This is a genomic window from Streptomyces sp. NPDC030862 (assembly GCF_055571835.1).
In genome coordinates, this window is the sequence record NZ_JBVIEN010000013.1 from 55,335 (window position 1) to 111,527 (window position 56,193).

The following is a 56,193-nucleotide window of genomic DNA, read 5'->3' on the forward strand; positions in this document are numbered from 1 at the left end:
GCCGCCGGCTTTGCTGTTGGACGGGTAGCGGCCCAGCTCACGGGCGGCGCTCCGGTGCGCGAGGAGTACGGGCGGGGACCGGGGGTAGAAGCGGCACCCGGTGGAGTCGTGACACTGATGGCCGGAGGCCCGACCGCGGCGCCGGACGCGTCTGCGGCTGAACGCGACGGTGAGACGTGGTGGATGAGCCGAGCCCCAGGGAGGCCGGGATGTTCGAGGGCTTCGAGACAGCGCGGATCGACACCGGCGAGGCTTCCGTCTTCGTCCGCTTCGGCGGGAGCGGTCCGCCCGTGGTGCTGCTGCACGGTCATCCCCGTACGTCGGCGACGTGGCACCGGGTCGCCCCGCTGCTCGTACGCGCCGGTCACACGGTGGTGTGCCCGGACCTGAGGGGGTACGGGCGCTCCCGGGGGCCGCGCTTCACGGCCGATCACGCCGGTTATTCCAAGCGCGCGGTCGCCGGGGACGTGGTGGCCGTGATGCGGCACCTCGGACATCGCAGGTTCGCGCTCGCCGGGCACGACCGCGGAGGGGCCGTGGCCCTGCGCCTCACGCTCGACCACCCGGAGGCCGTCTCCCGGGTGGTCTTCGCGGACTGCCTGCCGCTGACGGAGCATCTGTCACGGATCACCGCCGAGTTCGCCACCCAGTGGTGGCACTGGTTCTTCTTCGCGCAGCCGGACATCCCCGAGCGCGTCATCACCGTCGACCCCGTCGCCTGGTACCACGGCGACCCCGAGGTGATGGGCCGGGAGAACTACGACGAATGGCGGCGCGCCACCTCCGATCCCGAGGTGGTACGGGCGATGCTCGAGGACTACCGCGCCGGTCTGACCGTCGACCGGCGGCATGAGGAAGCCGACCGCGCCGCCGGTGCGCGCATCGCCTGCCCGACGCTCGTCCTGTGGTCGCTCCGGGACGACCTGGAGGACCTGTACGGAGATCCCCGCGCCATCTGGCGCCGGTGGGCCACCGACGTCCGGGGCCACGGCATCGACTCGGGACACCACGTCGCCGAGGAGGCGCCCGAGGAACTGGCCTCCGCACTCACCGACTTCCTGCGGCCGGACCGGGACGGCCTCGGTGAGCGGGCCCGGTGAAGGCCTGTCGGCAGTGGCGCAGCAGCTCGCGTACCGCCGGGTTGTGCGCGCTCCGCCAGACGAGGGCCAGGAGTGCGGGTGTCGTGATGTCGTCGAGGGGACGGGCGGTGAGGCGGTCGCCGTAGTGCCGGGCCATCGAATCGCTGAGGACGGCGACGCCGAGCCCGCGGGCGGCGAGGTCGGCGATGGCGTCCGGGGCGCTGGCCTCCAGGGCGATCGGCGGCCGGATGCCCTGCGCCGCGCAGGCGTCGTCGAAGACCGTGCGCAGGCCGGTGCCGGGTGGCATGCACACCAGCGGGTGGGAGCACGCGTCGCGCAGCGTGACCCGTCGGCGCTGCGCCAGCGGATGCCCGGCCGGGACCGCGACGCAGAGCCGCTCGTCGATGAGGGTCAACGCCTCCAGCCCCTCGGGAACGGCCGCCGCGGCCCCGATGAGGGCCAGGTCGAGGGCGCCCGCGCGCACCGCCTCCGCGAGCCGGTCGGAGCGGTCCTCCAGCAGGGAGAGCTCCACCCCGGGATGCGCTCCGCGGAACGAGGCGAGGGCGTCGAACAGCGGCGTGACGGTGCAGCCGCTGACCATCCCGACGGTCACGCGCCCCCGGACGAGGTCCGCCACCTCGCCCACCGCCTGCCCGACCGCCCGGGCGGCGGCGAGAGCGGCGCGGGCCGGTTCGAGGGCCGCCTTGCCCGCGACGGTGAGGGTGACGATCCGTGCGGAGCGGTCGAACAGCGCGGCCCCGAGCTCCCGTTCCAGCTGCCGGATCTGCGCACTCACCCCGGACTGGCTGATGCGGACCCGCTCCGCGGCCCGGGTGAAGTTCCGCTCCTCGGCGACGGCGACGAAGTACTCCAGCTGCCTCAGTTCCATGACCGTGGATTCTAGTTTCCACAAAAACCATCTGTTGGACTTCTGATACGAGGGTGACGAGGATCGGAACCGCTGACAGACCGACACCGGATCCGATCCCAGGAGGAATTCATGCCGGAGTACGAGAAGGCCATGCGCCCCGAGGACATCACCCGCTTGTTCGTCGAGCGGTCCAACGCCGGTGACGCGGCCGGAGTCGCCGCGCTCTACGAGGAGAACGCCGTGGTGGCGTTTCCCCCCGGCCGGCAGACCGTCGGCCGGGAGGCGATCCGCGCCCTGTGGGAGCAGGTGCTCGCGGGCAGGCCGCGGTTCGAGCCGGAAGCGCCCCTCCCGACGCTGGTCAGCGACGACATCGCCCTCACGTCGACCCCGCCGAGGGACGGTGCCGGTGCTCGCGCGCAGGTGGTCAGGCGCCAGCCGGACGGAAGCTGGCTGCGCCTGCTGGACCAGCCGGAGTTCGTCCCGGTGCCCTGAGCCTCCGAAGGAGCCCGGCCGGATGCCCCGGCCGGGCACCAGGGGTCGGCAGGCCGACATGCCGACAGGCCGGCGGACCGGCCTGCCGGTCGGTTACGCCCGGCCCCGGAAGACCTCGACGAGTGCGGCATAGCTCGCACCGGCGTGGCCCGCGCCGATGGCACGTTCGGTGAGGGCCTGGATGCGGGCCGGCCAGTCGGTGTCGACGCCGACGGCCGCGCTCTCCCGCACCAGGTGCTTCATGGTGGCCAGATGGGTCTCCAGCGCGGCGTCCTCGGCCGGGTAGGCGCCGCGGTCGATCTGGTCGGCGTAGGCGCTGATGAAGCCGGTCACGCTGCCCACCCACTGGTTGGCGAAGGGCGCGAACGCGCTCGCGTCGACCTTGGCCGCGCCGAGCAGCGCCGCCCCGTGCAGGAAGGCGTTGAGCGTGCCCCACATGACGCCGAGCAGCGCCACGTCGTACAGGGAGGCGAGCCCGGGGTCCTCGCCGAAGAAGGTCGCCTTGCCGAGCCGGCCGAGGGTCTCGCGGTGCTGTGCGAAGGCGTCCGGTGCTCCGCTGAACAACAGAAAGGCGTCCGGGGTGCCGATCACCTCGGGGATGGCCATGATCGCGCCGTCCACGTAGTCGCCGGTCAACTCCGCCAACGCGCGGGCCTCGTCGGATGTCCCGGAGGTCAGGTTGACGAGGGTACGCCCGGCGAGGTCGGCCCGGTGCGGGCCGAGCGCGTCGCGTACCGCGTCGGCGTCGCTGAGGCAGACGACGACCAGGGAGCTCGCCCGGAGGGCCTCGGCCACGGAGGACGCGAACGTGGCCCCGCGGGCGACCAGTTCGTCCGCCTTGCCCGCGGAGCGGTTCCACACGGTGGTCGGATGGCCCGCGTCGAGGAAGGCGCCGGCGAGGGCCCTGCCCATCAGGCCCAGGCCGATCACGGTGACGGCCTCGCCACCCGGGGCAGCGTTCGACGCAGCGTCAGAAACGGTGGTGACAACGGACTTTGTGTTCGGTGTGTTCGTCATGACACGACTGTGCGCGAGCGGGGTTCCGGTCCGTCTCCGGAAACGTTCCGGCGGGGTTACGGGTAACGTGACCGGGTGCGTTTCGGAGTGCTGGGCCCCCTGGAAGTGTGGACGTCGGACGGTCAGCCCGTACGGGTCCACGAGACGAAGGTCCGTGCCCTCCTGACCGCGCTCCTGGTGCACCGGGGCCGGGCCGTCTCGGTGGACCGGCTCATCGACGCCCTGTGGGGCGACGCGCCCCCGGCGAACGACGTCCGCACCCTGCGCTCCAAGGTCTCGCTGCTGCGCCGCACCCTGGAGGAGGCCGAGCCGGGCGGCCGCGACCTCATCGAGTCCCGGTCGCCGGGCTACCTGCTGCGGGCCGACGACACCGCGGTCGACGCCGGACGCTTCGAGGCGCTGCTGCGCCGCGCGCAGGCCTCCCCCGACGACCCCCGTGCCAGGGCCCGGCTGCTTCGCGAGGCCGCGGAGCTCTGGCGGGGTGAGGAGGCGTACGCCGACCACGCCGACGCCGCGTTCGTACGCGCCGAAGCCCGGCGGCTGGAGGAGCAGCGGCTGGCCGGGCTCGAGGAACTCGCCGAGGCGCGGCTCGAACTGGGCGAGCACGCGCTGCTCGCCGGCGAGCTGGGCGAACTCGTCGCCGCGCACCCGCTGCGCGAGCGGCTGCGGGCCGCCCACGTCCGCGCCCTCTACCTCGCGGGCCGCCAGGACGAAGCGCTGGCGAGCCTGGCCGAACTGCGAGACCGGCTGCGCGACGACCTCGGCCTCGATCCCGGCCGCCGGCTGGCCGCCCTGCACGAGGCGATCCTGCGGCAGGACGCCGGCCTCACGCCCACGGCCCCCGCGACGGCGGCCCACGGGGAAGGGCCGTACAGGGCAGGACCGCGTCACGGGACAGGATCGCGCGAGGCGGGACCGCGCGAGGCGGCACCGTACGGGGAAGGGCCCCACGGAGAAGGACCGCACGAGGGAGGACCGCGCGGCAACCTGCCCGCACCCCTGACCGACCTGATAGGCCGCACCGACGACGTACGGCGGATCCAGGCGCTGCTGACGCGCGAGCGGCTGGTGACGCTCACCGGCGCGGGCGGGGTCGGCAAGACACGGCTCGCCCTGGAGGCGGCCGCGCACCACGCCCGCGAACTGCCGGACGGCGCCTGGCTGGTGGAGCTCGCCACGGCACGCACCGCCGCGGAGGTGCACGAGGCCGTCGCCGTGGTGCTCGGTCTGCGGGACGACCCGCGCGTGCCGGCGCGGCCCCCGGCCGGCCGGCTCGCCGATGCCCTCAGGGGCCGCGACACGCTGCTGGTACTGGACAACTGCGAGCACGTCGTCGAGCCGGTCGCCGAGCTGACCGCACGACTGCTGCGCGCCGCGCCCGCCCTGCGGATCCTGGCCACGAGCCAGGAGCCTCTGGCGGTCGTCGGCGAACGCCTGTGGCCCGTACCGCCCCTGGACCTTCCCGGCGCCGACGCGTACGGCGTCGACCTGGACGCGCCGGACGCCGACGGGCCCGAGGGCCCCGACCCGGACCGGTTGCTGCGTTCCAGCGCGGTACGGCTCTTCGTCTCGCGCGCCACCGCCGCCGATCCCGGCTTCCGGCTCGACGCGGGCAACGCGCGGGCCGTCGCCACCCTCTGCCGCCGCCTGGACGGCATCCCGCTCGCGCTGGAGATGGCCGCCGCCCGGGTGCGTCTCATGCCCGTGGCCGAGCTCGCCGCCCGGCTCGACGACCGCTTCCGGGTGCTCACCGCCACCCTGCGCTCCACCCCGACGCGGCAGCGGACCCTGCGCGCCACCCTCGACTGGAGCTGGGGCCTGCTCGGCGAGCGGGAGCGGATCGTGCTGCGCCGTCTGGCGGTCTGCGCCGACGGCTGCACGCTGGAGGCCGCCGAAGCGGTGTGCGCCGACGGCCGGGTGCGCCGCTCCGACGTCCTCGACCTGCTGGGCCGGCTGGTCGACCGGTCGCTGGTCGGCCAGCACGACGGCCGTTACCGGCTGCTGGAATCGGTCGCCGCCTACTGCGCGGAGCGGCTGGCCGAGGCGGGGGACGAGGAGTTCCGGGGCACGCGCGACCGCCACCTCGCCCACTACACCGACTTCGCCGTGCACGCCGACGCCCACCTCCGGGGCCACGACCAGCACCGGTGGCTGCGACGGCTGGAGGCCGAGACCGCCAACGTCCGGGCCGCCCTCGCCCACACGGTGCGCCACGGTCTCGGGGACGCGGCCCTGCGGCTGGTCAACGCGATGGCGTGGTACTGGTTCCTGCGCGGCCGGTTCGCCGAGGCCCGGCGCTCCTTCGACCTCGCGCTGTCGGGCGACGGCGCCCCCGAACGGAAGGCGGCCGCCCGGGCATGGCGCGCGGGGATGTCCCTGCTCCTGCTCGACACGCGGTACGACACCGATACCGACACCCAGGCCGCGATGGCGGCGTACGACACCGTCGACGACCCGGCGGGCCGGGCCCGCGCGCGGTGGTTCCTCGCCTTGAGCAGGACCGGGTTCGGTGATGCGGCGGTCACCCGCCACCTCGCCGAACGGGCGCATGCCGGGTTCGAGGAGCTGGGCGACCGCTGGGGTGCCGCCGCAGCGCTGGCGGTACGTGCCGAAGTCCTCGCCCACCAGGGCAGGCTGGACGAGGCGCGGGCGGACGCCCGGCGGGCGCGGGCGGCCTTCGAGGAGCTCGGCGACGGATGGGGCCGGCTCCACGCCGCGTACACCCTCGGGGACCTGGCCGAGATGGCGGGCGACTACGGCGCGGCGGAACGGCTGCGCGAGGAGGGCCATCGGCTCGCGAGCGCACTCGACCTGTGGAACGACGCGTCCAGGATGCTGGCCCGGCTCGGCCGCACCGCCGTGCTCACCGGCGACCTCGACCGCGCCCGGGACCTCCACGAACGCGCCAGGCGACTGGCCGCCGCACACGCCTACCAGCGCGGCGAGGAGTTCGCCGAAGTGGGGCTCGGGATCGTGGCGCGGCGCCAGGGCAGGCTCGACGACGCCGCGGCCCACTTCCACGCCTGGCTCGACTGGTGCCGCCGGTGGGAAGGGGACCACGGAGTGGCGTTCATCCTCGCCGAGCTCGGGTTCATCGCCGAACAGCGCGGTGACGCCGCCACCGCCCGGGAGCTCCACCGGGAAGGCCTCGACCACGCGCGCCGCACCGGCGACCCCCGCGCCCTCGCCCTCGCCTTCGAGGGCCTCGCCGGAGCGGAGGCCCTGGCCGGCGACCTCGAGCGTGCCGCCCGCCTGCTCGGCGCCGCGGCCGCCGCCCGCGCCGCGGTCGGCACGCCGCTGCCCAAGGCGGAGCGCGGCGACGTCGACCGCATCACCGACTCCGTCCGCGCGGGCCTGACCCCGGAGGCGTACGAGCACGCCTTCACGCAGGGGGCGACGGACTTCCCCGCGCTCGCGGGCCCGGAAAGCCCCTAGCCGCCCAAGCGCGGATGCGCGTGCTCCGGGCTCCCGTCCAGGTCGCAGGCGTCGTCCGGCCCGTGGACGTCCCACGCCGGGAACGGGTCGTCCCACGGCCCGCTCTCGCGCTCCGCCACCAGGCAGGTCTCCAGGGTGGTGTGCAGCGCGTCGGCGCGCAGTCCGGTCCCGATGAAGACCAGTTCCTGGCAGCCCTGGCCGCCTCCCTCGTCGTCGTCCTCGCGGGCGCCGGACGGCTCGAAGCGGGCGACGGCGCCGGCCTGGGACCACAGCCCGGTCACGTGGTCGCGACCGGCGAGCCGGAAGAAGCCCTTGGAGCGCAGGATCTGTCCGTACGCCCCGCTGTCCATGCTCTCGGTGACGAACCGCCACAGCCGCTCGGGGTGGAAGGCCCGGTCCGCCCGGAAGACCGTGGAGGAGATGCCGTACTCCTCGGTCTCGGGGATGTGGTCGCCGTTGAGCTCCATGACCCAGCCGGGCGCCTGCTGGGCACGCTCCAGGTCGAACAAGCCGGTGCCGAGGATGTCCTGGGGGGCCACCCGGCCGCGCTCGGCGGTCAGGATGCGGGCGGCCGGGTTGAGCCGGGTGAGCGCGGCCGCCAGCCGGGCCGCGTCCGCCTCCGCGACGAGGTCCAGCTTGTTGAGGACGATGACGTCCGCGAACTCGATCTGGTCCATCAGCAGGTCGCTGACCGTGCGCTCGTCGTCCTCGTACTGGTCGAGGCCCCGTTCGGCGAGCCCGTCGCCGCCGGCCAGTTCGGGCAGGAAGTTGGCCGCGTCGACGACCGTGACCATGGTGTCGAGGCGGGCCAGGTCGCCCAGCGTGGCGCCGTCGTCGCGCGGGAAGGCGAACGTCGCGGCGACGGGCATCGGCTCCGAGATGCCGCTGGACTCGATGAGGAGGTAGTCGAAGCGGCCCTCGCGGGCCAGCCGGTCGACCTCCTCCAGGAGGTCGTCGCGCAGGGTGCAGCAGATGCACCCGTTGGTCATCTCGACCAGCCGCTCCTCGGTGCGGGAGAGGGCCGCCTCGCCGCCGCGCACCAGGGCGGCGTCGATGTTGACCTCGCTCATGTCGTTGACGATCACGGCGACCCGCAGGCCCTCCCGGTTGCCCAGGACGTGGTTGAGCAGCGTCGTCTTGCCCGCGCCGAGGAAGCCCGAGAGGACCGTGACGGGCAGACGCGGGTCGCGGGAGTCGTGCGAGTCGCGGTTGCCGCGGATCGCCGTGGCCGTCGTCATCGCGCTCAGCCCTCCGGCTGGATCAGGCCGCGCTCGTACGCCTTCACCAGGCGCTGCGGCACCTGGTAGACGGAGCCGTCGACCGTCACGGGCACCAGCTGGGGCGTGGACGCCTTCCACTGGGCGCGGCGGTGGCGGGTGTTGGAGCGGGACATCTTCCGCTTGGGTACGGCCATGACTGCGAGACCTCCATCGTCGGTACGGTGGGGTCACGCTACCTGAAAATGATTACCGTTAACAATTTCGGTCATGTCCCGGCCATTGTCCGCCGTTGATCGCCGAGGTGTGCCGGGTCATGGCGTGGCGCGTCAGACCACGGCGAGCCGGTCCACCAGCAGCTTCACCCGCGACTCGGTGTGCTCCGGCGGCAGCCGCCCCGCTCGGGTCAGGGTGGCCAGTCCGTGCAGGGCCGCCCAGAACACCTCGGTGAACTGTCCCGGGTGGACGCCCTCCCCGGCGACCTCGCCAAGGCTTTCCAGCAGGGCGGCGAAGGCGTCCTTGAGGGGTTGCGGGGTGTCCTCGACCGCGAACGCCAGGCCGCCGTCGAGCTGGAACATGGCGTCGTAGACCGCCGGGTTGCGTGCGGCGAATTCGAGGTAGGCGCGCGCGAGGGCGGTGACCCGCTCGCGCGGGCCGTTCGCGCGGGAGGTGGCGGCGCGCACCGCCGCGGCCAACTCGGCCGCGCCTTCCAGGGCGACGGCGCCGATGATCTCCCGTTTGCCGCGGAAGTGGCTGTAGAGGACGGGCTGGCTGTACTCGATGCGCTCGGCGAGCCGGCGGGTGGTGACCGCGTCCCAGCCCAGCTGCTCGGCGATGTCGCGGGCCGTCGCCACGATGAGGCGTTCGCGCTCGGCCCGCTCGCGCTGCTTGCGTTCCTGTACCGACATGCTTCGACCCTAGCACCGCTAGACAATCGAGCGGCAGTAGGTCTAGCGTTGCTTCATCAGCTAGCAGTGCTAGATCCCAGGAGGATCATCATGCTCAACGCACTCGAGGTGTTCACCACCGTGGTCGTCGGCGTGATGGTGGGGGTGGAGTTCTCCGTCGCCTTCGTCATCAACCGGATCCTCGACGCACTCCCCGGTGACAGCGGCCAACTCGGCCGCGCCCACGGAGGCCGGATGCTCGGCGCCGTCATGCCGGTCTGGTACATCACGTCGCTCGTCCTGGTCGCGGTCTGGGCCGCCGCCGGATGGCACCACCCTGGCACCGGACTCGTCGTCACCGCCGGCGCGTTGCTGATCGTCAGCGTGATCATGTCGGTCCTGCTGCTCGTCCCGATCAACAACCGGAGCAAGACGTGGACCCCCGAGAACCGGCCCGAGGACTGGAAGGAGCAGGCGAACCGCTGGGACCGCTACCACTACGTCCGCGTCGCCGTCATCATCGCCGCCTTCGCCCTGCTGGTCGCCGCCCTCGCCTAGGGCGGACACGCGCCGCCCTAGGCGCCGCGGTCGAACTCCGCCAGCGCCTCCGTCAGCCACGCCGTCCAGAACCGCTCCAGCTCGATGCCCCCGCGCAGGACCAGATGACGCAGCCGGTCGGCCTCGGTGGCGCGCCGCTCCGGCGGGAACTGCCGCTCCTCCATCCCGAGGTACTCCTCCAACTGCGCCCGGTGCAACGCCAGATGGCGGCGCAGCTCGTCCGCGAAGCCCTCCGTCCCCACCACCGCCGCCGCGCGCAGCCGCAGCAGCAAGGCGTCCCGGATGGGCTTGGGGTCCTCGGTCCTGCGCACCCACTCGCTCAGGGCCTCACGGCCCGCGGGCAGAACCTCGTACTCCTTCTTCTGCCCACGGGCCGGAGCCTGCGCGGGCAGGGCCCGGATGTGCCCCGCCTGCTCCAGTTTTCCCAGCTCGCGATAGATCTGCTGATGCGTGGCCGACCAGAAGTAGCCGATCGACCGGTCGAACCGGCGGGTCAGCTCCAGACCCGAGGACGGCTTCTCGAGCAGGGCGGTGAGGATCGCGTGCGGGAGTGACATGACCGCATCCTAGGGACGCATACGACCCACGCGACCCACGGGACGCACGCGACCCACGGGACGCACGGTCACAGAGCCGCCGCCAGCCGCGTCCCCTGGTCGATCGCGCGCTTGGCGTCCAGCTCGGCGGCCACGTCCGCGCCGCCGATCAGGTGCGCGGACACCCCGGCCGCCACGAGCTCCTCGTACAGGTCGCGCCGCGGCTCCTGCCCCGTGCAGAGCACGACCGTGTCGACGGGTACGGTCCGGGCCTCGCCGTCCACGGTGATGTGCAGGCCCTCGTCGTCGATCCGCTCGTACACGGCGCCCGCGATCATGGTGACGCCCCGGTGCTTGAGCTCCGTGCGGTGGATCCAGCCCGTCGTCTTGCCCAGCCCCGCGCCGACCTTGGACGTCTTGCGCTGCAGCAGGTGCACGGTGCGCGGCGGCTTCGGGCGCTCGGGGGCGCGCAGTCCGCCGCGCTCCGCGTACGACGTGTCGACGCCCCACTGCCGGAAGTACGTCTCCGGGTCCCGGCTCGCGCCCTCGCCGCCGTCCGTCAGGAACTCCGCCACGTCGAAGCCGATGCCCCCCGCGCCGATGACCGCCACGCGCTCGCCGACCGGCGCGCCGTCGCGCAGCACGTCCAGGTAGCTGACCACGCTTCCGTGGTCGACGCCCTCGATGGCGGGCGTGCGCGGGGTCACCCCGGTCGCGACGACGACCTCGTCGTAGCCGGTGAGCGCCCCGGCGGTGGCGTACGTGCCCAGGCGTACGTCCACGCCGCTCTCGGCCAGCCGCGTACGGAAGTAGCGGAGCGTCTCGTCGAACTCCTCCTTGCCCGGTACCCGCTTGGCGATGTTGAGCTGTCCGCCGATCTCCTCCGCGGCGTCGAACAGCGTGACCTCGTGGCCGCGTTCGGCGGCGCTCACGGCGCAGGCGAGCCCCGCCGGGCCGGCGCCGACCACCGCGACGCGCTTGCGCAGCCGGGTGGGGGAGAGGACCAGCTCGGTCTCGTGGCAGGCGCGCGGGTTGACCAGGCAGGAGGTGATCTTCCCGCTGAAGGTGTGGTCCAGGCAGGCCTGGTTGCAGCCGATGCACGTGTTGATGGCCTCCGGCCGGCCCTGCGCCGCCTTGGCGACGAAGTCGGGGTCGGCGAGGAAGGGCCGGGCCATCGACACCATGTCCGCGCGCCCCTCCGCCAGGATGCGCTCGGCGACCTCGGGGGTGTTGACGCGGTTGCTGGTGATCAGCGGTACGGAGACCGCGCCCATCAGCCGCTGCGTCACCCAGGTGTACGCGCCGCGCGGCACGGAGGTGGCGATGGTCGGGATGCGGGCCTCGTGCCAGCCGATCCCCGTGTTGATCAGCGTCGCGCCGGCCGCCTCGATCTCCTTGGCGAGCGCCACGACCTCCTCCAGGGTCGAGCCGCCCGGCACCAGGTCCAGCATGGAGAGCCGGTAGATGAGGATGAACTCCTCGCCGAGCCGCTCGCGCGTCCGGCGGACGATCTCCAGCGGGAAGCGCGTCCGGTTCTCGTACGAGCCGCCCCACCGGTCGGTGCGGTGGTTGGTGGCGGCCGCGATGAACTCGTTGATCAGATAGCCCTCGGAGCCCATGATCTCGACGCCGTCGTACCCCGCCGACTTCGCCAGCTCGGCGGCGCGCACGTAGTCCTCGATCGTCTGCTCGACCTCGGCGTCGGTCAGCTCGTTCGGTACGAAGGGGCTGATCGGCGCCTGGATCGCGCTGGGCGCGACGAGGTCGCGGTGGTAGGCGTACCGGCCGAAGTGCAGGATCTGCATCGCGATGCGCCCGCCGGCCGCGTGCACCGCGTCCGTCACGACCCGGTGCTTCGCCGCCTCCTCCTCGGTGGTGAGCTTGGCCCCGCCCTCGTACGGCCGCCCCGCGTCGTTCGGCGCGATGCCGCCGGTCACGATCAGGCCCACGCCACCCCGGGCGCGCTCGGCGTAGAAGGCCGCCATGCGCGCGAAACCGTTCTCGGCCTCCTCCAGACCGACGTGCATCGACCCCATGAGCACGCGGTTGGGCAGGGTGGTGAACCCGAGGTCCAGCGGGCTGAGCAGATGCGGGTACGGGCTCGGGCTCTGGCTCCGGCTCTGGGTCGGGGTCATGGGGGCCTCCTCGGCGGGGTGTCGTCGCACCAGTTGTAGACGACGCCGGACGCCTTGTGCAACAAGTTGCATAAGGGTCCCGGCGTGACGTGCGCTACGTGCGGCGCGCCCCCGCCTTGAGGAGCTCGAAGACGGAGGAGAAGCTCTCCGTCCCCTTCCCCTCGGCCGCCCGCCCCTCCAGCAGTGCCTTGAGCGGCTCGTGCACCGCGGAGTCGACGCCGTGCGTCCGGCCGAGCCGCACGAGATGACCGACCGCGACCCGGTTCAGGTCGACGGTGGAGACGCCGTTCGCGTATGAGCCCGAGGCGGCCTCTTCCGCGACCTCCGGCAGGAAGTCCGCCATCCCGCGCAGCCACCCCGCCGCCAGCGGGGCGAAGGCCTCCGGCGCCAGGCCCCCCACGGCGTCGAGCAGCGCGGCCGCGTGCAGGAAGCCGGTGAGCGCGGCGTACCCCGTGCCGAGGAGCGCCAGCGAGTGGATCTCCGCCAGCCCCGCGTCCGCCCCGAGGTAGTGCGCGGTGGCCATCACCTCCAGCGCGGCACGGTGCCGGACGAACGCCTCCTCGACGCCGCTGTAGAGGAAGAAGGCGTCCGGCGTGGCGACCGACTGCGGCAGCGCCATCATCGTGCCGTCCAGGTGCCGCGCGCCCTGCGCCGCCACCCACGCCGCGACCTCCCGCGCCTCCTCCGGCGAGCCGTTCGCCAGGCTCACCACCGTGCGGCCGGACAGCACCGCGGCCGCGGTCGCGAGGGTCTCCCGTACGGCGGCGGCGTCGAGGAGCGGCACGACGACCAGGTCGCCCGCCTCGATCGCCTCCGCCGCGGTCGCCGCCCGTACGGCTCCCTGCGCCACCAGGGCGTCGGCCTTGGCGGCGGTGCGGTTCCACACCGTCGTGCGGTACCCGGCGGCGAGGAACGCCTCGGTGATCGCCGTACCCATGAGGCCGAGCCCCAGGACCGTCACGCGCTCGCGCTCCCGTTCCCGTTCACGCATGGCGGGCGCCCTCCCGCAGGACGCGGGCGACGCTCGCGATGCCGGCCGAGCCGTACCCGTCGGCCGAGGCGCGCTCCAGCAGCGACTTCACCAGCTCCGGCAGCTCCGCGCCGACCCCCTCGGCGCGGCTCGCGAGGACCAGGTGCTCCATCGCCGCCGCGTGCACGTCCACGGTGCCGTCGTCGTCGGGGAAGCGGCCGTCCGCGAGCTGGCGGGCGTGCTCCGTCATCAGGGACGTCACGAAAGGCATGTGACCCGCCGCCACCGCCGCGAACTCCGTCGGCTCCACGCCCGCCGCGCCCGCCAGGGCGACGGCGTGGTGGAAGCCCGCCAGCGCGCCCCAGGCCAGCCCGAACAGTGCCGTGTCGTACACCGCGGCCAGCGCCGGGTCCGCCCTCAGGTGCACGGAGTCACCCAGCGCGCCGAGCACCTCGCGGTGCGCGGCGAAGGCGTCCGCGGACCCGCTGAGGACGAACAGCGCCTCCGGCCGCCCCACCAGCCGCGTCCCGCTCATGGCCGCGCCGTCCAGATACGCGGCGCCGAGCCCCGACGCCAGGCCGGCCATCTCGCGCGCCTCCTCCGGCGTGCCGGACGTCAGGTTCACCAGGACCTTGCCGCGCAGGCCCGCGCCCGCAGCCCCCGCCGCGCTCGCCGGCCGGAGCACGTCGCCGACCGTGCCGTAGTCGGGCAGGCACACCACCACCAGGTCGGCCGCCTCGACGGCCTCGGCGGCAGTCGCCGCCCGGACGGCCCCCTGGACCACCAGGGCGTCGGCCTTGGCGGCGGTGCGGTTCCACACCGTCGTGCGGTACCCGGCGGCGAGGAACGCCTGGGCGAGCCGCGTGCCCATCTGCCCGAGGCCGATCACGGCCACCGCGGCCGGCTCGTCGCTCTCGTACGTGTACGTGTACGTGTACGTGGAGGTGGGGTTGTCCGTCGTCATCGCAGTCTCCTTGAAAGGGCGGGTGGTTCGGTGGGAACAAGGTGCCGACCGGCCCTGTCGGAGTCCTGGCGGATCACTGTCGTTACGGTGTCACCCGTGTACTTCTCCTTACTGGGCCCGCTCACCGTCCTGACGAGCGACGGACGACCGGTCGACATCCCCGAGGCGAAGATCCGCGCGCTCCTCGCCCACCTCCTCGTCCACGCGGGCCGGCCCGTCTCCACGGACCGGCTGGTGGACCACCTGTGGGGCGACCGCCCGCCCCGCAACCCGGCCGGCGCCCTGCAGACCAAGGTGTCCCGCCTGCGCCGCGCCCTCGGGACGGCCGAGCCGGGCGCCGAGGCGCTGGTGGAATCCCGCCCGCCCGGCTACCTCCTGAGGGCGGGCGCCGACGACACGGACGCCGGCCGGTTCGCCGCCCTCGTCACGTCCGCGTACGGCACCGGAGACCCGGCGGCGCGGGCGCGCCTGCTCACGGAGGCCCTCGCGCTCTGGACGGGGGAGGCGTACGCGGGCCTCACCGACGGCGGCGCCGAGGCGGGCGAGGGCGCCGACGCCGACGCCGTACGGAACGCCGCGCACCGGCTGGAGGAGGAGCGGCTCACCGCCCTCGAAGCGCTGGCCGAGACCCGCCTGGAGCTCGGGGAGCACCACGCGCTCGTGGGCGAGCTCGGTGAACTGACCGTCCGGCACCCCTTGCGCGAACGCCTGCGCGCCGCCCACCTGCGCGCCCTGTACCGGGCGGGACGGCAGGCCGAGGCGCTGGCCGCGTACGCCGACCTGCGGGAGCGGCTCGCGGACGAACTGGGCGTGGACCCGGGCCCGGAGCTGGCCGCCCTGCACACGGCGATCCTCCGCCAGGACCCGGAGCTGTCGCCGCCAGGCCAGGGAACTCCGGACCTGCCTGTCCCGGGCCAGGGAACTCCGGACCTGCCCGTCCCGGGCCCGGGAACCGTGGTCGCGGCGCTCCCGCAGGCCGTCCCGCCCGCCGCGTCCGGGCAGCTCACCGACCTCGTCGGCCGGGCCGCCGCCCTCGCCGCCGTACGCGGGCTGCTCACCACCCACCGCCTGGTGACGCTCACGGGACCCGGCGGTGTCGGCAAGACCCGGCTGGCCGAGGAGACGGCCGCGACGCTCACCGCCCCCGGGCGGCCGGACGGACCTGCCGACGACGTCCGGTTCGTCGGCCTCGCCGCATCCGGCGACGTCGGCGAGCAGCTGAGCGCCGCACTCGGGGTCCGCGAGGACGGCGGGCTCGGGCTGGAGGACGCGCTGCGCTCGCGGCGGATGCTCCTCGTGCTGGACAACTGCGAACACGTCGTCGACGCCGTCGCCGACCTGACCCACCGCCTGCTCGCGACCGCCCCCGGGCTGCGCGTCCTGGCCACCAGCAGGGAGCCGCTCGGGGTGCCCGGCGAGGCCGTGTGGACCGTTCCGCCACTGGAACAGGCCGACGCGGAGCGGCTGTTCGCCGCCCGGGCCGCGGCCGCCGTGCCCGGCTTCGCCGTGGGCCCCGACAACGCCGAGGCGGTCGCGACCCTCTGCCGCCGCCTCGACCGGATCCCCCTCGCCCTGGAACTGGCCGCCACCCGGGTGCGCGCCCTCGGCGTGCACGAGCTGGCCGCGCGCCTCGACGACCGGTTCCGCCTGCTGGCCGGCGGCCGGCGCGGCGTACCGCCCCGCCAGCGGACCCTGCGGGCGGTCATCGACTGGAGCTGGGAGCTGCTCGGCGACGACGAGCGCGCCGTCCTGCGCCGGCTCGCCGTCCACGCCGACGGCTGCACCCTGGAGGCCGCGGAGGCGGTGTGCGGCCACGACCGCGACGCGCTCGACCCGCTCGTCCGGCTGGTCGACCGCTCCCTCGTCAGCGTGTCGGATGTTGGCGGGTCGGGCGTCGGCGGGTCGGACGGCCCGGCTCCCCGCTACCGCCTCGCTGAGTCGGTCGCGGCGTACGCCCGCGAGCGCCTGGCCGAGGCGGGTGAGACCGAGGCCGTGAGCCTGCGCCACCACGCGTACTACACCGCGCTCGCCGAGCGGGCCGCCCCCGGGCTCCACGGCCCCGGCCAGCAGCGGTGGCTGGAGCGCCTCGACCGGGAGACGGCCAATCTGCGCGCCGCCCTCGACCACGCCGTACGCCGACGGGAGGCGTCCGACGCGCTGCGGCTCGCCCTCGCCCTGACGTGGTACTGGTTCCTGCGCGGCCGGCTGGGCGAGGCCGTGCGCTCCCTCGCCGAGTGCCTGGCCCTGGCCGACGGGGCCCCCGCCGGCCTCCGCCGGCAGGCCGCCGCCCGGCACGCCGGCTTCACGGTGCTCGCCGGAGGCCACGCCCCGGAACCTGACGACGGAGCCGACGACCGGAGCCGCTGGTTCCTCGGCCACGCGCTGCTGCACAGCGGCGGCGACCTGGCGCGCAGCGAGGACCTGGTCGAGCGCGCCCTGGCCGGCTTCCGCGCCGACGGCGACCGGTGGGGCGTCGCCGCGGCCACCGGCACCCGGGCCTGGCAGGCGCTGCTGCGCGGCGACCTCGACGCCGTACGCGCCCACGGGGAGGAGAGCCTGGCGCTCTTCGGGGAACTCGGCGACCGCTGGGGCCTGCTGTCGACCACGTACCCGATGGCGGCCCTGGCGGAGATCACCGGCGCGTACGAGCGGGCCGCGCGGCTCCACCGGGAGGGGCTGCGCCTCGCCGAGGAGCTCGGCTTCCGGACGGCCGCCGCCGACCGGCTCACCGGGCTCGGCAGGCTCGCCCTCCTGACCGGGGACTTCCGGGACGCGGAGCGGCTCCACGAGCGGGCGCAGCGCCTGGCGGCCGAGGAGGGCTACACCGCGGGGGAGGTCCACGCCGAGATGGGACTGGCCCTCGGCGCGCGGCGCGAAGGCCGCCTCGACCGCGCCGAAACGTATCTGCGCAAGACCCTCGACTGGCACCGCGGGGTCGCCTTCGGCCCCGGCCCCGCCCTGCTGCTGGCCGAGCTCGGCTTCGTCGCCGAGCAGCGCGGCGACGGGCCGGCGGCCCTGGACCTGCACCGCGAGGGCCTCGCCGCCGCCCGCTCCGCCGGCGACCCCCGGGCCCTGGCCCTCGCCTTCGAGGGCCTGGCCGGCGCCCACGCCCTCACCGGCCGCCCGTCCCGCGCCGCCCGCCTCCTCGGCGCGGCGGCCCGCCTCCGGGAGCGGGCCGGGGCACCGCTGCCGGACGCCGAGCGCGCCGACGTCGACCGCGTCACGGCACGCGTCCGGGCGGCGCTGGGCGCTGCGGAGTTCGCCGCCGCCTACGCCACGGGCCTCGGGCAGGGGGCGTGACCGGCGTGAGCTGCGCCGCGCACCCCGGCGGTATCACCATGGAAGGGAGAAACCCCATAGGACGCCCCATACCCCAGGAGCATCGGAGCTCCGCCATGACCCATCTGAAAGCCGGCCGCGACGTCACCGTCCTCGCGGACTGCCTCGAAGTACCCGCGATCGGCTTTCTGCCGGTCAACGCGTTCGTGCTGCACGCTGCGGAGCCGGTCGTCGTGGACACCGGCCTCGGCCTGCCCGACCGCGATTTCCTGGAACTGCTCGGTTCGGCCGTCGACCCCGCCGACGTGCGGTGGATCTGGCTGACGCACCCCGACCGGGACCACACCGGCGGGCTGTTCGCCCTGCTGGAGGCCGCCCCGCGGGCGCGGGTCGTCACCACCTTCGTCGGCGCGGGCATCATGTCCACCGAGCGCCCGCTGCCCCTCGACCGGGTCTTCCTGCTGAACCCCGGGCAGTCCCTGGACGTCGGCGACCGCACGCTCGCGGCGTTCCGGCCACCGCTCTACGACAGCCCCGTGACGGTGGGCTTCTACGACGACCGCTCGCGCACCTGCTTCACCTCCGACTGCTTCGGCGCGCCGATGCCCAGCGCGGACCTCGCCGACGGCGGCACCGCCGACGCGGTCGCTCCTGAAGACCTGCGCGCCGGGCAGCTGCTGTGGGCCACCGCCGACAGCCCGTGGGTGCACAACGTGGACGTCGACAAGTACCTCGCGACGATCCGGCCGGTGCGGGAGATGGACCCGGAGGTGGTGCTCAGCACGCACCTGCCACCGGCCACCGGGCTCACCCCCCTGATGATCGACACGATCAGCGGCGCGCCGGGCGCCGACCCGTTCATCGGCCCGGACCAGCAGGCGCTGGAGCAGATGCTGGCCGGTTTCGAGCCCTCCGCGGCGGAAGGCAGGGGAGTCCCCGCCGACGCCCCGGCACCCGTGCCGGGCCCGCCCACCTGAGCCCCGCCCACCTGAGCCCCGCCACACCGCCGTGCCGCCGTACCGCTGGGCCTAGGCGCCCCGTACCGCCGCCGCCCACTCCTCCAGCTCCTCCGGCGTGCGCGGACCCTGCTCGGCCGCGCCCAGCAGGCCCCGGTCCCGCAGCACCCGGGCCACCGCCATGCCCCACGGGCGGCGCAGCCGGGCCGCGTCCAGCAGGGCGGCGTCCGCGAGGAGCTCGGCCACCGGGCCGGTGCGCAGGCCGTCCGGGGTGAGCACCGCCGCGTCGTCCGCCCAGCGCAGCGCCAGGTCCACGTCGTGCGTGGCCATCACGACCGTCGTACCGGACTCCCGCAGCCGGTCCAGCACCTCCAGCAGCCGCTCCTGGCCGTGCGGGTCGAGGCCCGCCGTCGGCTCGTCGAGGATCAGCACCCGGGGCCGCATGGCGACCGCGCCCGCGATCGCCGCCCGCTTGCGCTGCCCGTGCGACAGCAGATGCGTCGGCCGGTCCTCCAGCGCCGTGATGTCCAGCGCCTCCAGGGCCTCGCGCACCCGCTCCCGCACCTCCGGCTCCGAAAGCCCCAGGTTCATCGGACCGAAGGACACGTCCTGCCCCACCGACGCCGCGAACAGCTGGTCGTCGGGGTCCTGCACCACCAGCTGCACGGTCGTCCGCAGCCGGGTCAGCCCCGCCCTGTCGTACGACACGTCCTCGCCCGCCAGCCGCAGCCGCCCGCTCACGCACCGCAGGCCACCGCTCAGCAGCCGCAGCATCGTCGTCTTGCCGCTGCCGTTGCGGCCGAGCAGCGCGATCGCGCGCCGCTCCGGTACGGCGAAGTCGATGCCCGACAGCACGGCGGGCCCGTCGTCGTAGGCGAATCCCGCACCGACCAGTTCCACGACGGCGTCACGATGCATGGTCACGGCAGGAACCTTTCGAGTACGAGGGTGAGGGCGACGAGCCCCGCGAGCAGGGCGCCCGTCGCGGCCAGGAACCGGCGGGAGACCGCCGCCTCCGGCACCAGCACGCGCAGCGTGCCGTCGTAACCGCGCCCGGCCAGCCCGGTCTGGAGGCGCGCCGCCCGGTCGAAGGCGCGGACGAACGCCGTCGCGCCGAGGCCCGCCAGCGACCGCCAGGCGGCCGCCCGGCTGGTCAGCCCGAGCCGCGCCGCCTGCGCCTCCCGGATCCGCCGCACGGCGTCCAGCAGCAGGAAACTGATCCGGTACATCACCAGGGCCACATCCACGACCGGCGCGGGCACCCCCGCCCGCACGAGCCGGGGCAGCACGTCCGAGACCGGCGTGGTGAACGCGAACAGCAGCACCCCGAGCGACGCCGCCGACGTCCGCAGCAGCAACCGCCCGGCGTGCACCGGCCCGTCCGGCGCGAGCGCCACCCACCCCTCGGCCCCGCCGACCTGGAACAGCAGCGGAACCGCCCCCGTGACGCAGAAGCCCAGCGGGACGCGGAACGCGCGCCACAGCTGCCGGCGCCCGACACCGGCCGGACCCAGCAGCACGGCGAGGGTGGCGGCGGCCACCAGCACGGCCCCCGGCCACGGCGGCAGACAGATCGCGAGGACCGTCAGACCGAAGCCGAGCACGGCCTTCTCGCACGGGTGACGGCGGCGCCAGCGGCTGCTGTGCGCCGCCGCGTCGATCGGCAGCACCGGCGGTTACTCGACCGTCGTCTCGGCGACTTCGGCCGTGCGAGCGGTGTCGGCGGTACCGGCGGTCCGGTCCAGCGCCTGCGCCTCACCCTGCCTGCGGCCGCGCCGCAGCCCGAAGTAGTACGCCAGCACGCCCGCCCCGATGGCCGCCTGGAGCGCGAACAGCGCCGACTCGATCTCCCCCGACGGCGGCTCGTACAGCGGGCTGAACCACGGCTCGTAATCCGGCTTCAGCTCGGTGATGGCCGTCTCGGCCTGCGCGTCCGCGCCCGCGAACGGCTCCTCCTTGTGGTCGCCCATGCCCAGCGCGAGCGGGAGCACGGCGAGCGCCACGACGACGAGCAGCAGCAGCGTGTTGATCTTCGCGTTACGGCTCATCGGGCCACGGCCTCCTTCTTCACGGAACGCGCCGGCAGCACGCCGAGCCGGGCCAGGTCGCCCTTGCTGGACTGCGTCAGCAGCCGCATCACCAGGACGGTCAGCAGGCCCTCGCTCACGGCCAGCGGCAGCTGCGTGACCGCGAAGATGGAGCCGAACTTCGCCAGCGCCCCGGCGAAGCCGCTCGCCGGGTCGGGGAAGGCCAGCGCGAGCTGGACGCTGGTGACGCAGTACGTGGACAGGTCGGCGACGAACGCCCCGAAGAACACGCTCACCATCAGCGGCACGCCGGAGCGGCGCAGCAGCCAGTACGTCCCGAAGCCCGCCCACGGCCCGACGACCGCCATCGAGAAGGCGTTGGCGCCGAGCGTGGTGAGTCCGCCGTGCGCCAGCAGCAGCGCCTGGAAGAGGAGCGTGATGGTGCCGAGCACCGCCATGATCGGCGGCCGGAACAGGATCGCGCCCAGCCCCGTCCCCGTGGGGTGGGAGCAACTGCCCGTCACGGACGGCAGTTTCAGGGCGGACAGGACGAAGGTGAAGGCGCCGGACGCGCCGAGCAGGAGAGTCGATTCGGGGTGGGCCTTGACCTCGCGGGTCAGGGCGCGGACGCCGTGGGCGACGAAGGGAGCGGCGGCGACGGTCCAGGCGACCGCGTGCACAGGGGGCAGGTACCCCTCGGCGATATGCATGATGTGGGAGACCCTCTCCAGCACCTCGTGGATGGACAACGCGCCCTGGCCGGTCTCCTGGCTGACGGGTCATGCAACGCCGCGGCTCCGCCTTCCCGGACACCACGGTCTCCCGCGGTGTTCCAGTGGCTTCCCGGGGTGGTTTCCCCGGGAGTGGAGCCGGACTTCCCGATCACAGTGGCGAGGGCCGCACCGGTACCGCACCGGTTTCCCGTACACCAAGGCCCTGCGACACTAGTGCGTTGACCAGGTACATCACAACCCGTCCCGCCATCGGTCACTCCTTGCGATAGCCGTACGCCTCCGACGCGGCCGCCACCACGGCCTCCAGGTCGCCGCCCGCCGAGGCGGTGACGACGGCCGCCACCGCGCCCTCCACGAAGGGCGCGTCGACCAGCCGCGTGCCCTCGGGGAGCTCGTCGCCCTCCGCGAGCAGCGCCTTCACCGTCAGTACGGCGCTGCCGAGGTCGACGAGGACGGCGACGCCCGCCCCGGCGTCGACCGACGCCGCCGCCTCGGCGATCAGCTCGGCGCTGGTGCCGAGACCGCCGTCCGGGGTGCCGCCCGCGGGGACCACGGGCGCGGTCCCGCCGCCGCCCGCGAGGCCCTTGGCCAGCTCGGCGACGGACGACGCGACCGCCGCGCTGTGCGAGACCAGCACGATGCCCACGGGCCCGGCGCTCATCGGGAGGCCTCCGCTTCCGCCAGCGCCGCGATCAGCAGGGCGGAGGACGCCGCGCCCGGGTCCTGGTGTCCGACACTGCGCTCCCCGAGATAGCTGGCCCGGCCCTTGCGCGCCTGCATCGGTACGGTCCCGAGGGCACCCTCCTCGGCGGCCCGCGCGGCCGCGCCGAAGGCCTCGTCCGCCGTGCCGTCCGCTGCGGTGGCCAGCGCCTCGACGGCCGGCTCCAGCGCGTCGAGCATCGTCTTGTCACCGGTCTTCGCCCCGCCGAGCTGCGCCACCGCGGCCACGCCCGCGCGCAGCGCCTCGGCCAGCAGACCGGGCGTCACCTCGGCGGTGTCGCCCAGGGCCTTGCCGGCGCGCCGCAGCAGCGTGCCGTACAGCGGCCCCGACGCGCCGCCCACGGTCGAGATCAGCTGCCGCCCGGCGAGCATGAGCACCGCGCCGGGAGCCGCGGGCGGCTCCTTGTCCAGCACCTCGGCCACCGCCGCGAACCCGCGCCGCAGGTTGGCCCCGTGGTCGGCGTCGCCGATGGCCGCGTCCAGCTCGGTGAGCCGGTCCGCCTCGCGCTCCACGGCCGCGGCAGCGGCCGCCATCCAGCGCCGGAAGAACTCCACGTCGAGCGTCACGGGCATCACGTCCTCACATCCCCCAGCGCAGGGCGGCCGTCCGCACCGGCGCGTCCCACAGTCGCAGCAACTCCTCGTCGGCCTCGCACAGCGTGACCGAGCAGCCCGCCATGTCCAGCGACGTCACATAGTTCCCGACGAGGGTACGGGCCACCGGCACACCGCGCTCGCGCAGCACCCGGTGCACCTCGGCGTTGAACCCGTACAGCTCCAGCAACGGCGTCGCACCCATGCCGTTGACCAGCAGCAGCACCGGTCCGCCGGGCCGCAGGTCCTCCAGGACGGCGTCGACGGCGAAGTCGGCGATCTCCCGCGACGTCATCATGGCCCGACGCTCGCGCCCCGGCTCGCCGTGGATGCCGACGCCCAGCTCCAGCTCGCCCGGCGGCAGGTCGAACGTCGGCCCGCCCTTCGCGGGCGTACTGCACGCGCTCAACGCCACCCCGAAGCTGCGTGACGCGGCGTTCACCCGGCGCGCGATGGCCTCCACGCGCTCCAGTGGCGCACCCTCCTCGGCGGCCGCACCGGCGATCTTCTCCACGAACAGGGTGGCCCCGGTCCCGCGCCGCCCGGCCGTGTACGTACTGTCGGCCACGGCCACGTCGTCGTCCACGAGCACCTTGGCGACCTGGATGCCCTCGTCCTCGGCGAGCTCGGCCGCCATCTCGAAGTTCAGCACGTCGCCGGTGTAGTTCTGCACGACGAAGAGCACACCGCGTCCGCTGTCCACGGCCGCCGCGGCCCGCACCACCTGATCAGGCACGGGACTCGTGAACACTTCCCCCGCCGCTGCCGCCGCCAGCATCCCCGCCCCGACGAACCCGGCGTGCAACGGCTCGTGCCCGGACCCGCCCCCCGACACCAACGCCACCTTCCCCTCGACCGGGGCGTCACGCCGCACGACGATCCGGCTCTCCACGTCCACGGTCAGCTCGGGATGCGCGGCCGCGATCCCGCGCAGCGCGTCGGGGACGACGGTCTCGGGCACATTGATGAGCATCTTCAACGGTGTCTCCCAGCGTGATGACGTCGGCGGGCCGGTGGCGGCTCGATACCGACTTTACTGATGGCGTGTCAGCTGTCGGTATGAGCGGTGAGCGGTGCCGAGCCACTCGGCCCCTTCGTGGCAGCCTCGGGAGAACAGGGGCTCCCGGGTGTGTAGAAGCTGAGATTGAGCCGGGCTCCGGGGGCTGTGACGGGTTCGGCGAGGCAGGTCGTGAGTCGGCCGGGTCCGTGAATGGCGTGGCGGACGGGAAGCTCGGAGCCGTCGAAATCGGGGATGGGGGCCACGGCATGTTCTCGGTAGAGCGGTCCGGCCACCGGGTCGTTGAGGACGTCGTACGCGAGACGACCAAGTGCCGGATTGTCCGGGCGGAGCTCCACGCTGTGCTTCAGGTGCGGCATCATGGCCGGCGCCCAGTGGGTCTCCCAGTGCATCATGACGTCGGTGCGCGCCTCGAGGTCCAGGAGAAGCCAGCGCATGATGTTGGCGGGGGCTTGTCCGCGAGGGAAGAGGCGCCGGAAGTCCTCGTTGTGGGCGACGATGTTCCATTCGGCGTCGCTGACGTACGCCAACGCGCCGTGGACGTGGTTGGTGACCCGCTGCCACGCTCCTGCTATGGACGTCCCCGAGCTGCCGTGCAGGGCATGAGGCGGGCTCTCCTTGCGGGTGATCAGCCACAGGAACACCCACTCCTGTTCGTCCAGTCGCAACGTCCTGGCGACCGCGGTGAGGAGATCGGCACCGGGGCAGTTGAGCTGACCGTTCTCGAACCGGTTGTACGTGCCCGGGGTGCGCGTGAGCAGCACGTCCATCTGCTCCTGACTCAGACCGGCGGCGCGCCGACCGGGACCGGGCCCGCGCTTGGGGAACCCCATCGTCACAGGGTCGATCGCGGCTCGGCGCGCCTGAAGGATCCCCTTGAGACGGCCCCGGTCACTGGCCGACAGCTTCATCCGGCACCTTCCACTCGGGCTGTGCCCGGGCAGCACCCAGGGCGGCCCCATTATCTGCACTCACAGACCCTGGAAATAATGATCACTCAATGCGAGACTCACCTCCGGAGCCGCCCGCTGCCCGCGACGCCGTGAGGCGCATGGCCCGGCACAGCGGTTCGGACCGCCTGGACCCCGCAGGGCCCGTTCCCTGACCGGCACGTGCCGAGGGGCCGACAGACACACCTTGTGGAGACCACCTTCATGTATCCGAGACCACGCCGACGACGCGTGCTCGCCGCTGTTTCCGTGCTGTTGCTCGGCGCGCTCCTGTCGCCGGCGGCGACGGCAAGCGCCTTCCCCGCAGCGCCCGAGGCTCCGGAGCCTCCCCGGATCAACCTGGTTCTCGACCTGTCCGGGTCGATGAACGAGAACGACGCCGGCGGGCAGACCCGTCTGGCCGCCGCCAAGCAGGCGGTCACCCGGATCATCGAGACAGCCCCCGAACAGGCCCCGCTGGGACTGCGCGTCTACGGCGCCACGTATCCCGGGCAGGACAAGAAACAAGGCTGCGCCGACACGCAGCAGGTCCTGCCGGTCGCTCCGATGGACCGGGCGGCGCGTGACGACGCCAAGAAGCGGGTCGAGGGCTTCAAGGCGGTCGGGTTCACACCGATCGGTGTCTCGCTCCGCGAAGCCGCCAAGGACCTCGGCGCGAGCGGCAAGCGCCGGATCGTGCTGGTCTCGGACGGTGACGACACCTGTACGCCGCCGCCTCCGTGCGAGGTGGCCCGCGAGCTCAAGGCGCAGGGCATCGACCTCGCCGTGGACGTGGTCGGGTTCCGGACGCCCTCCTCGGCACGTGCGCAGCTGAAGTGCATCGCGGACGTGACCGACGGGTCGTACGCGGACGCCGAGGACGCCGACTCGCTGACCGACAATCTGGGCACCCTGTTCCGCAAGGCGTGGCGGACCTACCACGCCACCGGAAAGCCGGTCGAGGGTTCCCTCGACGGCTGCCAGAATGCTCCGCTGGTCACGCCCGGCCAGTACCTGGACAAGTTCACCGGGGGGCGCGACCTCTACTACAAGGTCAAGAAGCGGCCGGACCAGCTGCTCCAGGTGAGCGCCACCGCCGTGGCCGAGGAGGGGTACTCGCGCGGTTCCATCATCGTCGTCGCGGCGGGCCCTCCGGGCGACGGCGAACCCCGCGACTGGCTCCGGGAGTTCGACCAGTCCATGGGGTGGGCGAACATCATCACCACCGGAGGCCGCAGCAAGCCCGGAGCAGACAACGAGAAGGCCGCGCCGGACGACATCGGCTGCATCATGGTCGAGAACAAGGTGACCGATTCCGGCGACAAGCCGATGCCCGTCGAACTCCTCGTCGGCATCGCCGACAAGACGACCCAGGGGGCCGGCGCGCGGACTCCGGAGCCCCGCACCGGGGCCGACGCCGAAGGCGGCTTCTCCTTCAACAGCGCCACGCCGATCGGACCGGGTACCCACCGGCAGTCCATCGCCGTGGGTGAAGCCCCCTTCTGGCGGGTGGACCTGAAGGCGGGCCAGAAACTGACGGTCAAGGCCGGCGTGGCCCTCCCGGACGACTTCCCCAACTCCGGCACCAGCGGGTGGAGCGTCACCATCTACAACGCCCAGCGCAAGCCGACGCGGTGCAACGAGGCCCACGACTTGACCGAACTCCTCTCGGGCAGGACCGGGCACGTCGAGCGGGTCTGCGGGCCCTGGGAGATCACCGAGCAGGACGACGCGAAGAGCTCCGACCCCAACGGCTACGACGTGCCCGGCACGTACTACATCCAGGCGCAGGTCGCCGAGCCGCACCCCGAGGCGAAGGGCATGATCGTACCGATGTCGCTGACCGTGGACATCTCCGGCACCCCGCGCTCCGGGAACAGCCCGGTGTTCTACTTCGGTGACGACGCCGCCCAGGGGCCCTCGCCGTCCGGTGCGAACGGGAAGGGCGTACAGGGCGGGACCGGCGGCGCGACGGCTGCCCCCGAGGACGACGACTCCGCTGTGGACATGCTCGTGCCGGCGGTCGGCGTCGGCGCCGGGGTCCTCCTGCTCGGCGGCATCGCCTTCTATGCCCTCAGGCGCCGCGGGGCAGCCTGACGCCGGTGCTTGGCCAGGTGAGACGACCGGGCCAAGCGCTCCGGCGTACTGATGGCTCACGCGTGCGGGTCGGGTGAAGCAACCGCCTTACGGGACACGGACGACGGTCTCGCACCGTACGGCGATGTCGTTGCCCGCTTCGCCGTCGCAGAGGTCGGTGTTCCGGCCTCCGTCGAGCCGGTCGTTCGCCGGGCCCGCCCGGAGTGTGTCGTTCCCGGACCCGCCCTTGAGGAGGTCCTTGCCGCCTACCGTCCCCACCGTCCTGTCGGTGTCGAAGTTGACGTTGTCGCCGAAGATCGTGTCGTCCCCGCCACGGCCCCGGATCACGTCGTCGCCGGCCTCCGTCACACGGTCGGAGGCACTGTCGCCGATGAGGAGCTCGCCCGCTGCGCCACCGATGATGCGGTCGTCGCCGGCACCGCTCGCCGTATCGGCCGGGCCGGAGGCGTGGTCGCCGATGGCGAGGACGCCACCGTCCGCGCCGAAGTCCAACAGATCGTCGCCGCCGGTCCCGCTCGCGTCCAGGTCGGCGTTGCTGTCGCCGACCATCGCGTCGAGTCCCGGGCCTCCATGGATGACGTCGTCACCGGCACCGGTGGCGTTGCCGGTGAACGCGATGCTGTCTCCCGTCACGCGGTCGCTGCCGGGCCCGCAGTCGATCCGGTCGCGGCCACCCCCGGAAGCGTCGCCGTCGAGGGTGGCGCTGTCGCCACTGGCGATGTCGTCGCCCTGCCCCAGAACCAACAGGTCGTCCCCTCCGCCGACCACGTCCCCGGCTTCGCTGAAGCGGTCGCCACGGACCTGGTCGTCGCCGGCGCCGGCGTCGAGCTTGTCGTTGCCGACGCCCCCGATGACCACGTCGTCGCCGGCGCGTGCGCAGATGCGGTCGTGGCCACCCCTGCCGTCGATGGTGTCCGCACCCGAGGAGCCGACGATGACGTCGTCTCCCGGTGTCCCGTTGATCGATCCCGAGCCGGTGATGGTCGCCGGCCGGCCGAAGCAGGTCGCCTTGGCCTGCTCCGCAGTGGCCGCGGGGAGCCCCAGCGTGAGCAGTGCTGCCGTGGCGAGCCCGGTCGTGACAAGCCTGCGGCATGCCGGGCGGGACCATCCGTCCACCAACGGTGGGTGAGCGAGGCGGTTCATGATCATGCGTGATCTCCGGTTGTCGGGCGCCGGCGTCCAGTCGGTGCCGGGAGGGCGGCGGGATGGATCACCTTGGCGCTTCCCGAGACCGTCCGGAGATAGTCACTTAATGTGCATATACGACCGTAAGGGAGCAAGCTCCTACGGGAGGGCAGCGGGCGCCACGGCCCGGCTCTACGCACCTGGCGGGAGAGGCCCTGGCTGCGCCTTCCGGCCCGCACCGGGGTCGCTCGCTCGGCGTCAGAAGATCGTCAAGGCCGGCCTCGCGGCCGTCAATGAGGCGTCAACAACAGTCACACCACGCCAAAAAGGCGTTTTCCTCTAGAGGTCCGATTTTCATCCGAACCTCTTCGGGAGCTCACGATGGCCGACGTGGCCTTCGTCGTCGCCACGGTCGCGGTCTTCGCGCTGGTGGCGTTCATCGCCAAGGGGGTGGCGAAGCTGTGACTGCCGAGAACATCGTCGGTCTCATCGTGGCCGCCGCCCTGCTGGGCTACCTCGTCCTCGCCCTCCTCAAGCCGGACAGGTTCTGAGTACGCCGATGAGTCCTCTCCTCGCGGCTGTGCTCCAGCTGCTCGCACTGGCCGGCGCGCTCGCCCTCGCGTACCGCCCCCTCGGCGACCACATGGCCCGCACCTACTCCTCCCACCGCCATCTGCGGGTCGAGACGTGGGTCTACAAGGCCATCGGCGCCGACCCCGACACCGAGATGCGCTGGCCCGCGTACCTGCGGGGCGTCCTGGCCTTCTCCGCCGTGGGTGTCCTCTTCCTCTACCTGCTCCAGCGTCTCCAGGGCTCGCTGCCCGGCTCCCTCGGCTTCGTGTCCATCGATCCGGACCAGGCGTTCAACACCGCCGCCTCGTTCGTCTCGAACACCAACTGGCAGTCGTACGCCGGCGAACAGGCCATGGGGCACCTCCTGACGACCGGTGGCCTGGCGGTGCAGAACTTCGTCTCCGCCGCCGTCGGCATGGCGGTCGCGGTGGCGCTCGTACGGGGCTTCGCCCGTACCCGGCCCGGCGGCGAACTCGGCAACTTTTGGGCCGACGTGGTCCGGGGCGTCGTGCGGATCCTGCTGCCGCTCTCCATCGTCGGCGCGCTCGTCCTCGTCGCCTGCGGCGTCATCCAGAACTTCGCCGGCATCCATGAGGTCGGGCAGTTCACGGGCGGTACGCGGCAGTGGAACGGCGGCGCGGTCGCCTCGCAGGAGGTCATCAAGGAGCTGGGCACCAACGGCGGCGGCTACTTCAACGCCAACTCCGCCCACCCCTTCGAGAACCCGAACCCCTTCACCAACCTCTTCGAGATCTTCCTCGTCCTCCTCATCCCGTTCTCGCTGACGCGGACCTTCGGCCGGATGGTCGGCTCGCTGAGACAGGGGTACGCGATCCTCGCCGCGATGGCGACCATCTGGCTCGGCTTCGTCCTGCTGATGTGGGCCACCGAGTTCGCGGGCCACGGCCCGGCGTTCGAGGCCGCGGGCGGGGCGATGGAGGGCAAGGAGGTCCGCTTCGGCATCGGCGCCTCGTCGATCTTCGCGGTGTCGACCACGCTGACCTCGACGGGCGCGGTGGACTCCTTCCACTCCTCCTTCACCGGCTTCGGCGGCGGTATCACCCTGCTGGGCATGCAGCTCGGCGAGATCGCGCCCGGCGGTGTCGGCTCCGGCCTGTACGGCATGCTGATCATGGCGATCCTCGCGGTGTTCATCGCCGGCCTGATGGTCGGCCGCACGCCCGAGTACCTGGGCAAGAAGATCTCCACCCGGGAGATCACGCTCGCCGCCTGCTTCATCCTCGTCACCCCGGCGCTGGTGCTCTGCTTCACCGCCGCCGCGATGGCACTGGACGGCACGGCGGACTCGATGGCCAACTCCGGTGCGCACGGCTTCTCCGAGGTCTTGTACGCCTACACCTCCGGCGCCAACAACAACGGCTCCGCCTTCGCGGGCCTCAACGCCGACACGACCTGGTTCAACACCACCATCGGGCTGGCGATGCTGCTCGGCCGGTTCGTCCCGATGGTGTTCGTCCTGGCGCTGGCGGGCTCGCTCGCCGAACAGGCCGCCGTGCCGAAGACCGCGGGCACCCTGCGTACCGAGAAACCGCTGTTCACGGGGCTGCTCGTCGCCACCATCGCGATCATCGCCGGGCTGACCTACGTCCCGGCGCTGGCGCTGGGGCCGCTCGCCGAAGGGCTGGCGGCATGACCACCGACGTAAGGGAACAAGAGGACTCGATGTCCACGGCCGCCACCGCCACCAGGGCACCGCACCAGGACACACCGACGGGGCACGAGCCCGGCGACGGGCCCGGCCACGGACCCGGCAGCGGTCGCGCCGGTCGCGCCGGAGCAGGGTTGTTCGACCCCAGGCAGCTGATCACGTCCTTCCCCGACGCGATCCGCAAGCTCGACCCCCGCGTGATGATCAAGTCGCCGGTGATGTTCGTGGTCCTGGTCGGCTCCGTGGTCACCACCGCCCTGGCGTGCGCGGACCCCGGCGACTGGTTCGGCTGGGCGATCACCGCCTGGCTGTGGCTCACCACGATCTTCGCCAACCTCGCGGAGGCCGTCGCCGAGGGCCGCGGCAAGGCCCAGGCCGACACCCTGCGCAGGGCGAGGACCGACACCGTGGCCCGCCGACTCGTGGACGGGGCCGAGGAGCGCGTGCTCGGCACCGCGCTGGGCGTCGGTGACCTGGTCGTCTGCGAAGCCGGCGACACCATCCCCGGCGACGGGGACGTGGTGGAGGGCGTGGCCTCGGTGGACGAGTCCGCCATCACCGGCGAGTCCGCGCCGGTCATCCGCGAGTCCGGCGGCGACCGCTCGGCCGTCACGGGCGGTACGAAGGTGCTGTCCGACCGGATCGTCGTCAGGATCACCGCGCGGCCCGGTGAGACCTTCATCGACCGCATGATCAACCTGGTGGAGGGCGCCGCCCGCCAGAAGACGCCCAACGAGATCGCGCTGAACATCCTGCTCGCCTCGCTCACGATCGTCTTCCTGCTCGCGGTCGTGACGCTGAAGCCGTTCGCGGTCTACGCGGGGGCCGACGCGCAGACGTCCCTCATCGTGCTCACCGCGCTCCTCGTCTGCCTGATCCCCACGACGATCGGCGCGCTGCTGTCGGCGATCGGCATCGCGGGCATGGACCGGCTCGTCCAGCGCAACGTGCTCGCCATGTCCGGCAGGGCGGTCGAGGCCGCCGGTGACGTCTCCACCCTGCTGCTGGACAAGACCGGCACCATCACCCTCGGCAACCGGCAGGCGGCGGAGTTCCTCCCGGTCGAGGGCACCACCGAGGCGGAGCTGGCGGACGCAGCCCAGCTGTCGTCGCTCGCCGACGAGACGCCCGAGGGCCGCTCGGTCGTCGTCCTGGCCAAGGAGAGGTACGGGCTGCGCGAACGCCACCGGGGCGAGCTCGCCCACGCCGAGTGGGTGGCCTTCACGGCCCAGACCCGCATGTCGGGCGTGGACCTCACCGACGACGCCGAGGAGCGCAAGGTACGTAAAGGTGCCGCCGGTTCGGTCGTGGCCTGGGTGCAGGAGCGGGGCGGCCGGGTCGCCGAAGACGCACAGATGCTCACGGACCGGATCTCCGAGGCCGGCGGTACACCGCTGCTCGTGGCCGTGGAGGACGGCGAGGGCGCGCGCGTCCTGGGAGTCATCCACCTCAAGGACGTCGTGAAGGAGGGCATGCGCGAACGCTTCGAGGAACTGCGCCGCATGGGCATCAGGACCGTCATGATCACCGGCGACAACCCGCTGACGGCCAGGGCCATCGCGGACGAGGCCGGCGTCGACGACTTCCTCGCCGAGGCCACGCCCGAGGACAAGATGGCCCTCATCAAGCGCGAGCAGGCGGGCGGCAAGCTCGTCGCGATGACCGGCGACGGCACGAACGACGCCCCCGCCCTCGCGCAGGCGGACGTCGGCGTGGCGATGAACACCGGCACCTCGGCCGCCAAGGAGGCCGGGAACATGGTGGACCTCGACTCCAACCCGACCAAGCTCATCGAGATCGTCGAGATCGGCAAGCAACTCCTCATCACGCGCGGTGCGTTGACGACGTTCTCGATCGCCAACGACGTGGCGAAGTACTTCGCCGTCATCCCGGCTATGTTCACGGCCGCGTACCCGAGCCTCGACAAGCTCGACATCATGGGCCTGGCGTCGGCGCAGTCGGCGATCCTCTCGGCCGTCATCTTCAACGCGCTCGTCATCGTCGCGCTCGTCCCCCTGGCCCTGAAGGGCGTGCGCTACCGCCCGGCCACCGCCGACAAGCTGCTCCGCCGCAACCTCGCGGTCTACGGCCTCGGTGGCCTCGTCACCCCGTTCCTCGGCATCAAGCTCATCGACCTGCTGCTCACCCTCCTCCCCGGAATCGGCTGACCGCCATGACCAACTCCGTCCGCTCCACCGCCCGACTGCTCGGCGCGGGGCTGCGCGCCCTGCTCGTCCTGACCGCCCTCTGCGGCGTGCTCTACCCGCTCGCCGTCACCGGCGTCGCCCAGGGCCTGTTCCACCACCGGGCCAACGGCTCCGAGATCACCGACGGTGACGGCAGGGTCGTCGGCTCCGCACTCATCGGCCAGCGCTACGACCTGCCCCCGAGGAAGGGCGAGAAGACCCCGGAGCCGGACCTGAGGTGGTTCCAGCCGCGCCCCTCCCACGGCCTCGGCACCAACACCGTCAACACCCGGTACGCGCTGACCGTCTCCGGTGCGACCAACCGCTCAGGCGACAGCGCCGAGCTCCTCCGGTGGGTCGAGGAGGCCAAGGCCGCCGTCATCGAGGACAACTCCACCCCCGGCCACCCGGTCCGGCCCGCCGACGTGCCGCCCGACGCCGTCACCTCCTCCGCCTCCGGGCTCGACCCGCACATCTCACCCGCCTACGCGAGGCTCCAGGTGCACCGCGTCGCGGAGCGGAACGGCCTCTCCGCCGAAGAGGTCGGCAAGCTGGTCGACGACCACACGGACGGACGGATCCTGGGTTTCATGGGGGAGCCCCGGGTCAACGTCCTCGAGCTGAACATCGCGCTCAGGGAACTGCAGAAACCGATCGGCGAGGACTGAGGCTCCCTATCCGGGCCCTTCCGTCGAGCACGCCGACAGGACGAACTACCGTCGGGTACGCAACGCCCCTACAGAAAGCAGGCCCCCTATGACGCGGGTGCTCGTGGTCGACGACGAGCCGCAGATCGTACGCGCCCTCGTGATCAACCTGAAGGCGCGCAGGTACGAGGTCGACGCCGCGCCCGACGGCGCGACCGCCCTCGACCTGGCCGTCGCGCGCCACCCCGACGTGGTCGTCCTCGATCTGGGCCTGCCCGACATGGACGGCGTGGACGTCATCAGGGGGCTGCGCGGCTGGACGCGCGTACCGATCCTGGTGCTGTCCGCGCGCCACACCTCCGAGGAGAAGGTCGAGGCCCTGGACGCGGGGGCCGACGACTACGTGACCAAGCCGTTCGGCATGGACGAGCTGCTGGCCCGGCTGCGCGCCGCCATCCGCCGGGCGGAGCCGGTCAGCGCCCACGGGGACGTGGTGGTGGTCCGGACCGAGGGGTTCACCATCGACCTGGCGGCGAAGAAGGTGAACCGCGACGGCCGCGACGTCCGGCTCACCCCCACCGAGTGGCACCTGCTGGAGGTCCTCGTACGCAACGCGGGCCGGCTCGTCGGCCAGAAGCAGCTCCTCCAGGAGGTCTGGGGCCCCTCGTACGGCACGGAGACCAACTATCTGCGCGTCTACATGGCGCAGTTGCGCCGCAAGCTCGAAGCGGACCCCTCCCATCCCCGCCACTTCATCACCGAACCGGGCATGGGATACCGCTTCGAGGCGGAAACGCGCGACATATCGGATGTCGGCAGCGACTCGTAAAGTCGGGATCATGGGACGCGGAACACTACGGATCTACCTCGGCGCGGCGCCGGGCGTCGGCAAGACGTACGCCATGCTCTCCGAGGGGCACCGCCGGAGGGAGCGGGGCACCGACTGCGTGGTCGCCTTCGTGGAGCACCACGGCCGGCCGCGTACCGAAGTGATGCTGCACGGCCTCGAGCAGGTGCCGCGCAGGGAACTGACGTACCGCGGCACCGTCTTCACCGAGATGGACGTCGACGCCGTCCTGGAACGCCGCCCGGCCGTCGCGCTCGTGGACGAGCTGGCGCACACCAACGTGCCGGGCTCACGCAACGCCAAGCGGTGGCAGGACGTCGAGGAGCTGCTCGCCGCGGGCATCAACGTCGTGTCCACGGTGAACATCCAGCACCTGGAATCGCTGGGCGACGTCGTGGAGTCCATCACCGGCGTCCGGCAGCAGGAGACCGTCCCCGACGAGGTCGTCCGCCGCGCCGACCAGATCGAGCTCGTCGACATGTCGCCACAGGCCCTGCGCCGCCGCATGGCCCACGGCAACATCTACCAGCCCGACAAGGTCGACGCGGCCCTGTCCCACTACTTCCGCCCCGGCAACCTCACCGCGCTGCGCGAGCTCGCCCTGCTGTGGACCGCCGACCGCGTCGACGAGTACCTCCAGGAGTACCGGGCCGAGCACCACGTCTCGAAGATCTGGGGCTCGCGCGAGCGCATCGTCGTCGGGCTCACCGGCGGCCCCGAGGGCCGTACGCTCATCCGCCGGGCCGCCCGCCTCGCCGAGAAGGGCGCCGGCGGGGAGGTCCTCGCCGTATACATCGCCCGCAGCGACGGGCTGACCTCCGCCTCCCCGAAGGAGCTCGCGGTCCAGCGCACCCTCGTCGAGGACCTCGGCGGTACGTTCCACCACGTCATAGGCGACGACGTGCCCTCCTCGCTGCTGGAGTTCGCGCGCGGGGTCAACGCCACCCAGATCGTCCTGGGTGTCAGCCGGCGCCGCGCCTGGCAGAACGTCCTGGGCCCCGGCGTGAGCGGGACGGTCGCCCGCGACTCCGGTCCCGACCTCGACGTCCACATCGTCACCCACGACGAGGCCGCCAAGGGCCGCCGCCGGCTCCCGTCCGCGAGCCGGGCGCGGCTCGGGCGCACCCGCGTGATCCTGGGCTGGCTCGCCGGTGTCCTCGGGCCGGTGCTGCTCACGCTCCCGCTCACCCACGCCGACGCGGACCTCGGCCTCGCCAACAACATGCTGCTGTGCCTGTCGCTGACCGTGGCCTCCGCGCTGCTCGGCGGCCTGTGGCCGGCGCTCGCCTCGGCCGCGGTGGGCTCACTGCTGCTGAACTGGTTCTTCGCGCCGCCCGTCCAGACGCTCACCGTCTCCGACCCGAAGAACATCGTCGCGATCGCCGTCTTCTTCGGGGTCGCCGTGTCCGTGGCCTCGGTGGTCGACGTGGCGGCCCGCCGCACCCATCAGGCCGCGCGGCTGCGCGCCGAGTCCGAGGTGCTGTCGTTCCTCGCGGGGAGCGTGCTCCGGGGAGAGACGGCGCTGGACGCCCTGTTGGAGCGGGTCCGCGAGACCTTCTCCATGGAGTCGGTGGCCCTGCTGGAGCGCGCGAGCGACGTCGAACCCTGGACCCGCGCCGGCAGCGTCGGCCCCGCCCCGGTGACCCGCCCCGAGGACGCCGACGTGGACATGCCCGTCGGCGACCACGTGTCCCTCGCCCTCTCCGGGCGCGTCCTGCCCGCCGAGGACCGCCGCGTCCTGGGCGCCTTCGCGGCCCAGGCCGCTGTCGTACTCGACCGTCAACGCCTCGTCGGGGAGGCCGAGGAGGCCCGCAAACTCGCCGAGGGCAACAAGATCCGCACCTCCCTGCTCGCCGCCGTCAGCCACGACCTGCGGACGCCCCTGGCCGCTATCAAGGCCGCCGTCACCTCGCTGCGCGCCGACGACGTCGAGTGGTCGGAGGAGGACCGGGCGGAGCTTCTCGCGGGCATCGAGGACGGCGCGGACCGCCTCGACCACCTCGTCGGCAACCTCCTGGACATGTCGCGCCTCCAGACCGGCACCGTCACCCCGCTCATCCGCCCCGTCGACCTGGACGAGGTCGTCCCCATGGCGCTTCGCGGCGTCCCCGACGGCAGCGTCGAGCTCGACGTCCCCGAAACCCTTCCGATGGTCGCGGTGGACAAGGGCCTGCTGGAGCGGGCCGTCGCCAACGTCGTCGAGAACGCCGTCAAGTACAGCCCCGATACCGCGTCCGTCGTCGTCTCCGCCAGCACGCTGGGCAACCGCGTCGAAGTCCGCGTCATCGACCGGGGCCCCGGCGTCCCCGACGACGTGAAGGACCGCATCTTCGAGCCCTTCCAGCGCTACGGCGACGCACCCCGCGGCGCGGGCGTGGGCCTGGGCCTCGCCGTCGCCCGCGGTTTCGTCGAGGCCATGGACGGCACCCTCACCGCCGAGGACACCCCCGGCGGCGGCCTCACCATGGTCCTCACCCTCACCACGGCCCCGACCGCCCCCGCACCCGCCGCCGGTGCCGTACTCCCGGCAGCGGCCACGTCGTAGTCCTAGAGCGCCTCCCTCACCGGCTGGCTGGCCGGGGGAAAGGGCACCGTTCCCCGACGACGCGCCCGGTGCATACCGTCGCCCCGGCCGGTGCGACCGCCGCGGGGTGGCCTGGCATGTGACGGTCCAAACTCATTTGTTTCGCCGATGAAATCAAGCAACGCATCTCGTTTCAGCATTGCATTGCAATGCAATGAAACCCCCCCGCGCGCCTCGCACATCAACTACGCTCGGAGCTACCCGCCAAGAGATGAGAACCTTCTCAAACAGTTCTCAACATCCTGGGAGCCTGTCCCTGTTCACCATCAGGGCATGTGCCCTACCCGCGCAGGCGGCCCTGCTCAGCGGCGCCGAGCAGGGCCCTGGGAAGCGGAGCCCGGTCCCCACCCCTGGCGGTTGAGACGCCAGGGGTGGTTCACATCGCGGCGTGCACCACCTCGCCCGCAACGGCCGCGACGAAGCCCGCCACGACGATGAGCACGAGTTCACTGCGATGCCGCGTGAACCACTTCCCCACGCGCTGCCACATGCAGACCTCCTGGAGTAAAGCCCCGGGCCCGGTCGGGTCCGAAGCGCCTCAGGCAAGGACGCCTGAGGGGAATCAGGCACCCCAGTCGCATAGGTGACAGCAGCTATGAGATTAGGGCCAAGTCCGGTTGCATACGGCTCCACTTGCGAAAATTGACGACCTTGACAGAAGCGGACCGCTTCATGTCATCGAGATGGCGTAGCGCAAGATACGTGCGGGAAGGGGCGAGAGCGCACTGTCAACGTCGAATGGACGTCAGTCGGGCACCCCGGTCACTGTCCGGCCGCTTCGAGGAGGATCCGCGCCAGTTCGCCCGGTCGGGAGAACATCGGCCAGTGGCCGGTGTCCATCTCGACCAGCCGCCACTGTTCGCCGGCCCGCAGCGCCGCCGTCACGTCGTCGTTCGGCTCGGGACCGTCGAGTAGGCACTTGACGTACGTCGCCGGAAGCTCGACGAGCGGCCGGGCCAGTACGGCCGGGTCGGCCAGAGAGCCACCCGGGTGCGGCGTCGCACCGCCCACGAGCCGGGCGGTCTGCGCGTCGGTGAGGCCCTGACCGTCGCAGTCGGCCTCGGTCAGCGGCGCCCAGAAGCCGCCGTTCCGGGCGAGGGCGGCCTCCAGCTTCGCCGGGCCCTCCCACCAGGTGGAGACGAACGACTCGCCATCGACCGGAACGTCGGCGTCGACGAAGACCACGCGGGCCAGCCGATCCCCGATCCGGCCGGCGGCCTGACCGACCGGGATGCCCGAGTAGCTGTGTCCGACCAGTACGACATCACGCAGATCGAGGCGCTCGACCTCCTCGACGATGTCCCGGACGTGCGTCTGCCGCCCGGCCGGCACGGCCTGCTTGTCGGCGAGGCCGGACAGCGTGAGCGGGTGGACACCGTGCCCCGCCTCCCGCAGCGTGGGCACCACGTCGTCCCACGCCCAGGATCCGAGCCATGCGCCTGCGACCAGTATGAAGTTCGACATGGGCCGCACCGTAGCGGAGGGGTCCGACAACGACCGCAGAACCGGTCCGGGTCCTGCTCCTGCCTGGGCGGGCCGGGCCGGGCCGCGAAGCGTTCGCAGCCGAACGGGCGACACGCCAAGTGACCGGCCGCCGCCGTGGATCGTTCGCGGGGCATGCGAGAAACGATGAAGCGGAAGCGCGCGATGGCCACCCTCGCCTTCACGGCGGCGGCGATGTCGATGGGCGGAACCGCCCACGCCGAGGCCCTCAACCACGGGCTGATCGACCGGGTGCGGCTCGGCGTCGACGGCGAGTTCGGGCAGCGGATGCTGGAGCAGATGGTGGACACGGTCCAGATGGTCCAGTCGAAGGCCTCCATCAACCCCGGGGACCAGACCGCCGGACGGCCCGCCCCGCACTGACCCACGCCCCGCACTGACCCACGCCCCCTGCCCCGATGGTCTAGCCTCGAGCGGTTGACCGGAGGCAAGGGGACAAGGTGAAGCTCGTACCGGACGATGATCCGCTGGACGGGATGCGGGCGCTGCTGGAGCAGGACGAGGCCCTCCTGGGGTACGAGCCCCAGGAGGGCTTCGCCGACCGCTGCTGGGTGCTCCACACCCTCCACGAAGGAGACGTACGGCTCCGGTGGAACGACCTGCTCGCACGAGTCGGCAAGCGGCTGGAGGACTGGGAGTACACCCCGTCCTGGAGGGTCTTCGAGGGGCTCGGCCTGCCCGAAGAGGTGGACCGGCCCTCCGCGGGAGAGATCGACCGGGAGTGCCTGGCCCGTCTGGTCGAGCTCCTGGCTCGCCACAGCCCCGACGGCCCGGCCACCGAGTGCTACTGGGCCCAGGCGGCGATCCACGACGCCGGCCGCCCGGTCACCGTACGGCGCGGCAGCCTCGGCGAGGCGGTGGCGTTCTACGACACGGGATGCTCACCCGAGGGATGCGCGGCGACGCACTTCCCCGCGCAATGGTGGCCCCTGGACCGCTCCTGGTACGTCCTCACCGACTGGGACCTGAGCGCCACCGAGGTCTTCGGCAGCCCCGCCCTCATCGCCGGCCTGCTCGCCGACGAGGAACTCGACGCCGTACGCCACCCCGGCATCGCCGAGGTCCTGAACGACGAGAGCAGGGACGCCCGCTGGCGCGGTGGCCGATGAGGCCCCCGGCCCGCCCGCGCCGCGCCGCGCCGACGGCGCGCTGGCCGAAATGATCTGTTCCGCCACCCTCCCGAACGACCCCGTACCGAAACTGGTACCGAGAACACGTCCATTCACCCCAGCGGACAGGACAGTCACATGGCGCAGCAGGTACAGGGAGTCGTCGCCCCCGGGCGGAACGAGCCCGTGCGGGTCGAGACCATCACCATCCCCGACCCCGGCCCCGGCGAAGCGGTCGTCAGGATCCAGGCGTGCGGGGTCTGCCACACCGACCTGCACTACAAACAGGGCGGGATCAACGACGACTTCCCCTTCCTCCTCGGCCACGAGGCGGCGGGCGTCGTGGAGTCCGTGGGCGACGGCGTGACCGAGGTGGCCGCCGGTGACTTCGTGATCCTCAACTGGCGTGCGGTGTGCGGGAAGTGCCGGGCGTGCCTGCGCGGCCGCCCCTGGTACTGCTTCGACACGCACAACGCCCGGCAGAAGATGACCCTGGCCGACGGCAGAGAGCTGGCACCGGCGCTCGGTATCGGAGCCTTCGCCGAGAAGACGCTGGTGGCGGCCGGCCAGTGCACCAAGGTCGACCCGGCCGTCGCCCCCTCCGTCGCCGGGCTGCTGGGCTGCGGCGTGATGGCCGGCATCGGCGCGGCGATCAATACCGGCCAGGTCTCGCGGGGTGACTCGGTCGCCGTCATCGGCTGCGGCGGCGTCGGTGACGCGGCGATCGTCGGCGCACGGCTGGCCGGCGCGGCAAAGATCATCGCCGTCGACATCGACGACCGCAAGCTGGAGACCGCGAGGTCGATGGGCGCCACGCACACCGTCAACTCCCGCTCCGCCGACCCGGTCGAGGCGATCCGCGAGCTGACCGGCGGCTTCGGCGCGGACGTCGTCATCGAGGCGGTCGGCCGCCCGGAGACGTACCGCCAGGCGTTCTACGCCCGCGACCTGGCCGGCACGGTCGTCCTCGTCGGGGTGCCCACCCCCGAGATGAAGCTGGAGCTGCCGCTGCTCGACGTCTTCGGGCGCGGCGGCGCGCTCAAGTCGTCCTGGTACGGCGACTGCCTGCCCTCGCGGGACTTCCCCATGCTCATCGACCTGCACCAGCAGGGCCGTATCGACCTCGGCGCGTTCGTCACCGAGACCATCGGCCTGGGCGACGTCGAGAAGGCCTTCGCCCGGATGCACGAGGGTGACGTGCTGCGCTCGGTGGTGGTCCTGTGACGGCCGCGCGTGTCGACCGGCTGGTCACCTCCGGTACGTTCTCCCTCGACGGCGGTACGTGGGACGTCGACAACAACGTGTGGATCGTGGGTGACGGCTCGGAGGCGATCGTCATCGACGCCGCCCACGACGCCGACGCCATCCTGACCGCCCTCGACGGCCGCACCCTGCGGGCCGTCGTGTGCACGCACGCCCACGACGACCACATCGGCGCCGCCCCCGCGCTCGCCGCCGCCACCGGCGCGCCGGTCCTGCTCCACCCCGACGACCTGCCGCTGTGGAAGCGGACCCACCCCGACCTCGAGCCGGACGGCGAACTGCGCGACGGCCAGGTCCTGACCGTCGCGGGCACGGACCTGACCGTCCTGCACACACCGGGGCACGCCCCCGGCGCCGTCTGTCTGTACGCGCCCGGCCTGGGCACCGTCTTCACCGGCGACACGCTGTTCGCGGGCGGACCCGGCGCCACGGGCCGGTCCTTCTCCCACTTCCCGACGATCATCGAGTCGATCCGCGGCCGGCTGCTCACCCTGCCGCCCGACACCGTCGTGCGCACCGGCCACGGCGACCCGACCACGATCGGCGCCGAGGCGCCCCACCTGGAGGAGTGGATCAGGCGGGGCCACTGAGCCGCCGCCGCCACCGTGCCCGACGCGACCCGCCGTGCACGTCCGGCCCCCGTCAGCCGCCGCCGCGCCGTGTTCATGCAGCACAGTGGAGGTACGGGGGACAGGAACGGGGACGACGACCGGACGTCGGAGGAGTCGAGATGGCGCGCACCGTCACCGTCGGTGTCGACGAAACGCGCGAGAGCATGGTGGCGGCCGACTGGGCCGCCGGTGAGGCGCTCACCCGGGGGCGCCCCCTGCGGCTCGTGCACGTGTGGAGCCCCGACGCCGACGCCGTGACGCCGGTGGCGGACCGCGGGAGCGAACGCCGCGGTGCCGAGCGGCTGCTGCACGCCGTGGCCGGGCACGTCCACCGCCGCCATCCGGAGGTGGCGGTGGAGACCTCCCCGTACCGCGGCAGCCCCGTCGACCGGCTGTGCGACGCGAGCGAGGACGCGGAGCTGCTGGTGCTCGGCTCGCGGAGCCTCGGGACCGTGACCGGCTTCGTCGCCGGGTCGGTCTCGCAGGCCGTCCTCGTACGCGTACGCCGCCCGGTCGTCCTGGTGCGCACCCAGGGGCGGCCGGCCCGGTGGGCGGGCGACCCGGCCGGTGACGTCGTGCTCGGTCTGGACCTGGACCGGCCGCGCGACGACGTCGCCGCCTTCGCCTTCGACTGCGCCGCCCGGTACGGCTGCGGGCTGCGGCTCGTCACCGACGTCGCGCGGCTGGCCGAGCGGGAGCAGGTGCTCGACGACGTCCTCGCGGCGTGGACCGGCAGGTACCCGGGCGTACCGGTCGCGCGGGAACACGGCCCCGGACGGCCGAGCCGGACCCTCGCCGAGGCGTCCCGGGGCGCCCGGCTGGTCGTGCTGGGCCTGCGCAGGCGCCGCCTGCGGTGGCGTGCGCACCTCGGCCCCGCGCTCCACGCGGTGCTGCACGACGCCGCGGCCCCCGTCGCCGTCGTACCGCACCGCTGAGCGGGGGAGGTGGCGGATGACGACCAGGTACGTGTACGACTTCACCGAGGCCCCGGCCGGGGTGCCCGGCGCGGTCGGGCTGCTCGGGGAGAAGGGCGCCGAGCTCGCCGAGCTGACCCGGATGGGCCTGCCCGTCCCGCCCGGCTTCACCGTCACCACGGAGGCGTGCCGCGTCTTCCGCGCCACCGGTGAGCCGCCGCCCGGCCTGGACCGGGAGATCGGCGAACACCTCGCCGCCCTGGAGCGGACCGCCGGGAAGAGGCTCGGACGGGTCGACGACCCGCTGCTGCTCTCGGTCCGGGCGAGCGCCGAGCGCCCCGCGCCGGGGCTGATGGAGACCGTCCTCGACCTCGGGCTGAACGACTACGCCGTCCTGGGCCTCGGCAAGACCCCCGACCGCGAGCGCTTCGCCTGGGACTCCTACCGCCGCCTCGTCCAGATGTTCGGTACGACGGTGATGGGCGTGGACCCCGCCCGTTTCGAGCGTGTCCTCCACGGGATCGAGCGGCAGCACCAGGTGCCCGACGACAGCCGGCTGGACACCTCCGACCTCATCCGGACCGTGGAGAGCTTCAAGGACGTCATCGCCGAGACCACGGGGGAGGAGTTCCCCCAGGAGCCCGCCGAACAGCTCCGCCGGGCCGTCCTCGCCGCCTTCGCGTCCCACCCGGACAGTCCCGCCGCCGTCACCGCCGTCACCGTCCAGACCATGGTGTTCGGCAACCTCGGCCCCGACTCCGGCAGTGGCCTCGCGGCCCTGGGGCGGGACCCGCGTGCCGAGAGGGAAGGCCGCTACCTGCCGAACGCCCAGGGCAGGGACGTCGTCTCGGGCGCCCGCCCCGCCCTGCCGCTGCGCGAGCTCGCGGAGCTCGACCCGGAGGCGTACGCCCGGCTGACCGCCTGCCTGCACCGGCTGGCCGCGCACCACCGGGGGCCGTGCGAGGTGCAGTTCACCATCGAGCACGGCACGCTGTGGCTGCTGGGGGCGTACCCCACGGGGTAGCGCCGCCCCGGGGTCAGACCCCGTCCGGCTCCGGGTCCGGGTCCGGGCGGCGGGCCGGGTGCGCCTGCGCCCGGGTGTGGATGAACAGCTCCTGGCGCCCCGGCGGCGCCGTCCGGCGCTGGGGGAGCGGCAGCTCGAACTCCACGGGGCGCTGGTGGTCGGCGAGCTGGCGGCCGGCGTTGTAGACCCGGCCGAACTTCCACAGCATGCGGGCGAAGTTGGTCTGGCCGCGCGCCAGGTTGCGGCCGAGCACGCCCATGGCCCCGATGGCGTTGCTCAGCCCCAGGTGCTTGCGGTTGATGACCGCCTGGGTGCGGACGAGCTCCCGGTAGAACTCCTCCAGGGGCAGCTTCGTCGGCACGACGGCGTGCTGGATGTCGAAGAGCCGGTAGTCGCGCGTCGTCAGCTGGCGGGCCTCGGTGTGCCAGATCTCCGTGCCGGGGTACGGCGTCATCACCGTCAGGTGGACGATCTCCGGCACCGCCAGGGCGAATTCCCGGACGACGCGGAACCGTTCCTTGTCCCAGGCGGGGTCGACGATCAGGTTGATCGCCACCATGATCCCCATCTCGCGGGCCACTTCCAGCGCCCGGAAATTGTCGTCCGGGCTTACTCGCTTCCGGTAGAGGTCCAGCCCCTCGGCGTCGATCGCCTCCATGCCCAGGAACATGTAGCGCAGCCCGAGCCGGGTCCAGCGTTCGAATACCTCCCGGTTGCGCAGCAGGACGTCACTGCGGGTTTCGAGGTAATAGCGCTTGCGGATTTTCCGGCGCTCCAGCTCGGCGGCGATTCCGTCACCGTGTTCCGGCCGGATGAACGCCACGTCGTCGACGATGAACACATTCGGTTCCCGGATCGACGCCATTTCCTCGGCCGCCCCCTCCGGGGTCGCCTTGCGGTAGCTCCGCCCGTAGAACGTCCACGCGGAGCAGAACGAGCAGTCCCACGGGCAGCCGCGGGTGAACTCGATCGAGGCGCACGGATCGAGCTCGCCGATGAAGTAGCGGTGGCGCTTGCGCATCAGGTCGCGGGCCGGGCGCGGCCGGTCCAGGCTGTCCAGCAGCTGCGGAGCGGGTCCGCGGCCGTCCGCGCACACCACGCCCGGGACCGTCCGCAGCCCGCCGTCCCGGGCGGCCGCGAGCAGCGGCGCGACGGCCGGCTCGCCCTCGCCGCGTACGATCGCGTCCACCGCGCCGTCGGCCTGCTCCAGGACGTGCTCGGCGATGAACGAGACGCTGTGCCCGCCGAGGAAGACGAAACATCCGGGGGAGGCGGCCTTCGCCTTCCGGGCGATCTCGATGGCCTCGGGAATGTTGGCCAGGTAATTCAGCGAGATCCCCAGCGCCTCCGGCGCGAAGGAGGCCATCTCGCGGTCGAGCAGCGCGCGGGAAAGGACCTGGAGATCCACCACGCGCACCTCATGGCCGGCGTCGCGGGCCGCAGCCGCCACTCGCTCCAGCCCCAATGGCTCCAGTCGCAGGAAGATCTCGGAGTACATCAGGGCACTCGGGTGGACAAGCATGACACGCATCTGGGTCTCCGGCCGCCGGCAATGGAAGGGTCCGCTGTTCCGCTGGATTTCGCTGGTTTCCGCTAGGTTTCGCTGGTTTCCGCTGGAACATTTCTGCCTTGTCGGCCCGCGTTCTCCCGGGAGGCACGCCGCAGGCACGCGGCCCGGAGCCCGGAGAGGGATCCTGAAACCAGGAGGTTGCCATGGCACGAACACTGGAGTGGCGGGTCCGCCTGGAACTCGCCGAGGACGACGGCACCACGCGGGCGCGGGCGACCGTGGACACGGGGGCGGCGACGCTCACGGGACACGGGACGGCCCGGCGCAACCCCGACGACCCCGACGTTCCCGAGATCGGCGACGAATTGGCGGCGAGCCGGGCGATGAGCGATCTGGCGCGGCAGCTGCTGCGGACGGCGTACCGGGACATCGGCAGGGTGGGCGCGGGGCTGCCGGAGGCCGAGGGGTACGAGGACGTCGGCGGTTACGGGTGGTCGGCGGTCAGCGCGTAGGACGCGGGTAGGGGTCGCTCCCCCGAATGGGCGAGGCCCCGCGCGCGGGTGCACGCTGGAGAGTGACCCAGGAGGTGAGTGTGATGCAGACGATCGTCGGATGGCACGTCGACATCGAGTTCTCCGAGGACGAGGACACCGGCAAGACCAAGGCGTCGTGCCTCGTCAGGCTCCCGGACGGCACGGAGATGCGCGGCCACGGCAGGGCCAAGCGGCACCCGGACGACATGGACCAGCACCGGGTCGGCGAGGAGATCGCGGCGGCACGCGCCCTCAACGAACTGTGCAGGAATCTCATGAAGAAGGCCGGACACGAGATCGAGGAGGTGACGCACATCCCGGCGCACATCGCGATGTGAGCCGCCGAGCCGGCCGCCCCGGAGCCCCGGACCCGCGCGGCCCGGGGCTCCCGCCGCTCCCGCTTCCGTGAGGGCCGTGAACAGCGCCGTGAGCAGGGCCCCAGGCAGCACCCGCCTCGCGGGACCGGGCTCAGCACCCGCCTCGCTGGACCGGGCTCAGCGCCCGCGGGAAAAGCGGGGCTCAGGGCTCGCTCCGACGGGCCGGGCTCTCAGCCGCGCGCCTTCCGCGTCTCGGCCCTGTTCGCCTTGCGGATGGCGTCCAGCAGCTCCGGCTTCGACATGCGCGAGCGGCCCTCGACGCCGAGCTTCTTCGCCAGCTCGTACAGGTGCTCCTTGGAGGCGTGCTCGTCGACGCCCTCGCCGCTGCGCCCGCCCTGCCCGCGCGGGCGCGCCGCCAGGGAGTCCGAAGGCCCCTTGCGGCCGCCCTCCTTGCGCTCCCAGTGGTCGCCCACCTTCTCGTGCGTGTGCTTCAGCGCGCTGAACGCCACCCGGTGCGCGCGCTCGCCCTCGCCGTACTGCTCGACGGCCGAGTCATGGGCCTCCGCCCAGGTGCGCTGCGCGCTCTCCGGTGAGCGTTTCAGTGTCGACGGCATGACCTCTCGTCCCGGCATGACCGCCGCCTCCCTCCCTCGTACGGATAGCGGGTGAAGGACGGGTGTCCGAGAAGTTCCCGGACAAACGACACCGTCAGTGGTCGCCTGGGGTGCGAGCCGGTGGTCCCGGAATGCGGAAATGCGCCCGCGTACCTCCATCGATAATATGATCAATTCTTTTCGTGCTTTCGGCACAAAGCGGCCCGGACATCACTGAGGAGGAATCCCCCACCAGCGAGGAGGGCCGCATGCTGGAGGTCGAGCGTCTGCTGGCCGACTGCCTGGACGACGCACGCACCCAGCCGCTGGGCACCGTGCCGCTCGTCCCCGACGGCCCCGCCTACACGGCGGCCCGCCGCGCGTTCCTGACAGCCGGGCTGCGGGCACTGCGCGAGGACCTGCCGGAGACCGGCTGGGTGCAGGTCAGCGTGGCGCCCGAGCCGTCCGCCTGGCCGCTGCTGTACGGGCGCGTCGTCGAGGCCGCCGACGAGCTCCTCGCCACCGGCCTGGCACGCGACTTCTTCTTCATGCACAAACCACCGGGCCTCCGCGTCCGGTTCCGCGCCTCCGAGGCGTCCCGGGCGGGCGAGTTGCGCGCCGCGCTGGCCCGCCACTTCGAGCGGCGCGACGGCGCCTGGTCGCGGCCGTACGCGGGCGTGTACGAGCCGGAGACGTACCTCTTCGGCGGCCCGCACTCCATGCCGTACCTGCACGGGCTGTTCACCGCCGACTCCCGCGCCTGGCTGGACCTCCACACGGCCGCGCCCGGCGAGGCCGCCCCGCCCGACTGGCGCGTGTCCCTCATCCTCCTGCGCACGGTGCTGGACGCCCTCGGCATCGTCGGCTGGGAGCACCGCGGCGTCTGGCAGGTCGTCCGGGAGGAGACCGGGCGCCGCCTCCCCGACGGGCTGCGCGGCGAGGGCCGGCAGCGCGCCGCCGACGGCATCCGCGCGTACTGGAACGAGACGCCCGACGCGCAGCTCGACGCCCTCCCCAAGGCGTGGCGCGACGTCCTGCGCTCCCACCGGGAGGCGGCGCGCCGGGCGGCGGAGCACTGGCGCGCCGGTTACTTCGAGTCGGGGGAGGCGACGGTCGGCCCGCGCCGGGCGGCCGCCCACCACGTGATCTTCCACTGGAACCGCGGCCGGTTCTCCGTGGCCCGGCAGTGCCTGCTCACCGAGGCACTCGCCGACGCCGACGAGGGGACGGCCTGAGGTGGCCGCGGCACGGGACGCGGCCGGTGCACGGCACGCCGCGGCGCGGCCCCCGGACGCGTCGCAGGCTGCGAACGCGCCGCAGGCCCCGGACGCCCCGCAGGCCCCGCGGGCCCCGGGCGTACGAGAGGAAGCGCCCGGCGCGCCGCGCGTACGGGGCGCGGCAGGCGCGCCGGACCCGGGGGGCGTACGCGACCGGGCCCTCGGCGCCACGGCGCTGCTGCGCGTCGCGGGCATGCCCTGCGACGCCTGGACCGCGGCCGCGAGCCCCGAGCTGTTCGAACGGGTCGTCCGCCAGGCCGACGCCGACGACCGGCGCGCCGAACGCGCCCGCCTGCTCGCCGACCGGCTCGGCACCGACGTGGTGCCGCATCCCGGGCTGACGGGCGCCGACCGCGGCGCCGTCCTGGCCCTGCGGCGGCGGCTGCACTCCGGCGCGGCACCCGGCGCGGCGGACTGCCGCCTCCTGGAGCGCTCGCCGGCCGTCCCCGCCCACCTGGCGGCCGAGGCCCGGGCCCTGCTGCACGCGACCGGCACCGCGGCCGCCGGACTCACGGCACTGGAACAGGCGGTCGCCGCCGAACAGGAACGCATCGCCGTCCAGGCCTGGGACACCGCCCGCTCCAACCCCGTCCTGCGCGCCTTCCTGGCGGCCGCCGCCCCCGGCCTCACCGAGGACGTCGAACGGCGCCTCGCCGAGGGGCAGTCCTGGACCGGCAGGCAACTGCGCAAGCGCACCGCGTACATCTGGCGCGTCCTCGGCCGGGCCGCGGCGAAGACCACGCCCCGCGGCTGGGCGGGCCAGATCGCCGCGCTGCCCGTAACGGCCGCACCGGACGGCAGCTCCCTCCTCGCCCCCGGCACCGCCGCGCTCGGCGCGCTCGCGGCCACCGCCATGGAGAACATCCACCTCGTGCGGACCCGGATCGCGCCCCTGGACCTGCGCGCCGCCGACCCCGGCACCCTGCTCGTGCCCGCGCCCCTGCACTTCACCGAGCCGGCCACCGCACCGGAGGACCCCGCCGGACGGCTGCGCTGCTACGTCGTCGACCCGCGCGAGCCCGGCCGGCTCCGCCAGGTCGTCCTGCGCCGCACCCGCGTCCTGGAGGTGGTGCTGATCCTCCTCGCCGACGGCCCGTGCCCGCTGGGCGAGCTGGAGAAGACGGTCCTGGGCGCCGCCGCGCCGCCCGGCGGTGCGCCGGCCGCAGACCCGGGCGTGCTGCGGGGGTTCCTCCAGCACCTGCTCTCCATGGGCGTCCTCCAGGTCTGTACGGCCCCCCGGCACCGGTACAGCCCCTGGGTCCGGGCCGACGCCGTCACCGTGACCGGCACGCTGCCGCACCCCGACACGCCCGCGGCCACGGACGCCGGCGGCTGGTTCCTCGACGCGTACCGCGCCCTCGGGCCCGGCGCCACCGTGCCCGTACCGGCGGCCGAGCGCGTGTTGCGGGGCCTGCGGATCGCGGCCCGGATCGCCGCCCTGCGCGAGGCCGAAGGCCACCCGGAGGTCCCGCCCCAGGCCCGCCCCGAGATCGCCGCCCTCACCGAACGGCCGCGCCCCGTCAGCGAGATCCTCGCCGACCGGCTCTCCGCGGCCGACGGCCCGCCGCCCGTCCTGCGGCGGTACGGCGGTTGGGCCCCCGCCCGCGACCCCGGGTCCGGCTACGCCCGGCTCCTGGAGCACCTGGACGCCGCCGCCCGCTCCGGCGCCGAACGCGTCGACGTGGACGACGCGCTGCTCGACGCCCTGGGCGCCCCGCGGGGCCGCGACGCCGTGCCGCCCTGGCCCGTCGACTGCCTGCTGCGCCCGCTGCCCCCGCACACGGGCCCCGGCCCCGTGGCCGTCCTGGAGACCGCCTCGGCCGCCGGGGTGCTCGACGCCCGCTTCGCCGACGGACTGCGCACCCTGCACGGCGGGTACGGCAACGCCGACGCCTACCGCGACTTCCTCGCCGCCGTCGAACGCCGCACCGGCGTCCGGTTCGTCGAGCTCCTCGTACCCCCGCTCGCCGAGCGGGCCGCCAACGCCGTCCGCCGCCCCGTGGCGACCACGTGGTGGACCGGCGACCCCGACCCCACGCCGTACTACGGGCCGCTCGGGGCGCACGCGCGCTACCTGCCGCTGGACCGGATCACCGTGCGCCGCAGCGGCCGCCGGATCATCGCCGAGGCCGACGGGCAGCGCATCGTCCCCGTCCACCACGCCACCCGCTCCCCGGTCCCGCCCTACGACGTCCTCGTCCGCATCCTGCTCGCCGCGAGCCACCCGGCCGCCTCCTGGCTCGTCCGCCTGGACGGCCTGGACGCGGCGCTGCCGGACCGGCGCGGGCTGCCCCGGCTGACGGCGGGCGGCGAGCTCGTCCTCTCCCCGGCCACCTGGCGGCTGCGCCGCGCCCACCTGTGGCACCCCGGCGACAGCCTGCTCGCCAAGGTCCGCACCCTCGCCCTGCTGCGCCGCGACACCGCGCTGCCCCGCCACGCGTTCGTCCGTACCGGCCCCGGCGCGAAACCGGTGCCCGTGGACTTCGACTCGCTCACCGCCCTCCACCTCGTGGAGCGGCTCTGCGCCCAACAGGCGGGCGACGAGCTCCTCGTCGAGGAGATGCTCCCCGCGCCGGGAGAGCTGCTGCTGCGCGACCCCCTGCACGGCGGTGCGGCCGTCGCCGCGCAGGCGCTGCTGAGGCTGCCCTGCGACCAGGGCGCCGAACGGCTCGCCGTGGCCGCCGCCGACGCGCTGCTGCGCGGCGACGCACAAGACCTCCCCGGCCCGCCCGCCAGGCGGCCCGCCGGGGTGGACACCACCCAGTGAAAGAGAAGGGAACGTCCCATGCCCAACATCGAACTGGCCGACCTCGACCTGCTCATCGACGACCTCGACGAGCGCATCACCGACAGTGATCTGCCGTCGGCGTCGCCGATGTCCGCGGGCTGCAGCGGTGTGTGCACGATCGTCGTCTGCGCCACCGTGGTCATCTGCGCCTGACCACACGTCACAGGAGCCGCCCGGCCCGTCCGGGCGGCTCCGCCCACGCCACCCCGCCGCCCGCCCGGGAGGAGCCCGATGGCGCACACCACCCACGAGACCGTCCTCGACCTCGCCACCCGGTACCTGGAGAAGTGGATCACCGCTCCCGACGAGGCCGGACACCCCGCCGACCCCGGCATCCCCGTACTGGCGCACCTGTTGCCCGGCACCGACGCTGCCACAGCCGCCGCAGCCGTGGCCGTCTGGGCCAAGTCCGCCGGGCGCGGCCCGTCCCACCCCGCGCTGTACGACGGCGGCCTGGCCGGCACGCTCGTCGGCCTGCGTCTCGGGGCCACGCTCCACCCGGCGCTGCACCGGGCCGCCGACCGGCTGCGCGACCACCTGGCCACCCGCCCCCCGGCGTACCGGACGGAGGGCGTCGCCTTTCCCGACTACGACCTGATCTCAGGCCCCTCCGGCACCCTGCTCGCCCTGTGCGCGGGCGCCGACCCGGCACCCGGTCACATGCGGCCGCTCGCCGCTCACCTGGTGCGCCTGTGCGACGGCGACGAGCTGCCCCGCCTGCGGGCCGGGCAGTACGAGGGCCACCCCCACCTCGCGTGGATGCAGGGCCGCGTCAACACCGGCATGGGCCACGGCGTCGCCGGACTCGCCACCGCCCTCACCGCCGCCCTCCGCCGCCTCGGGCCCGACCCGGAGCTCACCGGCGCGCTCACCCGGGCCACCCGCTGGCTGGCGCGCCAGGCGTACGACGACGAGCGCGCCATCCGCAGCTGGCCCGGTGCCGGGCTGGACGGTGGCCCGCTGCCCGCCGTCCCGAACCGCCGCCAGGCCTGGTGCTACGGCAATCCCGGTGTCGCCTGGGCACTGTGGGACGCGGCCGACGCGCTCGGCGACAAGGAAGCCGCCGACGGGGCCGCCGCGGCCGTCACCACCCTGGCCGAGCGCTACGACACGGAGTTCCACCTCTTCGGCGACACCCCCGGCGACCTGCTCGGCCTGTGCCACGGAGCGGCGGGCGTCCTGGCCGTCGCCGACGCCTTCGACCGCCATGCGCGCGTGCCCGCCGCGGCCGCGCTCAAGGAACGGCTCGTCCACCACCTGGTGGAGCGGCTTCCCGACACGTACGACGACTGGCCGCCGGGCCTGCTGCTCGGCCCGGCCGGGGCGCTGAGCGCCCTGCTCACCGCCGCTCAGGGCGCCTCACGCGCATGGCTGCCCTGCCTCGGGCTGCGCTGACGGATCCCCCGTCGGCGGATCGCCGAGCCCCGCCACCAGCCGCGCCGCATCGTCCCGGAACACCGCGGCGCCGCGCTCCACGCGCCGCTCCCGCTCCGGCCCCGGGCGCACCAGGCGGGCCGTCAGATCGAGTAGCTCCGCGAGGCCGGACGCGTACACGGTCAGGCCCTCGGCCGCCATCCGCCGTACGCCGACGGCACCGTGGCCCGGGATGGGCCGGTAGCCGACCACGGGCACACGGGCGGCCAGCGCCTGGACGGCGGTCTGGCCCGCGGCGTTGTCCACCAGCAGCCGTACGGCCGACATCAGCCCCGGCATGTCGTCCACCCACCCCAGCGCCAGCGCCCCCGGCACGCGCGCCGCGCGCCGCCGGAGCCGTTCGTCGCGCCCGCACAGCAGTACCGGCAGGAAGCCGTGCCCGGCCAGCGCCCCGGCGGTCGCCAGGAGCCCCTTCCCGACGCCCCAGGCCCCGGCCGACAGCAGCACCGGCGGCCGCCCGCCGCCCGCCCGCGCGAGCCGCGCCGCCCACGCCTCCGACCGGGGCGGGCGGTCGAACCCCGGCGGCACCACCGGCCCCGGCGCGGCGGCCGGGCACCCGGTGAGCGCGCGGGCGGTCCGCGCGGCGGTCTCCGAGACGCACAGGAACAGGTCGTTGCCCGGCTCCAGCCACGCCCGGTGCAGCGCGAAATCGGTGACGAACACCGCGCACGGCACCCGCAGCGTGCCGCGCCGCCGCATCCGCCCGGTCACCTGACCCGCCAGGTGGAACGTGGACACGACCACGTCCGGCCGCCAGTCGCGCACCAGCGCGCCCAGCCGCCGCTCGGCCAGCGCGGCCATCGGCGCCACGTCGAGCCGCCCGCGCGCCGGTGCCGCGGCACCCTCCGGAGGACCCGGCGCCAGGAAGGCCGCATAGATCGCCTCGTACAGCCAGGGCGCGTGGCGCACCGTGAACCGGTAGAACGACCGCACCCCCGGCCCGGCGCCCGGCGGCAAGAGCGTCAGCACATCGCGTACGAGGACCTCGTGGCCCGCCGACCGGAGCCGGCGCGCCAGTTCGGCGGCCACCGTGTCGTGGCCCGCGCCCATGCTCGCGCTGAGCACCATGCACCGCCGCCCCATGGGCGCCTCCAGACCTCGGCGCCGGCCTCGTTGCCGGCCGCTTCCATGCTCGTCCGTCCGGGCGCGCGGCGCGGCCCGGGAAGGCGCCGAATCGGCCTGTTCGGGTGGATCTGCGCCGCATCGTGGCGGGCGCGCCCGCTCCCGGGAGACGAACCGGCCGGAAACAGGGACGCTGGAAGGGCACGTTCCCCACACTCCGGAGGATCCAGATGCCCCCGACACCCGCAGGGCAGGTACCCGCAGGGCCGGTCGCGCTCGTCACGGGAGCCTCCTCCGGGATCGGCGAGGCCGTGGCCGACCGTATCGCCGCGGCCGACCGGGGCTGGCGGCTGCTGCTCGGCGGACGGGACGAGGAACGGCTGGACGCGGTGGCCCGCCGCACCGGCGGCACACCGCTCCCGGTCGACCTGGGCGACCGGGCGGGCGTGGAACGGCTCGCGGCCGAGGCCCTGAAGCGGGAGGGCCGCGTCGACGCGCTGGTCGCCGCCGCCGGGGTCGGCTGGGCGGGCCCGTTCGTCGACATGCCGGGCGACGCCATCGACCGGCTCCTGACCGTCAACCTCACCGGCGTGGTGCACCTGGTGCGCCTGGTGCTGCCGGGGATGGTGGAGCGAGGAGCGGGCCGCATCGTCGTGATCGGGTCCATGGCCGGCCGCGTCGGCGTCGCCAACGAGGCCGTGTACGCGACCACGAAAGGCGGCCTGCTCGCCCTCGCCGAGAGCCTGCGCTACGAACTCGCCGGCACGCGCGTACGGGTGACGGTCGTGCTGCCCGGGGCGGTCGACACCCCGTTCTTCGACCGCCGCGGCGTCCCCTACCACCGCGACCACCCGCGACCGGTGCCCCCCGAACGGGTGGCGGACCTCGTGTGGCGGGCCCTCACGCGCGGCACCGACCACGACCTCTACATCCCCGGATGGCTGGCGATGCCCGCCCGGATGCAGGGCGCCGTGCCGGGCTTCTTCCGCGCCATGGCGAAGCGGTTCGGCTGATCCCGTGCTCGCCCTGTCGATCCTCCTGGCGCTGCTCGCGGCGCTCGGCAACGCCGGCGCCTCGGTGCTCCAGCGGCGTGCCGCGGCCGACGTCGGCCCCGGCCCGTCCCGGGCCCGGGGCAGGGGCGGGTGGATGGCGGGCCTCGTGCACCGGCGGGTCTGGGTCTGGGGCGCCGGGCTCCTCGCCGTCTCCGGCGTCCTGCAGGCACTGGCCCTGGCCACCGGACCGCTGTCCATCGTGCAGCCCGTCATGAGCACCGAGCTGATGTTCACGCTCGTCCTCGGCAGCGTGGTCTTCCGCCGCAGCCCCGACACCGCCACCCGCTGGGCCTTCGCCGCCATGGCCGTCGGCCTCGCCGCCTTCCTCGCCCTCGCCGACCCCTCCGGCGGCCGGGACACCGTCCCCCCGGCCGACTGGCTGTGGACCGCCCTCGCGGTCGGCGCCTTCGTGGCCGTGATGATCGGCGTGTCGGTACGGCTGCCGTCCGCGCCGCGCGCCGCCGCCCTCGGCACGGCCACCGCGACCGGCTTCTCCTGCACCGCCGCGCTGCTCAAGGACGCCCTGGGGCGGCTGCCGGACGGGCTCGGCGCGGTCCTCACCACCTGGCAGCCGTACGCCGCCATGGGGGTGGGGCTCGCCAGCTTCCTGCTCCTGCAGGTGACCCTGCGGGCGGGCACCCTGGTGGCGTCCCAGCCCGCGATGACCCTCGGTGACGCGCTGCTGAGCGTGGTCCTCGGGGTGACCCTCTTCGCGGAGAAGGTGCACCTCGGCTGGCGCGTCGGCTTCGAGGTGCTGGCCCTCGCCATCCTCACCGCCGGTTGCGTCCACCTGGCCCGCTCCCCGCTCGTCGCGGAGGACCAGGAGGCCAACGGGCGGTCGAAGTGGTGAGCCCCCGCACGGCCGCCTGGACGGCCCTGACCGCCGCCGCCTGGCACATCGGGCCCGCCGCGACCTGGCTGCCCACGCCCCGCGCGCTGCTGTGGCCGGGGCTCGACGGACGCGGCGACCCGGCGCGCGTCGCGCTCACCTTCGACGACGGCCCCGACCCCGCCAGTACGCCCCGCTTCCTGCACGCCCTGGACGAACTCGGCGTCCGCGCCACCTTCTTCGTCCTGGGGGAGCGGCTGGCACGCCACCCGGACCTCGGGCGGCGGATCGCCGCCGAGGGCCATGAACTGGCCGTCCACGGCTGGCGCCACGACCGCCCCTGGTGGCCCCGGCCGCTGCGCGACGCGCGGGACCTGGCGCGCACCACGGAGCTCGTCACCGAGGCCGCCGGTCAGCGGCCCCTGTGGTACCGGCCCCCGTACGGCGTCCTCACCGGCGGGCGGTGGGCCGCGGCGCGCGCCGCCGGGCTGCGCCCGGTGCTGTGGTCGGCGTGGGGCCGCGACTGGACCGCCGACGCCACCCCCGCCGGCGTCCTCGCCGAGGTGACGAGGACCCTGCGCGGCGGGGGCACGGTCCTGCTCCACGACTCCGACGTGACGAGCGCGCCCGGGTCGTGGCGGGCCGCCCTCGGCGCCCTGCCCGCGCTCGTCGCCGCGTGCCGGGCGCGCGGCCTGACGGTCGGACGGCTCGCCGATCACGGCCTCGCCGACCACGGCCCGGGCCCTTCGGGTCAGGAGCGGCAGACCTCCGGCGCCCGGTCCTCCAGGCCGAGCAGCCGGAAGTAGTTCTGGCCGAGCGCGATCCCGCGGAACGCCGCGTCACCGAGCTCCTTGTTGATCCGGCTCGTCACCTCCAGCTCCTCCTTGTAGACCGCGTAGTCCTTGTCCGCGGACGCCACGAAGTCCGTCCCCGGGATGGCCCGGGTCGGATACGCGTCCAGGAACCGGGCGTACAGCCTGCGCACCCCCGGCTTGCTGAAGTACTGGTCGTCCAGCACCCGCCAGCTGAGGTCCAGCGTCAGGTTCCGGTGTTCGCCCAGGAGCCGCTTCAGGATCGTGATGTGCCACCGCGGGTCCATCGTGGACAGCTCCTTCGACAGACCCATGTGCGCCCACACGATCTTGTTGCGCGGATAGCGGTCCAGCACCCGCTCCAGGAGGTGCAGGTACTTCGTGGGCTCGCGGTCGTTCCCGAGGTCCGCGTGGAGGGTGACGGGGACGCCCCGTTTCTCCATGACGGCCATGAACTCCGCCCACGCGTCGATGTCCTCGGGCGTCGCGGGCTCGTGGTGGTTGTGGAACAGCGCCGCCTTCACCACATTGAGCTCGCCGCTCCAGCGGAACAGTCCCGGGAACTCCTCGTCGTACAGGGCCAGACCCGCGGGGATCCCCTCCGGGTTCGTCACGTCGAAGGAGCTCATCGAAAGCGTCAGACGCGGGTTCTCGGGCTTCGACTCCAGGTAGCTCTCACCGTTGACGACGTCGTTCTTGATGCTGGGCAGCACCGGAGTGCCCGGACAGTCCAGGTAGTACGTGCAGCTCGATCCGACGGGCAGCTTCTGGCCGATGCCGAACACATTGGCGTAGCGCACCCCGCTCTTCCGCAGGTACGCGGTGACCTCGTCGAACGGGATGGCCTTGCCGCCGAAGGGCCGGAAGTGGAGATGACCGTCCACCTGGGAGGTGTACGGCTGCGTCGCGCGGTCGAAGCAGTTCTTGACGGCCGCGGCGGAACCGGCGCCCGCCGGGGAGGCGGCCACGGAGGCGGCGGCCAGGGCGGCGACGGCGACGGCGGCGCGCCTGCCGACGCGCAGCCGCCGTACGGTGTGGGGGGTGTTCATGGGTGACAGGGGATCCTCTCTCGGGCGGTGACCTTGCCGCAGGCATAACCGGCCCGGCCGGACGCGGGCGGCTCCGCCGCGCCGGGACACCCGAACGGATGCCGACAGGCCCCCGGGCCGGACGGGTGACGCCGCCGCGCGTCCGGCCGCGCGTCCGGTCCCGCGGCCCGCCCGGCCTGGCAGGGTGGAGCCGTTAACTCCCAAGCGCCCCCGCCACAGGGGGCTGCTGGGCCGGGTCCCCCGGGGCGGCCGTCGTCGCGCCGGGGGCCTTGCCTTGCCTTGCCCGAGGAGAGGCGTGACGCGCATGGAATCAGAGCCCGGCGCATCGAGTCCGGTGGAGACGTCGGGTTCCGCGGAAGCGTCGAGT

The 56,193-nt window shown here is 73.6% G+C and carries 52 protein-coding genes and 1 riboswitch (1 of these 53 cut by a window edge); of the genes, 29 read left to right on the plus strand and 23 right to left on the minus strand.

Annotation, left to right across the window (positions count from 1 at the left end):
• Positions 1-209 precede the first annotated feature (209 nt).
• On the plus strand, positions 210-1,100 hold the full coding sequence (locus ACZ42X_RS29825; RefSeq protein WP_468296723.1) for an alpha/beta fold hydrolase: 891 nt from the start codon (positions 210-212) through the stop codon (positions 1,098-1,100).
• Here ACZ42X_RS29825 and ACZ42X_RS29830 read toward each other — a convergent pair.
• A complete protein-coding gene (locus ACZ42X_RS29830) occupies positions 1,048-1,968 on the minus strand; it encodes a LysR family transcriptional regulator (protein ID WP_468296453.1) in 921 nt (306 codons plus the stop codon). The genes ACZ42X_RS29825 and ACZ42X_RS29830 overlap by 53 nt on opposite strands.
• 111 nt (positions 1,969-2,079) lie before the next feature.
• On the opposite strand from ACZ42X_RS29830, the gene ACZ42X_RS29835 reads away from it, so the two are divergent.
• Positions 2,080-2,442, plus strand: a complete 363-nt coding sequence (locus ACZ42X_RS29835) for a YybH family protein (protein WP_361423726.1) — start codon at positions 2,080-2,082, stop codon at positions 2,440-2,442.
• A gap of 93 nt (positions 2,443-2,535) precedes the next feature.
• Here the strand turns inward: ACZ42X_RS29835 and ACZ42X_RS29840 are convergent, their stop codons facing one another.
• On the minus strand, positions 2,536-3,459 hold the full coding sequence (locus tag ACZ42X_RS29840; protein ID WP_468296456.1) for an NAD(P)-dependent oxidoreductase: 924 nt from the start codon (positions 3,457-3,459) through the stop codon (positions 2,536-2,538).
• 75 nt (positions 3,460-3,534) lie between these two features.
• Between ACZ42X_RS29840 and ACZ42X_RS29845 the strand changes: the two genes are divergently transcribed.
• Entirely contained in the window at positions 3,535-6,894 is a 3,360-nt protein-coding gene (locus ACZ42X_RS29845; protein WP_468296459.1) for an AfsR/SARP family transcriptional regulator, read from the plus strand.
• Here the strand turns inward: ACZ42X_RS29845 and ACZ42X_RS29850 are convergent.
• The 3 genes from ACZ42X_RS29850 to ACZ42X_RS29860 form a co-directional block, all read right to left on the minus strand.
• Positions 6,891-8,132, minus strand: a complete 1,242-nt coding sequence (locus tag ACZ42X_RS29850; protein ID WP_468296462.1) for a GTP-binding protein — start codon at positions 8,130-8,132, stop codon at positions 6,891-6,893. The genes ACZ42X_RS29845 and ACZ42X_RS29850 overlap by 4 nt on opposite strands.
• Before the next feature lie 5 nt (positions 8,133-8,137).
• The gene (gene rpmF, locus ACZ42X_RS29855) at positions 8,138-8,308 is read right to left on the minus strand and encodes a 50S ribosomal protein L32 (protein ID WP_355359412.1); all 171 of its coding nucleotides are present in this window, start codon (positions 8,306-8,308) and stop codon (positions 8,138-8,140) included.
• A gap of 132 nt (positions 8,309-8,440) precedes the next feature.
• Positions 8,441-9,019, minus strand: a complete 579-nt coding sequence (locus tag ACZ42X_RS29860) for a TetR/AcrR family transcriptional regulator (RefSeq protein WP_468296465.1) — start codon at positions 9,017-9,019, stop codon at positions 8,441-8,443.
• A 90-nt stretch (positions 9,020-9,109) separates the two neighbouring features.
• Between ACZ42X_RS29860 and ACZ42X_RS29865 the strand changes: the two genes are divergently transcribed.
• On the plus strand, positions 9,110-9,556 hold the full coding sequence (locus tag ACZ42X_RS29865) for an anthrone oxygenase family protein (RefSeq protein WP_468296468.1): 447 nt from the start codon (positions 9,110-9,112) through the stop codon (positions 9,554-9,556).
• Between the two features lie 17 nt (positions 9,557-9,573).
• Here the strand turns inward: ACZ42X_RS29865 and ACZ42X_RS29870 are convergent, their stop codons facing one another.
• From ACZ42X_RS29870 to ACZ42X_RS29885, 4 genes are all read right to left on the minus strand, one after another.
• Positions 9,574-10,113, minus strand: a complete 540-nt coding sequence (locus tag ACZ42X_RS29870; protein ID WP_468296471.1) for a PadR family transcriptional regulator — start codon at positions 10,111-10,113, stop codon at positions 9,574-9,576.
• A gap of 68 nt (positions 10,114-10,181) precedes the next feature.
• A complete protein-coding gene (locus ACZ42X_RS29875) occupies positions 10,182-12,227 on the minus strand; it encodes an FAD-dependent oxidoreductase (protein ID WP_468296473.1) in 2,046 nt (681 codons plus the stop codon).
• 94 nt (positions 12,228-12,321) lie between these two features.
• Positions 12,322-13,218, minus strand: a complete 897-nt coding sequence (locus tag ACZ42X_RS29880) for an NAD(P)-dependent oxidoreductase (RefSeq protein ID WP_468296476.1) — start codon at positions 13,216-13,218, stop codon at positions 12,322-12,324.
• Positions 13,211-14,161, minus strand: a complete 951-nt coding sequence (locus tag ACZ42X_RS29885) for an NAD(P)-dependent oxidoreductase (protein WP_468296478.1) — start codon at positions 14,159-14,161, stop codon at positions 13,211-13,213. The genes ACZ42X_RS29880 and ACZ42X_RS29885 overlap by 8 nt, the downstream gene beginning before the upstream one ends.
• Positions 14,162-14,257: 96 nt before the next feature.
• On the opposite strand from ACZ42X_RS29885, the gene ACZ42X_RS29890 reads away from it, so the two are divergent.
• Both ACZ42X_RS29890 and ACZ42X_RS29895 read left to right on the plus strand, forming a co-directional pair.
• Positions 14,258-17,461: an AfsR/SARP family transcriptional regulator gene (locus tag ACZ42X_RS29890; protein ID WP_468296481.1), complete on the plus strand. Its 3,204-nt coding sequence runs from the start codon at positions 14,258-14,260 to the stop codon at positions 17,459-17,461.
• A 95-nt stretch (positions 17,462-17,556) separates the two neighbouring features.
• A complete protein-coding gene (locus tag ACZ42X_RS29895) occupies positions 17,557-18,417 on the plus strand; it encodes an MBL fold metallo-hydrolase (RefSeq protein WP_468296483.1) in 861 nt (286 codons plus the stop codon).
• A 51-nt stretch (positions 18,418-18,468) separates the two neighbouring features.
• Here ACZ42X_RS29895 and ACZ42X_RS29900 read toward each other — a convergent pair whose 3' ends face one another.
• From ACZ42X_RS29900 to ACZ42X_RS29935, 8 genes are all read right to left on the minus strand, one after another.
• Positions 18,469-19,314: an energy-coupling factor ABC transporter ATP-binding protein gene (locus ACZ42X_RS29900; RefSeq protein WP_468296726.1), complete on the minus strand. Its 846-nt coding sequence runs from the start codon at positions 19,312-19,314 to the stop codon at positions 18,469-18,471.
• Between the two features lie 2 nt (positions 19,315-19,316).
• Positions 19,317-20,066, minus strand: a complete 750-nt coding sequence (cbiQ, locus tag ACZ42X_RS29905) for a cobalt ECF transporter T component CbiQ (protein WP_361425335.1) — start codon at positions 20,064-20,066, stop codon at positions 19,317-19,319.
• 6 nt (positions 20,067-20,072) lie between these two features.
• The gene (locus ACZ42X_RS29910) at positions 20,073-20,444 is read right to left on the minus strand and encodes an energy-coupling factor ABC transporter substrate-binding protein (protein ID WP_468296486.1); all 372 of its coding nucleotides are present in this window, start codon (positions 20,442-20,444) and stop codon (positions 20,073-20,075) included.
• Positions 20,441-21,133 (minus strand): energy-coupling factor ABC transporter permease, encoded by a 693-nt coding sequence (locus ACZ42X_RS29915; protein WP_468296729.1) that lies wholly within the window; start codon positions 21,131-21,133, stop codon positions 20,441-20,443. Before ACZ42X_RS29915 ends, ACZ42X_RS29910 begins: the two co-directional genes overlap by 4 nt.
• A 30-nt stretch (positions 21,134-21,163) precedes the next feature.
• Positions 21,164-21,371, minus strand: a riboswitch (cobalamin riboswitch).
• A gap of 39 nt (positions 21,372-21,410) precedes the next feature.
• Positions 21,411-21,818, minus strand: a complete 408-nt coding sequence (gene dhaM, locus ACZ42X_RS29920) for a dihydroxyacetone kinase phosphoryl donor subunit DhaM (protein WP_468296489.1) — start codon at positions 21,816-21,818, stop codon at positions 21,411-21,413.
• A complete protein-coding gene (gene dhaL, locus ACZ42X_RS29925; RefSeq protein ID WP_468296732.1) occupies positions 21,815-22,450 on the minus strand; it encodes a dihydroxyacetone kinase subunit DhaL in 636 nt (211 codons plus the stop codon). Before dhaL ends, dhaM begins: the two co-directional genes overlap by 4 nt.
• A gap of 7 nt (positions 22,451-22,457) precedes the next feature.
• Entirely contained in the window at positions 22,458-23,450 is a 993-nt protein-coding gene (gene dhaK / locus ACZ42X_RS29930) for a dihydroxyacetone kinase subunit DhaK (RefSeq protein WP_468296492.1), read from the minus strand.
• Between the two features lie 68 nt (positions 23,451-23,518).
• The gene (locus tag ACZ42X_RS29935; protein ID WP_468296494.1) at positions 23,519-24,322 is read right to left on the minus strand and encodes an MmyB family transcriptional regulator; all 804 of its coding nucleotides are present in this window, start codon (positions 24,320-24,322) and stop codon (positions 23,519-23,521) included.
• Between the two features lie 321 nt (positions 24,323-24,643).
• Between ACZ42X_RS29935 and ACZ42X_RS29940 the strand changes: the two genes are divergently transcribed.
• Positions 24,644-26,515 carry a vWA domain-containing protein gene (locus ACZ42X_RS29940; RefSeq protein ID WP_468296497.1) on the plus strand — a complete coding sequence of 624 codons (1,872 nt, stop codon included), beginning with the start codon at positions 24,644-24,646 and terminating at the stop codon, positions 26,513-26,515.
• Positions 26,516-26,602: 87 nt separating this feature from the next.
• Here the strand turns inward: ACZ42X_RS29940 and ACZ42X_RS29945 are convergent, their stop codons facing one another.
• Positions 26,603-27,631, minus strand: coding sequence for a calcium-binding protein (locus tag ACZ42X_RS29945; RefSeq protein WP_468296500.1), 1,029 nt, complete (start codon positions 27,629-27,631; stop codon positions 26,603-26,605).
• A gap of 470 nt (positions 27,632-28,101) precedes the next feature.
• On the opposite strand from ACZ42X_RS29945, the gene kdpF reads away from it, so the two are divergent.
• The 6 genes from kdpF (at position 28,102) to ACZ42X_RS29975 (ending at position 36,107) form a co-directional block, all read left to right on the plus strand.
• Entirely contained in the window at positions 28,102-28,191 is a 90-nt protein-coding gene (gene kdpF, locus ACZ42X_RS29950; protein ID WP_468296503.1) for a K(+)-transporting ATPase subunit F, read from the plus strand.
• 8 nt (positions 28,192-28,199) lie between these two features.
• Positions 28,200-29,867, plus strand: coding sequence for a potassium-transporting ATPase subunit KdpA (gene kdpA, locus ACZ42X_RS29955; RefSeq protein ID WP_468296506.1), 1,668 nt, complete (start codon positions 28,200-28,202; stop codon positions 29,865-29,867).
• A complete protein-coding gene (gene kdpB / locus ACZ42X_RS29960) occupies positions 29,864-32,050 on the plus strand; it encodes a potassium-transporting ATPase subunit KdpB (protein ID WP_468296509.1) in 2,187 nt (728 codons plus the stop codon). The genes kdpA and kdpB overlap by 4 nt, the downstream gene beginning before the upstream one ends.
• Positions 32,051-32,055: 5 nt before the next feature.
• Positions 32,056-32,736 (plus strand): potassium-transporting ATPase subunit C, encoded by a 681-nt coding sequence (locus ACZ42X_RS29965; protein WP_468296512.1) that lies wholly within the window; start codon positions 32,056-32,058, stop codon positions 32,734-32,736.
• An 88-nt stretch (positions 32,737-32,824) separates the two neighbouring features.
• Positions 32,825-33,544, plus strand: a complete 720-nt coding sequence (locus tag ACZ42X_RS29970; protein ID WP_468296515.1) for a response regulator — start codon at positions 32,825-32,827, stop codon at positions 33,542-33,544.
• 10 nt (positions 33,545-33,554) lie between these two features.
• Positions 33,555-36,107: an ATP-binding protein gene (locus ACZ42X_RS29975; protein ID WP_468296517.1), complete on the plus strand. Its 2,553-nt coding sequence runs from the start codon at positions 33,555-33,557 to the stop codon at positions 36,105-36,107.
• An 801-nt stretch (positions 36,108-36,908) separates the two neighbouring features.
• Here the strand turns inward: ACZ42X_RS29975 and ACZ42X_RS29980 are convergent.
• The gene (locus ACZ42X_RS29980; protein ID WP_468296520.1) at positions 36,909-37,610 is read right to left on the minus strand and encodes an alpha/beta fold hydrolase; all 702 of its coding nucleotides are present in this window, start codon (positions 37,608-37,610) and stop codon (positions 36,909-36,911) included.
• Between the two features lie 165 nt (positions 37,611-37,775).
• Here ACZ42X_RS29980 and ACZ42X_RS29985 point away from each other — a divergent pair, with 165 nt between their 5' ends.
• From ACZ42X_RS29985 to ACZ42X_RS30010, 6 genes are all read left to right on the plus strand, one after another.
• Positions 37,776-38,012 carry a hypothetical protein gene (locus ACZ42X_RS29985; RefSeq protein WP_468296523.1) on the plus strand — a complete coding sequence of 79 codons (237 nt, stop codon included), beginning with the start codon at positions 37,776-37,778 and terminating at the stop codon, positions 38,010-38,012.
• Between the two features lie 77 nt (positions 38,013-38,089).
• A complete protein-coding gene (locus ACZ42X_RS29990; RefSeq protein ID WP_468296525.1) occupies positions 38,090-38,758 on the plus strand; it encodes a hypothetical protein in 669 nt (222 codons plus the stop codon).
• A gap of 138 nt (positions 38,759-38,896) precedes the next feature.
• Positions 38,897-39,982: an S-(hydroxymethyl)mycothiol dehydrogenase gene (locus tag ACZ42X_RS29995; RefSeq protein WP_468296528.1), complete on the plus strand. Its 1,086-nt coding sequence runs from the start codon at positions 38,897-38,899 to the stop codon at positions 39,980-39,982.
• A complete protein-coding gene (locus ACZ42X_RS30000; RefSeq protein ID WP_468296530.1) occupies positions 39,979-40,611 on the plus strand; it encodes an MBL fold metallo-hydrolase in 633 nt (210 codons plus the stop codon). Before ACZ42X_RS29995 ends, ACZ42X_RS30000 begins: the two co-directional genes overlap by 4 nt.
• A gap of 140 nt (positions 40,612-40,751) precedes the next feature.
• Positions 40,752-41,567 (plus strand): universal stress protein, encoded by an 816-nt coding sequence (locus ACZ42X_RS30005; RefSeq protein ID WP_468296533.1) that lies wholly within the window; start codon positions 40,752-40,754, stop codon positions 41,565-41,567.
• 16 nt (positions 41,568-41,583) lie between these two features.
• On the plus strand, positions 41,584-42,570 hold the full coding sequence (locus ACZ42X_RS30010; protein ID WP_468296534.1) for a PEP/pyruvate-binding domain-containing protein: 987 nt from the start codon (positions 41,584-41,586) through the stop codon (positions 42,568-42,570).
• 13 nt (positions 42,571-42,583) lie between these two features.
• Here the strand turns inward: ACZ42X_RS30010 and hpnR are convergent, their stop codons facing one another.
• Entirely contained in the window at positions 42,584-44,101 is a 1,518-nt protein-coding gene (gene hpnR, locus ACZ42X_RS30015; protein WP_468296537.1) for a hopanoid C-3 methylase HpnR, read from the minus strand.
• Positions 44,102-44,283: 182 nt separating this feature from the next.
• Here hpnR and ACZ42X_RS30020 point away from each other — a divergent pair, with 182 nt between their 5' ends.
• Entirely contained in the window at positions 44,284-44,592 is a 309-nt protein-coding gene (locus ACZ42X_RS30020; protein WP_468296540.1) for a DUF1876 domain-containing protein, read from the plus strand.
• Positions 44,593-44,675: 83 nt separating this feature from the next.
• Positions 44,676-44,951, plus strand: a complete 276-nt coding sequence (locus ACZ42X_RS30025) for a DUF1876 domain-containing protein (RefSeq protein ID WP_468296543.1) — start codon at positions 44,676-44,678, stop codon at positions 44,949-44,951.
• 209 nt (positions 44,952-45,160) lie between these two features.
• Here ACZ42X_RS30025 and ACZ42X_RS30030 read toward each other — a convergent pair whose 3' ends face one another.
• Positions 45,161-45,562, minus strand: coding sequence for a ChaB family protein (locus ACZ42X_RS30030; protein WP_361425269.1), 402 nt, complete (start codon positions 45,560-45,562; stop codon positions 45,161-45,163).
• 164 nt (positions 45,563-45,726) lie between these two features.
• On the opposite strand from ACZ42X_RS30030, the gene ACZ42X_RS30035 reads away from it, so the two are divergent.
• The 4 genes from ACZ42X_RS30035 (at position 45,727) to ACZ42X_RS30050 (ending at position 50,983) form a co-directional block, all read left to right on the plus strand.
• Complete coding sequence (locus tag ACZ42X_RS30035; protein WP_468296546.1) at positions 45,727-46,758, plus strand: thiopeptide-type bacteriocin biosynthesis protein; 1,032 nt, start codon at positions 45,727-45,729, stop codon at positions 46,756-46,758.
• Position 46,759: 1 nt separating this feature from the next.
• Positions 46,760-49,567, plus strand: a complete 2,808-nt coding sequence (locus tag ACZ42X_RS30040; protein WP_468296549.1) for a lantibiotic dehydratase — start codon at positions 46,760-46,762, stop codon at positions 49,565-49,567.
• An 18-nt stretch (positions 49,568-49,585) separates the two neighbouring features.
• On the plus strand, positions 49,586-49,741 hold the full coding sequence (locus tag ACZ42X_RS30045) for a hypothetical protein (RefSeq protein WP_468296552.1): 156 nt from the start codon (positions 49,586-49,588) through the stop codon (positions 49,739-49,741).
• Positions 49,742-49,819: 78 nt separating this feature from the next.
• Entirely contained in the window at positions 49,820-50,983 is a 1,164-nt protein-coding gene (locus tag ACZ42X_RS30050; RefSeq protein WP_468296555.1) for a lanthionine synthetase LanC family protein, read from the plus strand.
• Here ACZ42X_RS30050 and ACZ42X_RS30055 read toward each other — a convergent pair.
• Complete coding sequence (locus ACZ42X_RS30055; RefSeq protein WP_468296558.1) at positions 50,948-52,105, minus strand: MGDG synthase family glycosyltransferase; 1,158 nt, start codon at positions 52,103-52,105, stop codon at positions 50,948-50,950. The genes ACZ42X_RS30050 and ACZ42X_RS30055 overlap by 36 nt on opposite strands.
• A gap of 209 nt (positions 52,106-52,314) precedes the next feature.
• Here ACZ42X_RS30055 and ACZ42X_RS30060 point away from each other — a divergent pair, with 209 nt between their 5' ends.
• The 3 genes from ACZ42X_RS30060 to ACZ42X_RS30070 are packed head-to-tail and all read left to right on the plus strand — an operon-like array spanning position 52,315 to position 54,771.
• Positions 52,315-53,097 (plus strand): SDR family NAD(P)-dependent oxidoreductase, encoded by a 783-nt coding sequence (locus ACZ42X_RS30060; RefSeq protein WP_468296560.1) that lies wholly within the window; start codon positions 52,315-52,317, stop codon positions 53,095-53,097.
• A gap of 4 nt (positions 53,098-53,101) precedes the next feature.
• The gene (locus tag ACZ42X_RS30065) at positions 53,102-53,986 is read left to right on the plus strand and encodes a DMT family transporter (RefSeq protein WP_468296562.1); all 885 of its coding nucleotides are present in this window, start codon (positions 53,102-53,104) and stop codon (positions 53,984-53,986) included.
• On the plus strand, positions 53,980-54,771 hold the full coding sequence (locus ACZ42X_RS30070) for a polysaccharide deacetylase family protein (protein WP_468296564.1): 792 nt from the start codon (positions 53,980-53,982) through the stop codon (positions 54,769-54,771). Before ACZ42X_RS30065 ends, ACZ42X_RS30070 begins: the two co-directional genes overlap by 7 nt.
• Here ACZ42X_RS30070 and ACZ42X_RS30075 read toward each other — a convergent pair.
• Positions 54,717-55,826, minus strand: coding sequence for an amidohydrolase family protein (locus ACZ42X_RS30075; RefSeq protein ID WP_468296567.1), 1,110 nt, complete (start codon positions 55,824-55,826; stop codon positions 54,717-54,719). The two genes, ACZ42X_RS30070 and ACZ42X_RS30075, sit on opposite strands and share 55 nt — an antisense overlap.
• Before the next feature lie 304 nt (positions 55,827-56,130).
• Here ACZ42X_RS30075 and ACZ42X_RS30080 point away from each other — a divergent pair, with 304 nt between their 5' ends.
• A protein-coding gene (locus ACZ42X_RS30080) for a class I SAM-dependent methyltransferase (protein ID WP_468296570.1) crosses the window boundary here: on the plus strand, positions 56,131-56,193 show its 5' end (the start). The gene runs 1,047 nt beyond the window's last position; 63 of the gene's 1,110 nt are visible here — the first part of the coding sequence; it begins with the start codon at positions 56,131-56,133; the stop codon falls past the right edge of the window.

Bases quoted from the DNA above. Each gene is read 5' to 3' on its own strand.
- ACZ42X_RS29825 (WP_468296723.1), top strand. From the start codon at position 210: ATGTTCGAGGGCTTCGAGACAGCGCGGATCGACACCGGCGAGGCTTCC.
- ACZ42X_RS29830 (WP_468296453.1), bottom strand. From the start codon at position 1,968: ATGGAACTGAGGCAGCTGGAGTACTTCGTCGCCGTCGCCGAGGAGCGG.
- ACZ42X_RS29835 (WP_361423726.1), top strand. From the start codon at position 2,080: ATGCCGGAGTACGAGAAGGCCATGCGCCCCGAGGACATCACCCGCTTG.
- ACZ42X_RS29840 (WP_468296456.1), bottom strand. From the start codon at position 3,459: ATGACGAACACACCGAACACAAAGTCCGTTGTCACCACCGTTTCTGAC.
- ACZ42X_RS29850 (WP_468296462.1), bottom strand. From the start codon at position 8,132: ATGACGACGGCCACGGCGATCCGCGGCAACCGCGACTCGCACGACTCC.
- rpmF (WP_355359412.1), bottom strand. From the start codon at position 8,308: ATGGCCGTACCCAAGCGGAAGATGTCCCGCTCCAACACCCGCCACCGC.
- ACZ42X_RS29860 (WP_468296465.1), bottom strand. From the start codon at position 9,019: ATGTCGGTACAGGAACGCAAGCAGCGCGAGCGGGCCGAGCGCGAACGC.
- ACZ42X_RS29865 (WP_468296468.1), top strand. From the start codon at position 9,110: ATGCTCAACGCACTCGAGGTGTTCACCACCGTGGTCGTCGGCGTGATG.
- ACZ42X_RS29870 (WP_468296471.1), bottom strand. From the start codon at position 10,113: ATGTCACTCCCGCACGCGATCCTCACCGCCCTGCTCGAGAAGCCGTCC.
- ACZ42X_RS29875 (WP_468296473.1), bottom strand. From the start codon at position 12,227: ATGACCCCGACCCAGAGCCGGAGCCAGAGCCCGAGCCCGTACCCGCAT.
- ACZ42X_RS29880 (WP_468296476.1), bottom strand. From the start codon at position 13,218: ATGCGTGAACGGGAACGGGAGCGCGAGCGCGTGACGGTCCTGGGGCTC.
- ACZ42X_RS29885 (WP_468296478.1), bottom strand. From the start codon at position 14,161: ATGACGACGGACAACCCCACCTCCACGTACACGTACACGTACACGTAC.
- ACZ42X_RS29895 (WP_468296483.1), top strand. From the start codon at position 17,557: ATGACCCATCTGAAAGCCGGCCGCGACGTCACCGTCCTCGCGGACTGC.
- ACZ42X_RS29900 (WP_468296726.1), bottom strand. From the start codon at position 19,314: ATGCATCGTGACGCCGTCGTGGAACTGGTCGGTGCGGGATTCGCCTAC.
- ACZ42X_RS29910 (WP_468296486.1), bottom strand. From the start codon at position 20,444: ATGAGCCGTAACGCGAAGATCAACACGCTGCTGCTGCTCGTCGTCGTG.
- ACZ42X_RS29915 (WP_468296729.1), bottom strand. From the start codon at position 21,133: ATGCATATCGCCGAGGGGTACCTGCCCCCTGTGCACGCGGTCGCCTGG.
- dhaM (WP_468296489.1), bottom strand. From the start codon at position 21,818: ATGAGCGCCGGGCCCGTGGGCATCGTGCTGGTCTCGCACAGCGCGGCG.
- dhaL (WP_468296732.1), bottom strand. From the start codon at position 22,450: ATGCCCGTGACGCTCGACGTGGAGTTCTTCCGGCGCTGGATGGCGGCC.
- ACZ42X_RS29935 (WP_468296494.1), bottom strand. From the start codon at position 24,322: ATGGGGTTCCCCAAGCGCGGGCCCGGTCCCGGTCGGCGCGCCGCCGGT.
- ACZ42X_RS29940 (WP_468296497.1), top strand. From the start codon at position 24,644: ATGTATCCGAGACCACGCCGACGACGCGTGCTCGCCGCTGTTTCCGTG.
- kdpA (WP_468296506.1), top strand. From the start codon at position 28,200: ATGAGTCCTCTCCTCGCGGCTGTGCTCCAGCTGCTCGCACTGGCCGGC.
- kdpB (WP_468296509.1), top strand. From the start codon at position 29,864: ATGACCACCGACGTAAGGGAACAAGAGGACTCGATGTCCACGGCCGCC.
- ACZ42X_RS29965 (WP_468296512.1), top strand. From the start codon at position 32,056: ATGACCAACTCCGTCCGCTCCACCGCCCGACTGCTCGGCGCGGGGCTG.
- ACZ42X_RS29970 (WP_468296515.1), top strand. From the start codon at position 32,825: ATGACGCGGGTGCTCGTGGTCGACGACGAGCCGCAGATCGTACGCGCC.
- ACZ42X_RS29975 (WP_468296517.1), top strand. From the start codon at position 33,555: ATGGGACGCGGAACACTACGGATCTACCTCGGCGCGGCGCCGGGCGTC.
- ACZ42X_RS29980 (WP_468296520.1), bottom strand. From the start codon at position 37,610: ATGTCGAACTTCATACTGGTCGCAGGCGCATGGCTCGGATCCTGGGCG.
- ACZ42X_RS29985 (WP_468296523.1), top strand. From the start codon at position 37,776: ATGAAGCGGAAGCGCGCGATGGCCACCCTCGCCTTCACGGCGGCGGCG.
- ACZ42X_RS29995 (WP_468296528.1), top strand. From the start codon at position 38,897: ATGGCGCAGCAGGTACAGGGAGTCGTCGCCCCCGGGCGGAACGAGCCC.
- ACZ42X_RS30005 (WP_468296533.1), top strand. From the start codon at position 40,752: ATGGCGCGCACCGTCACCGTCGGTGTCGACGAAACGCGCGAGAGCATG.
- ACZ42X_RS30010 (WP_468296534.1), top strand. From the start codon at position 41,584: ATGACGACCAGGTACGTGTACGACTTCACCGAGGCCCCGGCCGGGGTG.
- hpnR (WP_468296537.1), bottom strand. From the start codon at position 44,101: ATGCGTGTCATGCTTGTCCACCCGAGTGCCCTGATGTACTCCGAGATC.
- ACZ42X_RS30020 (WP_468296540.1), top strand. From the start codon at position 44,284: ATGGCACGAACACTGGAGTGGCGGGTCCGCCTGGAACTCGCCGAGGAC.
- ACZ42X_RS30025 (WP_468296543.1), top strand. From the start codon at position 44,676: ATGCAGACGATCGTCGGATGGCACGTCGACATCGAGTTCTCCGAGGAC.
- ACZ42X_RS30030 (WP_361425269.1), bottom strand. From the start codon at position 45,562: ATGCCGGGACGAGAGGTCATGCCGTCGACACTGAAACGCTCACCGGAG.
- ACZ42X_RS30045 (WP_468296552.1), top strand. From the start codon at position 49,586: ATGCCCAACATCGAACTGGCCGACCTCGACCTGCTCATCGACGACCTC.
- ACZ42X_RS30050 (WP_468296555.1), top strand. From the start codon at position 49,820: ATGGCGCACACCACCCACGAGACCGTCCTCGACCTCGCCACCCGGTAC.
- ACZ42X_RS30055 (WP_468296558.1), bottom strand. From the start codon at position 52,105: ATGGGGCGGCGGTGCATGGTGCTCAGCGCGAGCATGGGCGCGGGCCAC.
- ACZ42X_RS30060 (WP_468296560.1), top strand. From the start codon at position 52,315: ATGCCCCCGACACCCGCAGGGCAGGTACCCGCAGGGCCGGTCGCGCTC.
- ACZ42X_RS30075 (WP_468296567.1), bottom strand. From the start codon at position 55,826: ATGAACACCCCCCACACCGTACGGCGGCTGCGCGTCGGCAGGCGCGCC.